Annotated in this window: 50 protein-coding genes, 4 tRNA genes and 1 other RNA gene (1 of these 55 cut by a window edge); 24 read left to right on the top strand and 31 right to left on the bottom strand. The window is 64.1% G+C overall.

What is annotated here, in order from left to right; genetic code table 11:
* The 7 genes from NSO95_RS03255 to NSO95_RS03225 form a co-directional block, all read right to left on the bottom strand.
* Positions 1-1,554: the 5' portion of a proprotein convertase P-domain-containing protein gene (locus NSO95_RS03255; RefSeq protein WP_257594719.1), read on the bottom strand. It extends 555 nt beyond the left edge of the window; the window shows 1,554 of its 2,109 coding nt (coding positions 1-1,554); it begins with the start codon at positions 1,552-1,554; its stop codon lies beyond the left edge, outside the window.
* Between the two features lie 9 nt (positions 1,555-1,563).
* Positions 1,564-6,579: a hypothetical protein gene (locus NSO95_RS03250; protein ID WP_257594718.1), complete on the bottom strand. Its 5,016-nt coding sequence runs from the start codon at positions 6,577-6,579 to the stop codon at positions 1,564-1,566.
* Between the two features lie 69 nt (positions 6,580-6,648).
* Entirely contained in the window at positions 6,649-7,674 is a 1,026-nt protein-coding gene (locus NSO95_RS03245) for a hypothetical protein (RefSeq protein ID WP_257594717.1), read from the bottom strand.
* A 71-nt stretch (positions 7,675-7,745) separates the two neighbouring features.
* The gene (locus tag NSO95_RS03240) at positions 7,746-8,222 is read right to left on the bottom strand and encodes a hypothetical protein (protein WP_257594716.1); all 477 of its coding nucleotides are present in this window, start codon (positions 8,220-8,222) and stop codon (positions 7,746-7,748) included.
* Positions 8,223-8,253: 31 nt separating this feature from the next.
* On the bottom strand, positions 8,254-9,228 hold the full coding sequence (locus tag NSO95_RS03235) for a hypothetical protein (protein WP_257594715.1): 975 nt from the start codon (positions 9,226-9,228) through the stop codon (positions 8,254-8,256).
* A 118-nt stretch (positions 9,229-9,346) separates the two neighbouring features.
* Positions 9,347-9,502, bottom strand: coding sequence for a hypothetical protein (locus tag NSO95_RS03230; protein WP_257594714.1), 156 nt, complete (start codon positions 9,500-9,502; stop codon positions 9,347-9,349).
* An 18-nt stretch (positions 9,503-9,520) separates the two neighbouring features.
* Positions 9,521-9,606 (bottom strand) — tRNA-Tyr (locus NSO95_RS03225).
* Between the two features lie 156 nt (positions 9,607-9,762).
* On the opposite strand from NSO95_RS03225, the gene rlmB reads away from it, so the two are divergent.
* Positions 9,763-10,566, top strand: a complete 804-nt coding sequence (gene rlmB, locus NSO95_RS03220; RefSeq protein WP_257594713.1) for a 23S rRNA (guanosine(2251)-2'-O)-methyltransferase RlmB — start codon at positions 9,763-9,765, stop codon at positions 10,564-10,566.
* A 19-nt stretch (positions 10,567-10,585) separates the two neighbouring features.
* Entirely contained in the window at positions 10,586-11,479 is an 894-nt protein-coding gene (locus tag NSO95_RS03215) for a hypothetical protein (protein ID WP_257594712.1), read from the top strand.
* A gap of 92 nt (positions 11,480-11,571) precedes the next feature.
* On the opposite strand, the gene NSO95_RS03210 is transcribed toward NSO95_RS03215, so the two are convergent.
* The 6 genes from NSO95_RS03210 to NSO95_RS03185 form a co-directional block, all read right to left on the bottom strand.
* A complete protein-coding gene (locus tag NSO95_RS03210; protein ID WP_257594711.1) occupies positions 11,572-11,844 on the bottom strand; it encodes an HU family DNA-binding protein in 273 nt (90 codons plus the stop codon).
* Between the two features lie 190 nt (positions 11,845-12,034).
* Positions 12,035-14,428, bottom strand: a complete 2,394-nt coding sequence (gene lon / locus NSO95_RS03205; RefSeq protein ID WP_257594710.1) for an endopeptidase La — start codon at positions 14,426-14,428, stop codon at positions 12,035-12,037.
* A 383-nt stretch (positions 14,429-14,811) separates the two neighbouring features.
* Complete coding sequence (locus NSO95_RS03200) at positions 14,812-15,576, bottom strand: hypothetical protein (RefSeq protein ID WP_257594709.1); 765 nt, start codon at positions 15,574-15,576, stop codon at positions 14,812-14,814.
* A gap of 22 nt (positions 15,577-15,598) precedes the next feature.
* The gene (locus NSO95_RS03195; RefSeq protein ID WP_257594708.1) at positions 15,599-16,393 is read right to left on the bottom strand and encodes a class II aldolase/adducin family protein; all 795 of its coding nucleotides are present in this window, start codon (positions 16,391-16,393) and stop codon (positions 15,599-15,601) included.
* A 52-nt stretch (positions 16,394-16,445) separates the two neighbouring features.
* Positions 16,446-16,784: a YbaB/EbfC family nucleoid-associated protein gene (locus NSO95_RS03190; RefSeq protein WP_257594707.1), complete on the bottom strand. Its 339-nt coding sequence runs from the start codon at positions 16,782-16,784 to the stop codon at positions 16,446-16,448.
* Between the two features lie 19 nt (positions 16,785-16,803).
* The gene (locus tag NSO95_RS03185) at positions 16,804-18,546 is read right to left on the bottom strand and encodes a DNA polymerase III subunit gamma/tau (protein ID WP_257594706.1); all 1,743 of its coding nucleotides are present in this window, start codon (positions 18,544-18,546) and stop codon (positions 16,804-16,806) included.
* Positions 18,547-18,686: 140 nt separating this feature from the next.
* On the opposite strand from NSO95_RS03185, the gene NSO95_RS03180 reads away from it, so the two are divergent.
* Positions 18,687-19,187 carry a hypothetical protein gene (locus NSO95_RS03180; RefSeq protein WP_257594705.1) on the top strand — a complete coding sequence of 167 codons (501 nt, stop codon included), beginning with the start codon at positions 18,687-18,689 and terminating at the stop codon, positions 19,185-19,187.
* Between the two features lie 21 nt (positions 19,188-19,208).
* On the opposite strand, the gene ffs is transcribed toward NSO95_RS03180, so the two are convergent.
* An RNA gene (gene ffs / locus NSO95_RS03175) (signal recognition particle sRNA small type) lies at positions 19,209-19,303 on the bottom strand.
* Positions 19,304-19,420: 117 nt separating this feature from the next.
* On the opposite strand from ffs, the gene NSO95_RS03170 reads away from it, so the two are divergent.
* Positions 19,421-20,371: a hypothetical protein gene (locus tag NSO95_RS03170; protein ID WP_257594704.1), complete on the top strand. Its 951-nt coding sequence runs from the start codon at positions 19,421-19,423 to the stop codon at positions 20,369-20,371.
* 3 nt (positions 20,372-20,374) lie between these two features.
* Here NSO95_RS03170 and NSO95_RS03165 read toward each other — a convergent pair whose 3' ends face one another.
* From NSO95_RS03165 to NSO95_RS03150, 4 genes are all read right to left on the bottom strand, one after another.
* Positions 20,375-20,653 (bottom strand): ETC complex I subunit, encoded by a 279-nt coding sequence (locus tag NSO95_RS03165; RefSeq protein ID WP_257594703.1) that lies wholly within the window; start codon positions 20,651-20,653, stop codon positions 20,375-20,377.
* 261 nt (positions 20,654-20,914) lie between these two features.
* Positions 20,915-23,344: an ATP-dependent helicase HrpB gene (gene hrpB, locus NSO95_RS03160; RefSeq protein ID WP_257594702.1), complete on the bottom strand. Its 2,430-nt coding sequence runs from the start codon at positions 23,342-23,344 to the stop codon at positions 20,915-20,917.
* A 39-nt stretch (positions 23,345-23,383) separates the two neighbouring features.
* Positions 23,384-23,899: a hypothetical protein gene (locus NSO95_RS03155; protein ID WP_257594701.1), complete on the bottom strand. Its 516-nt coding sequence runs from the start codon at positions 23,897-23,899 to the stop codon at positions 23,384-23,386.
* Between the two features lie 9 nt (positions 23,900-23,908).
* Positions 23,909-24,919, bottom strand: coding sequence for a polyprenyl synthetase family protein (locus NSO95_RS03150; RefSeq protein ID WP_257594700.1), 1,011 nt, complete (start codon positions 24,917-24,919; stop codon positions 23,909-23,911).
* A gap of 86 nt (positions 24,920-25,005) precedes the next feature.
* Between NSO95_RS03150 and NSO95_RS03145 the strand changes: the two genes are divergently transcribed.
* Both NSO95_RS03145 and NSO95_RS03140 read left to right on the top strand, forming a co-directional pair.
* The gene (locus tag NSO95_RS03145) at positions 25,006-25,293 is read left to right on the top strand and encodes a chorismate mutase (RefSeq protein WP_257594699.1); all 288 of its coding nucleotides are present in this window, start codon (positions 25,006-25,008) and stop codon (positions 25,291-25,293) included.
* On the top strand, positions 25,290-26,204 hold the full coding sequence (locus NSO95_RS03140) for an alpha/beta hydrolase (RefSeq protein WP_257594698.1): 915 nt from the start codon (positions 25,290-25,292) through the stop codon (positions 26,202-26,204). Before NSO95_RS03145 ends, NSO95_RS03140 begins: the two co-directional genes overlap by 4 nt.
* On the opposite strand, the gene NSO95_RS03135 is transcribed toward NSO95_RS03140, so the two are convergent.
* Positions 26,201-27,307: a hypothetical protein gene (locus tag NSO95_RS03135; RefSeq protein WP_257594697.1), complete on the bottom strand. Its 1,107-nt coding sequence runs from the start codon at positions 27,305-27,307 to the stop codon at positions 26,201-26,203. The two genes, NSO95_RS03140 and NSO95_RS03135, sit on opposite strands and share 4 nt — an antisense overlap.
* Before the next feature lie 154 nt (positions 27,308-27,461).
* Between NSO95_RS03135 and NSO95_RS03130 the strand changes: the two genes are divergently transcribed.
* Positions 27,462-27,893, top strand: coding sequence for a PilZ domain-containing protein (locus NSO95_RS03130; RefSeq protein ID WP_257594696.1), 432 nt, complete (start codon positions 27,462-27,464; stop codon positions 27,891-27,893).
* Here NSO95_RS03130 and NSO95_RS03125 read toward each other — a convergent pair.
* The 4 genes from NSO95_RS03125 to NSO95_RS03110 form a co-directional block, all read right to left on the bottom strand.
* A complete protein-coding gene (locus tag NSO95_RS03125; RefSeq protein WP_257594743.1) occupies positions 27,890-29,215 on the bottom strand; it encodes an ATP-binding protein in 1,326 nt (441 codons plus the stop codon). The two genes, NSO95_RS03130 and NSO95_RS03125, sit on opposite strands and share 4 nt — an antisense overlap.
* A 147-nt stretch (positions 29,216-29,362) precedes the next feature.
* A complete protein-coding gene (locus tag NSO95_RS03120; protein ID WP_257594695.1) occupies positions 29,363-30,043 on the bottom strand; it encodes a response regulator transcription factor in 681 nt (226 codons plus the stop codon).
* 82 nt (positions 30,044-30,125) lie between these two features.
* Positions 30,126-30,431, bottom strand: a complete 306-nt coding sequence (locus NSO95_RS03115) for a PepSY domain-containing protein (protein WP_257594694.1) — start codon at positions 30,429-30,431, stop codon at positions 30,126-30,128.
* Positions 30,432-30,513: 82 nt separating this feature from the next.
* Positions 30,514-31,236, bottom strand: coding sequence for an SIMPL domain-containing protein (locus tag NSO95_RS03110; protein WP_257594693.1), 723 nt, complete (start codon positions 31,234-31,236; stop codon positions 30,514-30,516).
* 154 nt (positions 31,237-31,390) lie between these two features.
* On the opposite strand from NSO95_RS03110, the gene NSO95_RS03105 reads away from it, so the two are divergent.
* The 3 genes from NSO95_RS03105 to NSO95_RS03095 all read left to right on the top strand — a co-directional run bounded on the left by NSO95_RS03105 (position 31,391) and on the right by NSO95_RS03095 (position 35,639).
* Positions 31,391-32,974 (top strand): amidohydrolase family protein, encoded by a 1,584-nt coding sequence (locus tag NSO95_RS03105; RefSeq protein ID WP_257594692.1) that lies wholly within the window; start codon positions 31,391-31,393, stop codon positions 32,972-32,974.
* A 155-nt stretch (positions 32,975-33,129) separates the two neighbouring features.
* A complete protein-coding gene (locus NSO95_RS03100; protein ID WP_257594691.1) occupies positions 33,130-35,070 on the top strand; it encodes an ABC-F family ATP-binding cassette domain-containing protein in 1,941 nt (646 codons plus the stop codon).
* Positions 35,067-35,639: a uracil-DNA glycosylase family protein gene (locus NSO95_RS03095; RefSeq protein ID WP_257594690.1), complete on the top strand. Its 573-nt coding sequence runs from the start codon at positions 35,067-35,069 to the stop codon at positions 35,637-35,639. Before NSO95_RS03100 ends, NSO95_RS03095 begins: the two co-directional genes overlap by 4 nt.
* Positions 35,640-35,777: 138 nt before the next feature.
* On the opposite strand, the gene NSO95_RS03090 is transcribed toward NSO95_RS03095, so the two are convergent.
* Positions 35,778-36,254: a DUF6456 domain-containing protein gene (locus tag NSO95_RS03090; RefSeq protein ID WP_257594689.1), complete on the bottom strand. Its 477-nt coding sequence runs from the start codon at positions 36,252-36,254 to the stop codon at positions 35,778-35,780.
* A gap of 96 nt (positions 36,255-36,350) precedes the next feature.
* On the opposite strand from NSO95_RS03090, the gene NSO95_RS03085 reads away from it, so the two are divergent.
* Positions 36,351-36,923, top strand: a complete 573-nt coding sequence (locus NSO95_RS03085; protein ID WP_257594688.1) for a helix-turn-helix transcriptional regulator — start codon at positions 36,351-36,353, stop codon at positions 36,921-36,923.
* A 7-nt stretch (positions 36,924-36,930) separates the two neighbouring features.
* Positions 36,931-38,115 carry a glycosyltransferase gene (locus tag NSO95_RS03080; RefSeq protein ID WP_257594687.1) on the top strand — a complete coding sequence of 395 codons (1,185 nt, stop codon included), beginning with the start codon at positions 36,931-36,933 and terminating at the stop codon, positions 38,113-38,115.
* Positions 38,116-38,119: 4 nt separating this feature from the next.
* Here the strand turns inward: NSO95_RS03080 and secF are convergent, their stop codons facing one another.
* From secF to yajC, 3 genes are read right to left on the bottom strand one after another with little or no spacing between them, the layout of a single operon-like run.
* Positions 38,120-39,097: a protein translocase subunit SecF gene (secF, locus tag NSO95_RS03075; protein ID WP_257594686.1), complete on the bottom strand. Its 978-nt coding sequence runs from the start codon at positions 39,095-39,097 to the stop codon at positions 38,120-38,122.
* 14 nt (positions 39,098-39,111) lie between these two features.
* On the bottom strand, positions 39,112-40,719 hold the full coding sequence (secD, locus tag NSO95_RS03070) for a protein translocase subunit SecD (protein ID WP_257594685.1): 1,608 nt from the start codon (positions 40,717-40,719) through the stop codon (positions 39,112-39,114).
* A gap of 20 nt (positions 40,720-40,739) precedes the next feature.
* The gene (gene yajC, locus NSO95_RS03065) at positions 40,740-41,063 is read right to left on the bottom strand and encodes a preprotein translocase subunit YajC (protein ID WP_257594684.1); all 324 of its coding nucleotides are present in this window, start codon (positions 41,061-41,063) and stop codon (positions 40,740-40,742) included.
* Between the two features lie 247 nt (positions 41,064-41,310).
* Between yajC and NSO95_RS03060 the strand changes: the two genes are divergently transcribed.
* From NSO95_RS03060 to NSO95_RS03035, 6 genes are all read left to right on the top strand, one after another.
* Positions 41,311-41,387 (top strand) — tRNA-Pro (locus NSO95_RS03060).
* A 118-nt stretch (positions 41,388-41,505) separates the two neighbouring features.
* Positions 41,506-41,919 (top strand): holin family protein, encoded by a 414-nt coding sequence (locus NSO95_RS03055; protein ID WP_257594683.1) that lies wholly within the window; start codon positions 41,506-41,508, stop codon positions 41,917-41,919.
* 82 nt (positions 41,920-42,001) lie between these two features.
* Positions 42,002-42,448: a type II 3-dehydroquinate dehydratase gene (locus NSO95_RS03050; protein WP_301332505.1), complete on the top strand. Its 447-nt coding sequence runs from the start codon at positions 42,002-42,004 to the stop codon at positions 42,446-42,448.
* A 129-nt stretch (positions 42,449-42,577) separates the two neighbouring features.
* Positions 42,578-43,048 carry an acetyl-CoA carboxylase biotin carboxyl carrier protein gene (accB, locus tag NSO95_RS03045; protein ID WP_257594682.1) on the top strand — a complete coding sequence of 157 codons (471 nt, stop codon included), beginning with the start codon at positions 42,578-42,580 and terminating at the stop codon, positions 43,046-43,048.
* A gap of 3 nt (positions 43,049-43,051) precedes the next feature.
* Entirely contained in the window at positions 43,052-44,410 is a 1,359-nt protein-coding gene (gene accC, locus NSO95_RS03040) for an acetyl-CoA carboxylase biotin carboxylase subunit (protein ID WP_257594681.1), read from the top strand.
* A 38-nt stretch (positions 44,411-44,448) separates the two neighbouring features.
* Positions 44,449-45,072, top strand: coding sequence for a hypothetical protein (locus NSO95_RS03035; protein ID WP_257594680.1), 624 nt, complete (start codon positions 44,449-44,451; stop codon positions 45,070-45,072).
* Here NSO95_RS03035 and NSO95_RS03030 read toward each other — a convergent pair.
* Both NSO95_RS03030 and NSO95_RS03025 read right to left on the bottom strand, forming a co-directional pair.
* Positions 45,069-45,443, bottom strand: a complete 375-nt coding sequence (locus tag NSO95_RS03030) for a hypothetical protein (RefSeq protein ID WP_257594679.1) — start codon at positions 45,441-45,443, stop codon at positions 45,069-45,071. The genes NSO95_RS03035 and NSO95_RS03030 overlap by 4 nt on opposite strands.
* Positions 45,440-45,904, bottom strand: a complete 465-nt coding sequence (locus NSO95_RS03025; RefSeq protein WP_257594678.1) for an Lrp/AsnC family transcriptional regulator — start codon at positions 45,902-45,904, stop codon at positions 45,440-45,442. Before NSO95_RS03025 ends, NSO95_RS03030 begins: the two co-directional genes overlap by 4 nt.
* Before the next feature lie 235 nt (positions 45,905-46,139).
* Between NSO95_RS03025 and NSO95_RS03020 the strand changes: the two genes are divergently transcribed.
* The 5 genes from NSO95_RS03020 to NSO95_RS03000 all read left to right on the top strand — a co-directional run bounded on the left by NSO95_RS03020 (position 46,140) and on the right by NSO95_RS03000 (position 50,555).
* The gene (locus NSO95_RS03020) at positions 46,140-47,837 is read left to right on the top strand and encodes a histidine kinase dimerization/phospho-acceptor domain-containing protein (protein WP_257594677.1); all 1,698 of its coding nucleotides are present in this window, start codon (positions 46,140-46,142) and stop codon (positions 47,835-47,837) included.
* A gap of 45 nt (positions 47,838-47,882) precedes the next feature.
* Positions 47,883-48,872, top strand: coding sequence for a polysaccharide deacetylase family protein (locus NSO95_RS03015; protein ID WP_257594676.1), 990 nt, complete (start codon positions 47,883-47,885; stop codon positions 48,870-48,872).
* 72 nt (positions 48,873-48,944) lie between these two features.
* A tRNA-Ile gene (locus tag NSO95_RS03010) sits at positions 48,945-49,018 on the top strand.
* A 25-nt stretch (positions 49,019-49,043) separates the two neighbouring features.
* A tRNA-Pro gene (locus NSO95_RS03005) sits at positions 49,044-49,120 on the top strand.
* 76 nt (positions 49,121-49,196) lie between these two features.
* A complete protein-coding gene (locus tag NSO95_RS03000) occupies positions 49,197-50,555 on the top strand; it encodes an MATE family efflux transporter (protein WP_257594675.1) in 1,359 nt (452 codons plus the stop codon).
* Here the strand turns inward: NSO95_RS03000 and NSO95_RS02995 are convergent.
* Both NSO95_RS02995 and NSO95_RS02990 read right to left on the bottom strand, forming a co-directional pair.
* A complete protein-coding gene (locus NSO95_RS02995; RefSeq protein WP_257594674.1) occupies positions 50,536-51,918 on the bottom strand; it encodes a M28 family peptidase in 1,383 nt (460 codons plus the stop codon). The two genes, NSO95_RS03000 and NSO95_RS02995, sit on opposite strands and share 20 nt — an antisense overlap.
* Before the next feature lie 62 nt (positions 51,919-51,980).
* A complete protein-coding gene (locus NSO95_RS02990) occupies positions 51,981-54,320 on the bottom strand; it encodes a TonB-dependent receptor (RefSeq protein WP_257594673.1) in 2,340 nt (779 codons plus the stop codon).
* Positions 54,321-54,592: 272 nt separating this feature from the next.
* On the opposite strand from NSO95_RS02990, the gene ettA reads away from it, so the two are divergent.
* Positions 54,593-56,266, top strand: a complete 1,674-nt coding sequence (ettA, locus tag NSO95_RS02985) for an energy-dependent translational throttle protein EttA (protein WP_257594672.1) — start codon at positions 54,593-54,595, stop codon at positions 56,264-56,266.
* The last annotated feature ends 564 nt before the right edge of the window (positions 56,267-56,830 follow it).

The following is a 56,830-nucleotide window of genomic DNA, read 5'->3' as shown; positions in this document are numbered from 1 at the left end:
GGAGAACGTCACCGTCAGATTGCCGTTGGCTGACGTGTTGTCCGAGGCAAGATCGCCATAGGCGGAATTCCCGATCACATAATTGGCCACGCCATTGGTCAGCGTCGGCAAGACGGTCGTACCCCGCAGCGATCCGCGCACGGTGATGCGGTCGGCAAACTGGGCTGCCCCAAAGTCGACATCGAACACCGAAAATTGCGCGCCGGCCATAACCCGAGGCAATGTAATCGTCGTCGTGACCACCGAGCTCTGGTTGGGCAGGTCGACCAGCTGGATCAACGAGTTCTGCGCCGGACTGAGCCCCCCCGTGACAATGTTCTGCAGGTTCGGCGATTGCCCCCCAAGTCCCGCGTTGTTGAGCCATGTTCCCGGGTTGGTGAGTACGAAATTCGCGTTTCCGAGCGAACCCAGCGCATAGCTGTTGCTGGTGCTTCCCGCTGTCCAGGTCCTGGTGTCCCAGTCGAACAGGATTGTGCCGTTGGGGCAGAACAACGTCGGTGGTGTACCCGCCGTGCGCGTCCCCGCGACGACGAAGCTTGAGGTCGCATAGTCGTCCTCGCTGGTGATGCCGTTGTTCACGGTCGAATCGCTGTCGCCTATACTGCTCGCGGTTATCTCGGCATTGTTGGTGATCGTTGCCCCTGCCGTCGCGGTGATCGTCCCGACGATATCGATCGTCCTGGTTTGCCCCGGAGTCAGCGAGCCAACCGTCCAGTCCCCGGTCGCCGAATTGAACGTGCCCGAACCCGATGCGGATACAAAGGTGAAGCCCGCAGGCAGGTAGTCCCGCACCACTACGCCGGTCGCGGTGTTGGGCGAGCCGGACGCATTCGTGGCCGAAAGGCGCCAGGTCACCGTCCCCCCATTGCTCGGAGCGGCACCGATCAGCGTCTTGGTCAGCGACAGGTCGGCAAATGCCGGCGGCGGCGAGGTAAGATAGAGATCCGCCCGGCGGAACGAACCGTTGTCGGCCGAGGGAAACAGGTCGCAGATCTCGAGCCGCCAGGTTCCGGCGGAGTTCTCACCGTTGAAGGCAGACAGCGGATTGTTGGGGCTGAAAGTGTTCTGGTAGGGCGGCGCCGTCGTCGAATGGTTTCCGGTCGGGCTATCGGTATTCACGACCTGCACCGCAGCATCGTCGAGCAGGACGTTGAAATTGTCGCCGCTGATCGTATTCGTATCGCCATTGACCAACTGCACGCGCGTGCCAGCGGGAGACTCCAGCGTTATCTGCAAATCACCGCGCCAGGTGTGGGTCACAAGAACCCCGAGATTCACGTCGGTTACCGTGTAGCTCGTCCCCACGGTGAAATTGCGTACCAGGGGAGCCGTGCAAGTGGTCGTGTTGTTGATCGTCCCGGTGGTCGCATTCGAATAGGTCGTCGTGGTCTGCGCCAACGCCGGCGATCCGAGCAATGCGGCAAGGCATGCGAGCAAGGCGCAAATGAGCCTTGCTGCATGGCCGACGAGATCCGCACGATCGAAATTGCTGCCCATATCGGGCCGATAGCGCATGATGGTTAATGGCGAGTTAGGGATAAACGGCTGGGTCATCGACTGTGCCTAGCGCCCGAGGCCGAGGAAGCGGAAGCTGTCCGCATCGAACTTCAGCCGGACCGAAGCGTAGATCCCGTCGTCGGTGTTGCGCGAAGCCGAGAAATCCTCGTCGTGGAAGCCTTCGATGTTGTAGCCCACCGTCAGCAGCACGCCCTTGGCCGGGGTGAATCCAATCTGCGGACCGTAGGAGTAGCTGGTCACATCGTCTTCGAGGTTGGCGCGAACGGTGCCGATAACGCCGATCTCGAACTTTTCACCGATGCCGATCCTTGCCTCGCCGCCCGCGAGCAGCGAAGTGCCCGACAGGTCGAAGCCTTCGAAGCGGTCGAAATTGTAGCGCGCGCCAACGAACAGGCCATATTCGTCACGGCGATACTGGTTGCCGTCATCGTCGATCCCGCGCGGCGACCAGTTGGTCGAAAGGCTGGCAATCAGGCGCTGCGACTTCGCGTCGCCGTCGATCAGCAGCGCGGTCCGACCGCTCGGCCCCGTTTCCCCGGCGACTGCATTGGTCACGATATCGCTGCGGAACTCGAGCTTGCCGAGCAGGGCGAATTCGGAATCGTCGGGGCGATGCGCAAAGGCGATGGCTGCATCGAGAATCTCCGTCGATGCCGAATTCTCGCCGTTCGCCTTGGTCCAGGTAAAGCCCGAGCCGACCACGCTGCCCTCGCCGAGCTGGCGGATTGCGCCGAAGGTGAAGCCCTTGCGATCGGCGAATTCGCCATCGCGATACTCGCCGCGTGCGGTCGCGCTCCACCGGTCCTTGCGCCAGGCTGCGCCGAGGGTGACAGCGGTGAAGTCCTCGAACAGCGTGCCGTCCTGGCCCAGGTGGCCGCCGCTCGAAACCGGCTGCGCAGGGTTGACGATATCGCCGACCGGGCCGCCGCCGCCGATTGTGCGGCTTCCGTCGACGGTCATGTCGAGCGTCAGCGAGGGCGAGACCTGCAGCGATTGCGAAAGTCCGAAGGCGGCAAAGCTGCGATCGCCATTCTCGTCGATCCGCTGCTTGCCGAGCGCGGACACGACTTTGGCACCCGACCACGGCGTGACTTCGACCCCGCCGCGCAGGGTGCGCGCGTCGATGTTCTCGCCATTGGCAATCTCGTATAGCCCGACCAGCCGCACATTGGGGCTGATCGCATAGCGCATGCCGAACTGGTGCCGCTCGGGCAGATCGACCGATTCCGCATCGTCGAGCGCCAGGCTGGTGCTGGCGCTCAGCTCCAACTTGTTGTCGAACAGGCGCTGGGTCGCGCCGCCTTCGATCACGGTCGAGGTGTTGCGCGAACCATCGGGCAAGCGATCGTTGAAGTGTGCCAGCCCGACCCGCAGGTCGGTGTTCTTCGAGGTGTAGCCCAACTGCACTTGCGCAGCGCGGCGGCGGGCGTCGTCGGTCAGGCTGTCATCTTGCCAGGTGCTGGCGAGGATCGAGAGGTGCTCGTCGAGCTTGACCCGTGCATCGACCCCGAACTTGCGCCGCCCCAGTTCCGCGCCGTTCTGCTGGCCCACGCCGTAATCGGCATCGAGCGAGCGGGCATAGGCCAGTACGTCGAGCTTGCCGGTCTGGTGCTGCGCCTCGACCAGCCAGCCGTTTGCGGTCTCGCCCTCGCTGCGGCTCAGCGCGAGCTCGGCGCGGATTTCGGTCGAATTTCCGAGCTTCGCCCGCAGATCGACCGCGCCCATATCGGTGCGCGCGCCCTCGCCCTTGTCCGAAATCGCCGTCGCGCCGATGCGGATCCTGCCGCTGCGGTCGGTCCAGTCGGCGCGCAGACCAGCGTTCCACTCGCCGCCGGCCAGCGTGTCGATCTCGTAATCGATCACGATGAATTGCGGATTGAGGTCGAAGTCGCGGCTGAGGATCGGCTGCTTGAAGGTGATCGTGCCCGACAGCAGGTCGATGTCGTAGTCGATGAAACGCGTAAGCTGCGTCGACGAAACGACCAGCTCCGAACGGAAACGGTCACGCACTTCGAGCGTGACCTTCTCGCTGTTCGCCACGATCGCGCGGCTGCCGAGGCGGTAGGGACCGGTAATGCCCTGCCCCTGGATCTCGTCGCGGCGGAAGCGCGTGGCGATCTCGGCCGCGAAACCCTCCGCGTGCACGGCACCGAAGCGCCCTTCGGCCTTCACCCCGGTCGCGGTGCGGTTGTAGCGGGCGAGCCGGGTCTGGTCGAAGCCGGTCTCGAAGTCGCCGTAGAGCGCGTAGAAGGTCGCGGTTTCGATGCGGACATAGAGCTTCTCGCGCGACGCCGCATCGAAGCGGCGGCTCGAACCATCGGCAAACACGGTGTAGTAGGCATCGGGATCGAGCGCGCCGAGCACACGCTGGTCGTCGCGCTGCTTGGCGCTGTCGTAGGCGAGCGTGACGAGGTATTTCCCGAGCACCCGGCCCTTGGCATAGAGCGCGACACGTGCATTGTCGCCCAGATCGCTGTCGAACCGGCCGCTGCGTTCCATGTTGTCCGCCACGGTGCGTGCCCCGACCGACCCTTCGGCCAGACCGATCACGGTCCATTCGATGTCACCCGGGACGATCCACGCCTCCAGTTCCTGCTGGCGGGCGATCTCGCCGTCATCGAAGCGGAAGTCGAGCCGCAGCGAGCCGCTGACCATCGTCGGTGCGAGTTCGATCAGGGCGATGCCCTCGTCGCCCTCGATCACCCACCGCGCGGAGGAGGTGCCGAGGCCGGTCAGCTGGTTAAGCTGCTGGCGCTTGAGCTGTTCGGCGCTCTGGTATGGCGCACCGAGCGTGAAATCACCCGAAACGCCTTCGCGCAGCGGGCGGTTGTTGCGATCGAGCACGCGGATTGCGACCACCGGCCTGGTCTTCCCGTCGGCAACGAGGTTCGACTTGCTTTCGACCAGCTCGACCTTCGCCGGGGTGGTGGTGAAGAACACTTCGCGGGTGATCGTCTCGTTGATCTCGCCGAAGGAGTTGATGATGTCGGCGCTCAGAACGGTGCGTTCGTTCACCAGCGGAACCCCGCGCCACATGCTGACAGCGTATTTGCCCTTTTCGGAACTGCGGGTGCCGTCGAATGCGAGCGGGTCGACCGGCTTGCCGTCGACGCGCAAGGCAATGGTCTGCCCCTTGCGGTGGCGGATTGCGACGCGGATCGCGGGAGCGCGCGGGTTCGGGCCGATCTCCGGGGTCAGCCAGCCGTCCGGGCCGTCGCCCAGCGCCAACCAGTCCGTATCCGGGGCGGGGGCCGAAGCCTCAGATGGTGCGTCGGTTCTTGCTTCGGCATCCTGCGGTGCTTCGGCGGCATCGCCCGGCTTCTGCGCCGACAGCTCTGCCAGATAGGCTTCAGACACGGTGGCATGGAAATCCGCCACGGCAAGCGATCCGCCCTGCCCGGTCACGAAGCGCGAAATCGCGCTGCCCGCGCTGCGGGTGGAGCGGTGGCAATCGACGAACTCGCCGCCTTCGGGCAGCGTCATGCGCGAGGCTTGGACCACATGCGTGCCCGGCACCACGCCTTCGAAATGATAGCGACCGTCGGCATCGGTGACCGCGAAGCTGCCGTCTTCCATCATCACCCGCACGCCGGGGATGCCGATGCGTGGTTCAGTCAGGCTGCAGGCCCCCGCCGTTACGCGGCCGATGATCGTCATCCGACCGGCAATGGTTTCCCGCTCGATTGCGACAGAGGCCGAAGCGGTCGCCATCCGGCCCAGCGAGTCGGTTGCATCGGCGCGGTTCACCGCCTGGCCCGGAGGGGCATCGGCGCGCACGACCATCGCATAGGTCACGCGCTTGCTCTGGCCACCGGCGATGTCGCCCAGGCTGAAGGTCAGCAGCGAACCGTCGGGCGAAGTCGAGACGGCAGCGGGATCCGCCACACCGTCGATGCGCACCGAATCCGTCCGCAAACGCAACCAGCGCGACGGGCTGTCGGCGACGGTGACACCGCGCTTGACCCGTCCGGCATCCTGGTTGCGTACGGTAATGCTATAGAACACCACATCGCCCGGCTGCGCCGAGGCGCGCGACGCGGTCTTGCTCAGGCTGACGGCGAGGCTGGGCCGATCGAGCGGTATGTCGATCTGGACCGGAGTGGGGTCGCTGAGCTGGAATGTACCGCCGTAAGATCCGTCAACGATGATAAACGGCCGCCCGTCGGGCCGCGTCAGCGTTGCAAGCTGCGGCGGCTGAACGATCGACGGCGCGGTGTAGGGCGTCGGTGGCTGGATGGTCAGGCGATAGGTCCCGAGCGCGGTCAACGGGAACCAGTACTCCCCTGCGCCCATAAGGTAGGCATTACCCGCCCCGTCGGTGATCGACTGGCCGGAAATAACGGTTGAGGGCCAGGAGGTTACACCATCCTCGGCGAAAACGGTTGCGGGCTGCCCGGTCGCTGCATTGACCAGCGAGACGACTGCGCCGGAAACCGGCTCGCCGGTTTCGCTGTCGAACACCACACCGAAGGGATCGGCCAGAACCTCGACATCGGCGTGGACAATCGTTGCGGTACCGCCGGGCTGGAGCGCCGAAATGCCGATCGTCTGACCGTCGGCGATGCTCAGACGGCAATCGCTTGTGGTGGGCATGGGCGGCATCCGGACAGTGGGAATGGCCCCCACAAAAACTCCCGAGTCCGGCCCGGTCTCGAAAATGACCAGTTCTTCCCGGTCGCCGGCCGAAGTTTCGACGATAACGGAAAGTTGGTCGACTGCGCCCGGATCGAGATTGGCTGCCGCGGCGCGGATCTGGAAGATCAGCGTCTGCCCGGCCGTCAGCACCGATGTCTCGGTCACGGAAGTGACGACCTGTCCCGCCGATGCGCCGGTGGCAGTGATCGACTGGTTGCCGCACCGTGTAGGTGAGTAGGAAATATCCGACCCACTGCCAGGCGAAGGCCTGAAGGTACGTATTTCAGGGGGAGATTCAGCGACCTGGAGCGTGACCGTGTTCGACGCGGTCGCAAACTCGGTACCCTGGAATGTCCACCTGGCTTCGGCAATATTGGTAATGGTTTGTGCGCTGGCCGCCCCGGGCACGACGAATGGCAGCAGCACTAGCAAGAGTGCTGCTGCCCATTCGCGCAAAGAGGGGTGCCTACGCACCGGTATTCAATCCGCCGACTATCAGTCGATGGTTACGCGGAAGTAGACCGAGCGAGTCTCGGTCGCCGCGATGTCGCTCAGGCTCGCATCGATTTCATGCGTGCCTCCGTCGTACGTGCCACCTGCAACCCCGCTGGCGCACGACGCGTCGCCGTCCACGAAGATACCGAAGGCTGCAAGATAGCTGACATCGGCCGGAAGCACGTCGTTGACGGCAACGTCGGTGGCCGTTGCCGCGCCCGAAGCGTTCGACACGGTAATGCAGTACTGGATCGTTGCACCCGGAATGGCTTTCGGGTTGGTCGTCCCGTTCACCGGATCTTCGATGATCGAGCTGGTCTTCGACACGGTGACAACTGCACCGGCAACGACGTAGCTGTCGGTATCGGCGTGGTCGCCCTGGTTCGCACCGTCATCGCCCGAAGCCGCGGCATCGGCGAGCACGGTATCGACCCCGGCGGTGTTAGCACCGGCAGTTGCGGTGAGTTCGGTACCCAGCGCACTGGCCGAACCGCCGGCATGCGCATCGGCGACGAGTGTCACGTCCGCAGTCTGGCCGTTGGTTGCCGTGATCGGAATATTGCCCACCACATGGACAACCACGGATGCATCTGCAGCGATTTCATCGAGGTAGGTGACAATGGTGTCGCCGGCATCGAACACGCCGTCGCCGTCGTCGAGGTAGAACACGGGGCTGACAATATCGAAATCGTCGGTCGCCGACTGCACCAGCGACAGGTTGAAATCGACCGTGTCGTTGGACAGGTTGGTCACCTGGAAGGTGGTCGCCTGCGCGGTCGAGCCCGGTGCGACGCTGGTCGCCGCACCGCCGACTTCGGCAACCGTCACATCGACCCTGCGGTCGACCGTGAAGGTGTCATCGTCGGTAACGGCAGTCTGCGTCACGCCACCCACATCGAAGGAGACGGAAACATTGTTGGTAATGGAACTGCCGGCAGCGGTGCCCGCTGCCAGCACTGGGCTGGAGGTAAACGCAATGAGCGCAAATGCGCTTACTGCCCCCAGCAATTGCTTGCGGTGTGTCATCGGTTTGGTCCTCTTTGTCTACCATCCGCGTAAGTTGCCGCCCGGATGGCTTGGCGGTTACCTTCCGCTGGTCAGCGGATGATTGCGGGAAACTCGAGCCGTCCGGTCTCGCCGGGCGCGACCATCGCCAGCGTCCAACGGACATGGGTGACATCGGCATGGTCGGCGGGCCGTGCGCTACCGTCTTCGGCTGCGACTGTCAGAGCGGAGAGCACGCCCCAGCTCTTGCCGCCGTCGACCGAGACGACCAGCGAGGGATCGGCATCGGGCGCGAGACGGACTGCGCTGGATACGGGGCTCGTTACGACGAAATTCGGGACAGCTTCCGGGCCACTGTTCCGATAGATCCTGCCGAAAACCAACCGATCGCCTGGTACGATCAAATCCGGCTCGACCCTCTCGACGCGCGAGTTGCCATCTGCATCGACAACAGACTTCTCGAGCTTCAGATCGACCTCGATCGAGATCGGCATCTCTTGGGCAACCGTCGGACCAGCGAAGAGTGCCAGCGACAGGGCAGGTGCTAAAATCTTCAGAAGGAATGCCATTTTTCAGACCCTTGGTGTTGTTATTTCACGTTCAGTCGATGCTGACTTCGAAGGTGACGGCGTGGCTCGAACCGCCAGCGACCGTGCCGAGATCGACGCTGATGCCGCTGGCCGAAGCCTCGCCGGCATCGTCGCCGCTCGCGTCGGTCAGCGCAGAGCTGTCGAGCGCGAGTGTTCCGGTGCGATAGGTGGTGCCGGCCGGTATGACGTCGGAGACGACCAGCCCGCTGACCGATCCGCTGCCGGAGACGACCGCTGTGATGGTATAGGTGATGGTGGAGCCGGGAACCGTGCTGGTCCCGCCGAAGGGATCCGCAACCGTGGCGGACTTGGTCAGGTCGACGGTGGTGATGCCGACGATCAGCGAGCCGGTCGCATTGTCCGACGCACCGCCTGCGCCGACCACGGCGTCGCTGCCGTCAACGCCCTGGCCAGCAAAGGTCGTACCGGGCGCCCCGGTTCCGGTTACGGCATCGGCGCGCAGATCGACCGTGGATTGGTCACCATCGACGACCGTCGGAGGGACGGTGGCGAGGACGAAGACCGTGAGGTTCTCGTCCGGATCGAGCAACGCGGTCGTTTCCGGCCCGGTCAGGATCTGGTCGATGCCGGGATCGTAAACACCGTTGCCGTTGCTATCGACGGCGATACCGTCGATCGCCGTGTCAAAGTCGTTCCCTCCAACCGCAGGATTGGCGGTGAGTGTGTAGGCTTCCGGGCCATTACCCGTGTTCGTGATTTCGAAAGTCAGGACCACCGATCCGGGCGTTGCCCCGATCGGACCGGAGTCGAGCGACGATACGGTGACGTCGAGCAGTTCGTCGACTTTCAGCGTCACCGTATTCGAATTGATCGTCGTCGGTCCTTCGCCCGCGTCGTAAGTCGCGGTGGCGGTGTTTTCGATCAGGGTGCCGGCATCGACCCCTGCTGCACTAGCCGAGACTGGCAGCGCAAGCAGCAGGGAGGCGGCGACCGCACGTTCGAGCGATATGAGTTCACGTTTCATGGTGAGCGATCTACGCAGTGGGACCAAAGATTTCGTTAACGCTGTCTCTTTGGAGTTGCCCCGCCTTGAGGACCCATCTGGTCCCAAATCGCATTAACCAAGGAGAGCGGAGACCTGATCAATCACGGTGGTCGGTCAGCCTTGCCAACCATTCGATGCAAACGATTGAAATTTCAGGTGACGCAAGATGCCCTGCGCGGCCCCGTAGCGCGACTTCGATGCGCGATCCTTTTCCAAAGCGGCGCTTTGGAGGGACCTCATCGGCGATCGTCATGTCTGAGATGCGGGCAAGTGGTGGACAGGGCTGGATTCGAACCAGCGTACGCTTGCGCGGGCAGATTTACAGTCTGCTGCCTTTAACCACTCGGCCACCTGTCCACTTGGCTTGCCGGATGGCGATGCGAAATCGCCTGAAAGCGCGGCCCCACAGGGGGGGCCCTCCGACCGAGAGGCGCCCCTTTGGCGAAGCGGCGCTTGCCTGTCAATGGGGGGGCTGGCATGGCGCGGCAACAATGACATATCGGAACGGTTTTGATGGCGAAGAGTGAACGCAAGCGTGCCCTGCGCGGCAGGGCAGGACGGATGAAAGGCGGCCGCGGCAGCGGACAAGCCAGCACCGGCAGCGTACGTCTGTGGGGTCGTCATGCGGTCGAAGCGGCTTTGCTCAACCCCAACCGCGTCCATCGCAAGTTGTGGGCTACCCGCGAAGGTGTCGCGTCGCTCAACGGTGAGTTGCCGCCCGATTTCCCCGTCGAATATGCCGATGTGGCAGATCTTGCGCGCCTCGTGGCTCGCGACGCGCCGCATCAGGGGCTGGTGCTCGAATGTGCGGGCCTGGAGGATGTTTTCCTCGACGAAGCAATCGAGCAGTCGGACGGCGGCCCCCTGGTGTTTCTCGACCAGGTGACCGACCCGCACAATGTCGGCGCGATCCTGCGCTCGGCTGCGGCTTTCGGTGCGGCGGCGATCGTTACGCAGGACCGGCACGCACCGCCCGAGTCGGGAACCGTCGGCAAAAGCGCTTCCGGTGCGCTCGAAGTCGTACCGTGGGTGCGGGTGGTCAATCTCGCCCGCGCGCTCGAAGAGGCGGCAGACGCTGGCTATTGGCGGATCGGGTTGGCAGGCGAGGCGGAAGATGATTTCGCATCCGTGCTGCCGACCGGGCCGGTTGCCATCGTTCTGGGTGCCGAAGGCGAGGGTCTGCGCCACAACATCGCCGGCCATTGCGATGCGCTGGCGAAACTGCCGATTTCGAGCGCGATCGAGAGCCTCAACGTCTCGAACGCAGCCGCGATTGCCCTCTATGCGGTCGCCACCAGAAGGAGTATGCCCGACTGATCGTTCGGGAGGGTACACCATGGCTTTCTTTCGTAATGCCAGACATTTCGGCATCGTAGCTCTCACAGTTGCGAGCCTTGCACTGTCCAGTTGCATCCTGCTGCCAGGCAAGTTCGCCTCGACGCTCGACTTGCGGTCGGACGGGACCTTCACTTTCACCTATGATGGCCAGATGCTGTTCCTGCCGATGAGCGAGGAGTTTGCGAGCGAGGAACCGGGCGATACGCCGGTGGACGAGGCCGCAATTGAGGCCGGGTGGGAGCCAAGTTGCTTCGATGAAGAAACCTACGAACAGCGAGACTGCACCGAGGAGGAAAAGGCCGAGAGGATTCGCCAAGACGAAGAATTGCGCGCAGAAATAGCAAGGTCCGAGAAGGAACGGAACGAACAGATGATCCGCCTGCTCGCCGGGATCGACCCCAAGGATCCCGAAGCGGGCAACAAATTCGCCGCGCAGCTCGAGCGTCAGGCCGGGTGGGAGAGCGTCGTCTATCGCGGCAACGGTGTGTTCGACGTCAAGTACCGGATCACCAGCCGGATCGATCACGACTTCGCTTTCCCCTCGATCGAGGGGATGAATTTCATCCCGCCCTTCGTGCAGATCAACCGGCGCGATAGTGGTGCAGTCCGCATCAATGCGCCGGGTTATTCGGCGCAGGCTATCACGAACGGGCTTAGCCCGGCCTTCCTGCTGTTCGGACAGAGCATGGGTGCATCAGACCCCATGGCCGGCAAAGGCGATGACGACATGATGCAGTTCATCGACGGAAGCTTTGTGGTGACCACCGATGGGGAAATCCTCGCCAACAACACCGACGAAGGACCCGTGGCAAGAGGTTCCGACAAATCGCTGGAATGGAAGATCAATTCACATGCTTCGCAGGCGCCGACGGCCTTGATCCGCATCCGCTAGTGCTTTCCTGACGCAGAAGGGGGCGACCGGTCTGAACCGGCGCCCCCATTGTATCGCCCTCAGTCGGTGACCGAAGGGGTAAGCCTGTTCGATCAGTTGACCGAGTCTTTCAGGCCCTTGCCAGCCTTGAACTTCGGCTGGTTCGACGCCTTGATCGTCATCGGTTCGCCGGTCCGCGGGTTGCGGCCGGTCGAAGCCTTGCGCTTGGCGACAGAGAAGGTTCCGAACCCGACCAGCCGCACTTCGTCGCCCTTCGAAAGCGAACGGGTGATGGCGTCGAACACGCCCTCCACCGCGCCAGCGGCATCGCTCTTCGACAGGCCGCTCGATTCGGCAACGGCGGCGATCAGGTCGTTCTTGTTCATCGTTGTTTATCCCCCAATTGGTTCGCGGCCAGCACTGCGCTGCTGCCGGGGAAGCGTAGACTCGCTTCTTGCGAAAGCGCGATACAAGGGATTTTTGCCCTGCCTGTCAAAGCCATTTCGCCACGGCATTGTCCCAAAGCGAACGATTCACCGCGTTTTGCGACGAACCGTGAGGCGTCTCGGCGGAACCTTAGTGTGCCGTAGGGGAAGTGCCCTCGCCCTGACCAACGACACCGACCGGCTGGCTCGCCAGGTCGTCGGCCTCAGTCCATTCGATCGGAACCGGCACGCTGACCAGCGCACGCGCGAGCACTTCATCGACGTGAGCGACAGGCACGATTTCCAAACCTTCGGTAACATTTACAGGGATTTCGGCGAGGTCTTTCACATTATCCTCAGGTATCAGCACGGTCTTGATCCCGCCCCTCAACGCCGCCAACAGCTTTTCCTTCAGCCCGCCGATCGCCAGCACGCGGCCGCGCAGGGTAACCTCACCGGTCATCGCGACATCGGGGCGTACGGCAATCCCGCTCAACGCCGAGACAATCGAGGTCACCATGCCCACGCCCGCGCTCGGTCCATCCTTCGGCACTGCGCCTTCGGGCAAGTGGATATGGATGTTGCGGCGCTGAAAGATCGACGGCTTGATCCCATAGTGCGGCGCTCTCGCCTTGACGAAGCTCAAGGCGGCGGCGACCGATTCCTGCATCACCTCGCCCAGCTTGCCGGTGGTCTTGATCTCTCCCTTACCGGGCGTGGTGACACTCTCGATCGTCAGCAGCTCGCCGCCGACCTCGGTCCAGGCAAGCCCGGTGACCGCACCGACCTGCGGCTCGTCATCCGACATTCCATGCTTGAATTTGCGCACCCCGGCGAAATCAGCCAGATTGTCTGGCGTGATGGTGACGCTATCAGCTTTCTTTTCAAGAATTTGACGAAGGCTTTTGCGAGCAAGTCTAGCTATCTCACGCTCCAGCGTACGCACCCCGGCCTCGCGGGTGTAATAGCGGATCAGATCGCGGAGGCCCTCTTCCGTCAGGGTGAATTCGCCTTCGGTCAGCCCATGCGCTTCGACCTGCTTGGAGATCAGGTGACGCCTGGCGATCTCGACCTTTTCGTCTTCGGTATATCCTTCGAGCCGAATGATCTCCATCCGGTCGAGCAACGGCTGCGGCAGATTGAGGCTGTTGGCGGTGGTGACGAACATGATATCCGACAGGTCGATATCGAGCTCCAGGTAATGGTCCTGGAACTTCGAATTCTGTTCCGGGTCCAGCACCTCGAGCAGCGCCGACGCCGGATCGCCACGGAAATCCTGACCCAGCTTGTCGATCTCGTCGAGCAGGAACAGCGGATTGCTCTTGCCCGCCTTCTTGAGATTGGTGACGATCTTGCCCGGCAGCGAGCCGATATAGGTCCGCCGGTGGCCGCGAATTTCCGCTTCGTCGCGCACCCCGCCCAGACTCTGGCGAATAAATTCGCGCCCGGTCGCCTTGGCGATGCTCTTGCCCAGCGAGGTCTTGCCGACACCCGGCGGGCCGACGAGGCACAGGATCGGTCCCTTGAGCTTGTTGGTCCGCGCCTGCACCGCAAGATATTCGACGATCCGGTCCTTGACCTTTTCCAGCGCGTAGTGATCCGCGTCGAGCACTTCCTGCGCCTTGGCGATATCGCGCTTGAGCTTCGATTTCTTGCCCCAAGGCAGGCCGAGCAGCACATCGAGGTAGTTCCGCACCACGGTCGCCTCGGCGCTCATCGGCTGCATGGCCTTGAGCTTCTTGAGTTCGGCGGTGGCCTTGGCCTTGGCTTCCTTGGAGAGCTTGAGCGTATCGATCTTTTGCTGCAGCGCGGCCATTTCATCGGCTTCTTCGCCGTCCGCACCCAGCTCGCTCTGAATCGCCTTCAATTGCTCGTTGAGGTAGTATTCGCGCTGGGTCTTTTCCATCTGCCGCTTCACCCGGCCACGGATCTTCTTCTCGACCTGGAGCACCGACAGCTCGCCCTCCATGAAGGACATCACCATCTCCAGCCGCTTGAGCGGATCGGGCTCGGTCAGCAGCGCCTGCTTGTCCGACACCTTGGCCTGGACGGCGGCGGCAACCGCATCGGCAAGCGCACCGGCGTCATCGATCTCGGACAGGTCTTCGGCCGCGTCGTCGCCCAGCTTCTTGTTGAGCTTGGCGTAATCCTTAAAGTGCTCCACCACCGATCGCATCATCGCGGTGACTTCGCTGCCCGAGGCGGTTTCCTCGTCGAGCACACGGACATCGGCAACCACCATGTCGTCGGCGGACTTGAGCTGTTCGAGCTGCGCGCGGGCCTGGCCTTCGACCAGCACGCGGACGGTGCCGTCGGGCAGCTTGAGCATCTGCACCACCTGCGCGACCACGCCGATATCGTACAGGTCGTCACGCTCGGGATCGTCGCAGCCCGGATCGAGCTGCGCGACGAGGAAGATATCCTTGTTCCCTTCCATCGCGGCCTCGAGCGCAGCGACAGACTTGTCGCGCCCGACGAACAGCGGGACGACCATATCGGGAAACACGACGATGTCGCGAAGCGGAAGAAGGGGAAATGTGCTCATGCGGCGAATATGGGTAGCCCCGCCCCGCCCTGCAATGCCGCGCAGGGGCGAAGCTGTGGACGCGCCGCAACGGAGGGGGTGTTGACAGTGTTGACAATGAGTCGCGGTGCGGAAGTTGACAAAGTTGACGCCGTCCCCGGCTTGTGGGTCATCCGGCTCATTGCGCAAACCGGGGTGTTGACACGTGTGACACTGCTATCCTGTGACTTGGAGACGGCATTCATGAGGGTTCCGGCCTGTCCAATTGAAACACAAGGGTCATTGCGCAATTACCCCGTCTCGCTGCGCCAATATACGCGCGCACGATGTTGAGTCTGAGACGATGCGAACCGATCGAGCCATACTCACTTCATAACGGAACACCGGCTTGTAGGACAGGGATCTCAGCTCCAGACGGCCAGGTCCAGCTTATCGATTTCATCCGAGATGTTTGGATGCTTGCGCGCAATGTAGCGGTGAGCTGCCTTGTAATCCTTGCGCAGGTAAGCTTTCAAATATGGGCCGAACTCCGCTTCCATGTGGAAATGGCAGATGAATATCGCCAGAGCCGTCACGAGTGCGTTTTCAGACAGATAGCCCGCCGCCTCGGATTGCCAGCCGTGCATTCCGGAATCCTGAAACTGCGAAAAATTGCGCGCACCGTTCGCAAGAAAAATGCCGAACCCGAGATAGACCGCCGCACAATCGGTCGCATGCTCGTGTAGATCGGGCCCTCCCGGTGGGTCGCCCAAATCGTTGATCAACAGGTGGGCCAGTTCGTGCGCAAAGGTCGCAACCAACTGATGAGGCTTGTTCAACAGTTGGGGATTATAGTGAATTACAGGCGCATTGCCCTCGATCGAAAACGTACCGAGCGCCTGATCGTTCGAGTATTCCCCAACAGCCAAACCGGGGTACTCGACATCTGTTCGCGCATCACCCTTCACCAGTTCGCAATGCCACTGTTCCAGGCCGGCAAGCCGTTTGGTCGCATCAAACAGTTCTCGCGCCGTCGAAGCGCCTAGCAATGCCGCGTCGCTCGGCAGAACCAATGTCGGTTGGTACCCGATTTTTCGGTCACGTCTGCCGATTGTCGAATGCAGCCATGCAAAGCAGGCCAGCAGCCAGTCGAACTCTTCCCGATCGACGGGTAACTTTGGCCCAAACAATCCCAAAGTTGAGAGTCCGGACCTAATCCCTGAAGCTCGGATCGATCCGGTCGAGTTTTCGCAGCAATGAGGGCCAGGCGAGGCCGTCGGCGACCATGCCCATGCCGGCCGACGGGGTCTGGCTTTCTACCTTCTGAGGCGTGCCCTGCGGCGGGTTGTTGAGGTTTTCGCGCCCCGCGCTCAGCATCAGCACCTGCGCCTCGCAAGCGCGCTCGATGAAATAGAGCCGCAGGAAGCACTGGCCGACGGTCTTGCCGATCGCCAGCGTGCCGTGGTTGCGCAGGATCATCGCGTGCTTGTCGCCCATATCCTGCACCAGCCGCTCGCGCTCCTCGAGGTCGGTCGCGATGCCTTCATACTCGTGATAGGCGATGTCGTGCCGCGCGATCATCCCGGTCTGGGTGTGTTCGAGCAGGCCGAATTCCATCGCACTAACCGCCTGCCCGTGCGGGGTGTGGAGGTGCATCACCGCATGGGCATCTTCGCAGTTCATGTGCAGCGCGGAATGGATGGTGAAACCTGCCGGATTGACCGGATGGCTGGTCGGGATCACCGGCTGCCCGTCGACATCGATCTTGACGAGGCTGGAGGCGGTGATTTCCTCGAACATCATGTCGTAGGGGTTGATCAGGAAGTGATGCTCCGGCCCGGGAACGCGCGCCGAGAGGTGGGTGAAGATCAGGTCGTCCCAGCCATAGAGCGCCACCAGCCGATAGGCTGCGGCAAGATCGACGCGCACCGCCCATTCCTCCGCCGAAACCTGCCCGCGGACGTCGGCGTCGCTGCCGCTTGCGTTGTCGTTCATCAGGGTTGCCATGGCGCTCTCTCCTTCAGTCTCTTTGCGCAACCGATAGCACGCTTGTGCGCGCTTACATACCCGGCAGATTGAACCCCGGCGGCAGGCCCATGCCGCTCTGCAGATTTTTCATTTCATCGTTGGAGACCCGGTCGGCCTTGTCGCGCGCGTCGTTGAAGGCGGCGGTGACGAGGTCTTCGACCATCTGCTTTTCTTCCGGCTTCATCAGGCTCTCGTCGATCGAGACACCGAGAATGCGGCCCTTGGCGCTGGCGCGGACCTTGACCAGACCGCCGCCCGACTGGCCTTCCACCTCGATCGCGTCGAGCTTGGCCTGCATCTCGTTCATCTGGGTCTGGATGGTTTCGGCCGCCTTCTGCGCGGCCTGGATCATTTCTTCCATCGATTGCATGTGATGTTCCTTGGGGTCTTCAGGCTCTTTTGCCCCAGGCGCGGTCGCCTGCGGCGGGGGGATGTTCGTCTTCGACCAGCTCGGCCTCGGGGAAGACCGCGAAAGCGGCCTCGACCAGCGGATGCGCGCGCATCTTCGCTTGAGCTTCGGCCTTGGCGATCTCGCTGAGTTCGCGCAGCGACGGGGTGCCGCCGGCGGGGAGCATAATGACCTCCCACCGCTCACCGGTCAGCTTGAGCAGCGCATCGCGCAGGTCGGGCGAAGGATCGCCGGGATAACCGTCCACAAGGGCAAAGGAAAGCTTCCCCGGCTCAAGCGTCTCGACCCGGACCCAGTCGTGCATGATCTGCGCCACGCGCAGCTGGCCCGCTCGGTCGATCCGTTCGACCAGGCTCTTCCAGTCGAGCGACCCGGCGGGCGCCGGGGCCGCCCCGTTCGATGGGGCATGCGACGGGGCCTGCACGCCCGTCTCGGCGAGATGCTCGAGCTTTTTCGCCAGCTTGCCCGGATCGGGCAGGTCGGCGGCGTGGAGCACGCGCAGCAACGCCATTTGCGCGCTGACCAGCGGATCGGGCGCATTGCGCACCTCGTCGTGCCCCTTGAGCAGCAATTGCCACAGCCGGTGGAGCTGGCCCGCGCTCAGCCGCCCGGCCCAATCGGCCAACGCGGCGCGTTCGTCGGCGCTCGGCGCATCGGGTTCGCCGCCACCGATCTGCGCCACGGTGATGCGGTGGACGAGGTCCATCAGCCCGCGCATCAGCGCCAGCGGTTCGACTCCGAAGGCATATTGCTCATCGATCCCGGCCAGCAACCCCTTGGCATTGCCGTCGAGAATGGTGCCGAGCAGGCGGCGCTGCGCGCTCTTGTCGGCAAGCCCGAGCATGTCGCGCACGCGCTCTGCCGTGACCTTGCCCTCGCCGCCCAGATCGGCATGCGCGATCGCCTGGTCGAGGATCGACAGCCCGTCGCGCACCGAACCCTCGGCGGCGTTGGCGATCATATGCAGCGCCTCGTCCTCCGCCTCGATCCCTTCCTCGCCGCACACCCAGGCAAAATGGCTCTGGAGCAGATCGGTCGGGATGCGGCGCAGGTCGAAGCGCTGGGTGCGGCTGAGCACGGTGACCGGCAGCTTGTCCACCTCGGTGGTCGCGAAGAGGAACTTTACATGCGCAGGTGGTTCCTCAAGTGTCTTAAGCAAAGCATTGAAAGCATTGCGAGACAGCATGTGAACTTCGTCGATGATATAAATCTTGTAGCGCGCGCTGACCGCCGCATAGCGCACCGCCTCGATGATCTCGCGCACATCGTCGACCCCGGTGTGGCTGGCGGCATCCATCTCGATCACGTCGATATGGCGACCCTCGGCGATCGCGGTGCACGGCTCGCACACGCCGCAGGGGTCGATCGTCGGCCCGCCCTGCCCGTCCGGCCCGATGCAGTTCAAGGCCTTGGCGATCAGCCGCGCGGTCGAGGTCTTCCCCACCCCGCGCACCCCGGTCATCAGGAAGGCATGCGCCAGCCGGTCCCGCTCAATCGCATTGCCGAGCGTGCGCACCATCGGTTCCTGCCCGATCAGCTGGCTGAAGGTCTGCGGGCGGTACTTGCGCGCCAGGACGCGATAGGGTTGGTTCGGCGCCTGCTGCGGGGCGGACCCGGGAGCAGCCGGCTCCGACGCGCCGAACATCGAATCCTGCCCCGCCGCCTCGAGCTCGGCGGCGCTCGGCTTTTCCTGTTCGACGGGAGGGGTTTCGGAATCGGGCATCAAGGTCAATCTAGGCACCCCTGCGGCATTTGTCGAAGCCTCACTTGGCACGATGTCCACCAGCGTGGTAAACCAGTTGCACAGTCTTGGGGGGAGGACATCGCATGGTTCGGGTGATGCAATCGGGGTACGCCATTGCAATGGCAGCGACGCTTGCGGGATGTCAGTTCCTGCCCACCAACGAGCCGGAGGATCCGGCGAAGGACAAGCCGGCGGCGCTTGTTGGCGGAACGACAGCGGCAAGCGGTATCGACTGGGGCGACGATGTTGGTGAATGGGCGAACGACGGGGAGTGCGACGACAAGCGCTTTTCCGGGGACGGCATGACCAGCACCCCGCTGCTGGACGAAGACATAGGCCATGATGCGACCGATTGCCGTACCGCTTATGAGGCCGGGAAACTGACCTACAGCATCTCCACCGGCGATAAATCGCAAGCCGCCGCAACTCGTCCGCAAAGTGCTTCCGGCGGTATCGATTGGGGTGACGATCGGGGCGATTGGGCCAACGATGGCGAATGCGACGACAGCCGTTTTACCGGCGCAGGCATGACCAGCACGCCCTTGCTCGACGAAGACATACGGCACGATGCGACCGATTGCCGCGAACAGTTCGAACGCGGGCGGTTACAGCTCAAATAGCTGGTTGTGCGGCTACGGGCGGGAAAAGGAGCCGGGCGACCCGCCGCAATTCACCTGGGCTGCTTCCTTCCGGACCTGACCCGGTGAGCGAACGCAAACGTCCACCCGACTCCCGGCCGGGGATATGGCGACTGGCGGGGGCAAAATCAAGCGCCGCGATTCGGTCAATTGCACATTCATTTCGTCGCAGATATGAAACGGCTCGTCAGGAGGGCTTTTGTATGATCCGCAACATGACTCGCTTCGCAATCGGTGCTCTGTGCGCCTTTGCTGCAATGCAAACACCGGCCTACGCGCAGGATATAGACTTCGGCGACGATGAAAGTCCCTTCTCGCAAGACGGTGAATGCGACGACAAGCGGTTCGAGGGATCGGGAATGACCACTACGCCGCTGCTCGACAGCGACGTAGGTCATGACGCAAGCGATTGCCGGATCGCCTACGAACAGGGGCGACTGACCTATAGCGGCATTGCGGCGACCGAGCGGCGCGATGCGAGCCACATCCAGTGGGGCGACGACGACGGCCAGTGGTCGAACGACGGCGAATGCGACGACATGCGCTTCGAGGGCGAAGGCATGACCAGCACGCCGCTGCTTGAAGAGGATGTCCGGCACGATGCGACCGACTGCCGTACCGCGTACGAAGAGGGGCGGCTCGAACTGCGCGGTTCGGGACTTTCGGGTTCCGCCAGTGGAGGATCGAGCGGCAGGCTAACCCCGGTCGCGATCGAGGGCCGGTTCGACTGGGGCGACAACACCAGCCAATGGGCTAACGACGGCGAGTGCGACGATATGCGCTTCCTCGGCCGCGGCCTCACCTCCACAGCACTGCCCGAAGATATCGGGCGCGACGAGCAGGACTGCCGCGCCGCCTACGATGCCGGAAGCGTGGGCCTGAACCCGTTGTTCCGTACCCCCGGATCGACCGCCGACATCAATTACGGCGACGATAGCTCGAGCTATGCCAACGATGGCGAGTGCGACGACCTGCGGTTCACCGGAAGCTATGCTTCGACCATGATCTACCTGTCGGACGATGTCGGCCACGATGCCACCGATTGCCGCGCGGCGGTGCGCAGCGGTACCGCGCGCTGGCAGGCGGATTCCTTGCCTTACGAGCTGGGAGCGACGCTCACCAGCGAGGCACTTTCGGACGATTCTGTCGATTTCGACAAAAGCTGAAGTCTAGCGAAAATTGTCGGCGTAGGCCTGCAGCTTGAGCGTTTTCGGCGGAGTCGCATGGACCCGGGCGACGATACCGTATTTGTCGGCATAGGCCTTGGCCGCGTCCTTGGTCGGGAAGGTCAGCACGACCTGCGCTTGCGTATCGCCGCTGCCGGTCCAGCCCATCAACGGATCAGGTCTGCGCGCCTCTGACTGCTCGAATTCGAGCACCCACTCGTCGGTCCGCGCCTTGCCGGACTGCATCGCATTCTTCGGGCGTTGGTAGATTCGTGCACTCATGCGGTTTGCCTTTGATCCTGTTGATGCGAAAATCAAGCGAGTTCGGTTTGGTTCGCGGAGAGAATGCCTCTCGGGAAATTTGTTTCACGCAGAGCCCGCAGAGGAAAGGAGAGACGCAGAGATTTTGTGCCTGCGGCGAAGCCGCACTCAATCTCTTCGGGCAGCACCCATAGCGATGCTCTGAAATTCTTGAGGCCTTCGGCCCAGCCCGACCCCTCTGCGTCTCTCCTTTCCTCTGCGCGCTCTGCGTGAACAAAAAAGTCACCGCCTCTCGAATGCGTTCTTCGTCTTGAGGCTCGGCTTCTCCGCCCACGGTTCATCCGGCCAGCGGTGTTTTGCGTATCGGCCCTTCATTTCCTTGCGCACATCCGCCCATGAACCGCGCCAGAAGCCGGGCAAATCCCGGGTCGACTGGATCGGGCGGCCCGCCGGACTCGTAAGCTTGAGCAGCAGCGGGGTACTACCGATCATTGGATGGTGGTCGAGGCCGAAAACCGCCTGCACCCTTACCTCGACGCTCGGCGCATCGTCACCGGCATAATCGACCGCATGAACAGTTCCGGCGGGCGAGGCGAATTCGCGCGGGGCAAGCCGGTCGAGTTGCTGGCGCTGGTTCCAGTCGAGCCGCCCAAGCAACGCATCGACCAGCTTGCCACGCGGAATGGCGAGATCGCGTCGTCCTTCGAGCAGTGGCGTGATCCATTCGTTCGCCGACTGCTCCAATGCTGTGAAGGAAAGCGCATCAACCCCGGCAAAGCGGGCGCGCGCGATGAGCTCGGGAGGCAGCAATTCCCCCAAGCGTTCCACAGCCTTTTCCACAAGCTTGTCGACAAGCGCCTGCGGGTTTGGCGAGGGGTCGGGGCCGGTTGACAGGGTTATCGCGCCGAGCCTGCGTTCGAGGCGCGCCTCTACCCTGCCCTCGGCCTCGTTCCAGCGCACGACCGAACGCTTGTCGATCAACTGGGCGAGATGCTGTTCGACCTCCTGCGCCGAGAGCGCTGCGGCAGCGGTGATCCGCGCGCCCTTGGCCTGCCCCTGCGCGTCGCCGATCGCGAGCCACTCCGCACGCGCCAGCGGGCTCGCCGGATCGAGCATGAACCCGCGCCCGCCAGCGGCGAGCCAGTGCTCGCCCGACGCATCGCGCCGTGTGGCGACGAAATCGGGCCGCGCGCGGGCGAGGAAGACTGCGGGCGATGGTCCCGATCGGTCGGCCGGATCGCTCTTTGCAAGGGTGCGGGCGTTGCCGGCCCACCGTGCTGCCAACTTGCGCGAGGCCTCCGCTCGCGCGCCGCGCTCGCCGTCCCAGCGCTGGAGGCGGGCCAGCAGATCCTCGCCGCGCCCGCCCAAGCCGCGTTCCTGCAACAGCAGCGCCATGCGCGCGCCCGCTTCGGCCTCGCCCTTTCTGGCAGCGAACAGGACCATGGCGGCATGCTCCGGGTCCATCGGCATCGCGGCGAGCTGCTCACCGAAGGGCGTGATCCGCCCTTCTCCGTCGAGCGCGCCCAGCCGCGCAAGCCGCTCGCGTGCCGAAGCCAGCGATGCCGCAGGCGGCGGGTCGAGCCAGGCAAGGCTCGTCGGATCGGTGGTTCCCCAGCGGGCCAGCGACAGCACCAGTGGCGCGAGATCGGCACTTGCGATCTCCGGCACATCGAACGCCGGGCGACCCGCGTGCCCCGCTTCCTCCCACAGGCGATAGGCCACCCCCGGCCCTTGCCGTGCGGCACGCCCGGCACGCTGGCCGGCGGAAGCCTGGCTCGCCCGGCGGGTGACGAGGTGCGTCGTCCCGGCGGCGCGGTCGAATTCCGCCTGACGTGCCAGCCCGCTGTCGACCACCACGCTGACCCCGTCGAGGGTGAGCGAGGTTTCGGCGATGGCGGTCGCCAGCACGATGCGCCGCCTGCCCTGCGGGTCGCGCCGGATCGCCGCGCGCTGGTCCTGCGGCTGGATTTGCCCGTGCAACGGCAGGATCGGCACGTCGGGCAGGCGTTCTTCCAATCGCTCGCGCGTCCGCTCGATTTCGCCGACGCCGGGCAGGAATGCGAGGATATCGCCCGCCTGCTCGCGCCATGCGGTCATGACGGCGGCGGCCATCGCATCCTCGATCCGCTTATCGGGCGATGCGCCGAGCCAGCGGATATCGAGCGGATAGGCCTTGCCTTCGCTTTCGATCACCGGAGCGCCGTCGCCGAGCAATCGCGCGAACCGCGCCCCGTCGATGGTCGCCGACATCACGCAGATGCGCAGGTCCTCGCGCAGAACGCTGCGGCTCTCCAGTGCGAGCGCCAGCCCGAGGTCGCTGTCGAGATGACGCTCGTGTGCCTCGTCGAACAGCACGGCGGAGACGCCTGCCAGTTCCGGGTCCCCGACGATGCGGTTGACGAAGATCGCTTCGGTCATAACCAGGACGCGGGTTTTGGCCGAAGTCCTGCTGTCCAGCCGGGTGAGGTATCCGACCGTCTCCCCCGCCTGCTCGCCGAGCACCTCCGCCATCCGCTCCGCCGCGGCGCGCGCAGCCACCCGGCGCGGGCTGAGCAGGATCACCTGCCCGCTGCACCACGCCTCGCCGAGCAGTGCCGGAGCGACCGCAGTGGTTTTGCCCGCCCCCGGCGGCGCGACCAGCACGGCTGCGTCTCGCGCGCGCAGGGCGGCGAGCAGATCGGGCAGGACAGTATGGATCGGAAGGACTGACACTATCTCTCGCCTCTAGCGCAGGCCCTGCCCGATGCGAAGTCAGTCACCTATGTCGAACTGGTCTGCGAACGTCCTTTCGAGCGCCAGCAATTCTTCGCCATAGTCGCACCACGTGACCAGCGCGAATTCATCCGCCATCCGCTTCAGCAGTGCGCGGCCCACAGGCGAAAGGTCCTGCTCCCACCGGTGGCTCTCCAGCTCCTCGACCATCTCGGCAAAACCATATTGCAACTGTTCGAGGATGAAGAACCCCGAATGACGACCAAGGGCGAGGAATTGGCGCAGGTTTGCGCCCACTACCCGGTTGGGCTGGTCTGCCATCGGCACGGTCATCACAACGGGACTGTCGTTGGAAATGCCGGTGCCGGCATCGAGAAGGGAGAAATGCACTCCGTCCCCGCCCGTCGAAGCGAAAGTCACGGCATTGCGCGGTGACTGTTCATAGACCCAGCGGCGCAATTCGGTGTGCAGCATCAGGCCGATTTCATCGCCCGCCCCATCGTCAGCCTCCTGCAGTACGCTGGCCAGCAAGACGAGATCGCTGGGCCGGTCCATCGAACGGCCCTAGTATCCCCGCGCCACTGCGAAGAGCGCGGCTTCGGCCATCGCAGCGCGGGCCTTGTTGGCAGGGAAGATCGAGATCGCGTCGATCGCGCGTTCGGCGAAGTGGCGGGCGCGGTCGCGGGTGGCTTCGAGCGCGCCGTGCTTGGCGATGAGCGCGATCGCCTGCTCCAGATCGGCATCGCTGGTGCGGTGACCGAGGATCGCCGCCTGCCAGAACTTGCGCTCTTCCTCGCTCCCGCGGGCATAGGCGAGGATCACCGGAAGCGTCATCTTGCCTTCACGGAAGTCGTCGCCACGGTCCTTGCCCATCTGGGCTGCGTCCGAATCGTAGTCGATCGCGTCGTCGACCAGCTGGAACGCCACGCCGAGGTTGCGACCGTAATCGTCGAGCGCCTGCTCCTCGCGTTCGCTGCACTCGGCCACTACGGCGGCGATGCGGCTGGCGGCGGCGAAGAGGGCGGCGGTCTTGGCGCCGATGATCGAGAGATAGCGTTCCTCGCTGGTTTCGATCCGCCGCTGCGCGGTGAGCTGGTCGACCTCGCCCTCGGCGATCACCGCGCTGGCGTTGGAGAGGATCTTGAGCACCTTCAGGCTGCCGTCCTCGGTCATCAGTTCGAAGCTGCGGCTGAACAGGAAATCGCCCACCAGCACCGTGGCCGGATTGCCGAAGATGATGTTCGCCGCCGCCTTGCCGCGGCGCATCTCGCTGCCGTCGACCACATCGTCATGCAGCAGGGTGGCGGTGTGAATGAACTCGACCGCTGCGGCCAGCTTGTGGTGCCGCGTGCCGTTGTAACCGACAAGCTCCGCCCCGGCGAGCGTCAGCATCGGCCGCAGCCGCTTTCCGCCGCCCGAGATCAGGTGCCCGGCGAGCGCGGGGATAAGCGGGATTTCGCTCTGCATCCGGTCGAGGATCACCGCATTGACCGAATTCATCCCCGGCGCGGTCAGCGCCAGCATCGGGTCGAGGGTCGGCGTCTTGCGCGGGAGCGGCACGATTTCGGCGGTCATCGCCTGTGTTCTTGGCGCTCGCCCGCACCCTTGGCAAGCGCGAAGCCGCTTGGCTTGGTTGCAATCTGCGTGATAGGCGGTGCGCAATGAGCAACGCGCCCGATCCGCAACTCGCCGCCTTCCGCCGCAGCATCGACAATATCGATGCCGCGCTGATCCATATGCTGGCCGAGCGGTTCCGCATCACCCAGGCGGTCGGTGCCTATAAGGCCAAGACCGATCTGCCCCCCGCCGATCCGGACCGCGAGGCGAAACAGATCGCCCGCCTGCGCGCGCTGGCGGAACAGGCCCAGCTCGACCCCGAATTCTCGGAGAAGTTCCTGCGCTTCATCATCGAGGAAGTGATCCGCCACCACGAGCAGGCGCGCGGGTGATCGAGCGCGCGTTCGAACAGCCGAGCTTCCGCCTCAAGCTTGCAAAGGCGCTGTTCAGGCTGCTGCCCGCGCCCTTCCCCGAAGCCTCCGAAATTCGGGAGAAGTTGGCAAAGCGCAAACCGCCGCAGGCCGCGCCGATGCCGAGGGCGGTCGAGAAGCAGTTCGTGGTCGAGAAGCAGGATCATCAGGGCGTGACCGTCTATCACCTGACTCCGCGCAAGAACCGCTCCGAGTGGCAGATCGTCTATCTTCACGGGGGTGGCTATGTGAACCCGATGCATGCGGTGCATTGGGGCGTACTGCGCGCACTGGGAGCGGCAACGGGCGCGACGATCATTCTGCCACTCTACCCGCTCGCGCCCGAGCACGATTACAAGCCGGGCCGCGATCTGGTGCTCGATATCTACGAGCATGTCCGGGTCGGGAATCCCGGCGCGAAGATTGCTCTGGCAGGCGATAGTGCGGGCGGCAATTTTGCTCTCGGCACGGCAATCCGGCTGCGTGAGAACGAGCACGTGATGCCCGATGCGCTGATGCTGTTCGCGCCGTGGATGGACCTGACGCTAGCCGACGGGCGTGCGCGGGCGATCGAGCCCGACGACATCATGCTTACGGTCGATCGGCTGCGTATCTGCGGGGAAATGTGGGCGGGCGACGACGATCCGGCGCGCGATGACTTGAGCCCGCTCCATACCGATCTGTCAGGCCTGCCGCCGATGGCGATCTTCCAGGGAACGCACGACATATTGCAGGCCGACGCGCGCAGCTTTGCCGTGCGCGCCGAGGCCGAAGGGCATCCGGTGCATTATTACGAGTACGAAGGCGCGTTCCACGACTTCATGATCGCAACCTTCACCCGCGAGGCGCAGCACTGCTACGCCCGCGTCGGGGAATTCCTCGAGGCCCTTTAGTCGTCCACCTTGCGCGCGGCGTCGGGGTTGCGCGCGTTCACACGCGGTGCGGGACGCGCTTCAGGAGCAGGCGCTGGAGCAGGGCGCGCGACCGGGGCCGGCGCGCTTTGCGTGCGCTGGACCGGAGCCGGACGCGCTTGCTGCACCGGCGGTGCCGACTGGGTGCGCTGCACAGGTGCTGGCCGCGATTGCTGTACCGGCGGAGCAGCGCGCGACGGCGGGACCGGCGCGGCCTCTATCCTTTGCGGCGGAGGAGCCTGTCTTATCCGCTGCACCGGGGCGACCTGCGGACGCTCCGGTCGCTCACGCACTGGACGGTCGACCTGTTCCGGAAAGCTACGCGCTGCGGGTCCGCCGGACTGTTCGCGGAGCGCGGGCGACGGGCGATACTGCTGCACCGGCGGTGCGGCGCGTTGCACCGGGGCGGGAGTCGGGGTCACGACGGGGACGTCGGCGCGCATATCCTGCGCGCCCATCCGCCCGCCACGATTGCCGGGCGCGGGCGTAGATCCGCCCGAGTTGCCGAAGCCGGTCCGGTCGCTTTGCCGATCGCCACGACGATCTTCGCGCCGTTCCCTTCGGTCGTCACCGCGCTGGCCCCGCCCGGCGTCACCGGAACGGACTGCCGGGTCCGGGTTCAGTCCGAACCCGCGATTGTCATTGTCGCGCGCGCCGTCGCGGTCGCCCCTACGACCGTCGCCACGGCGGCCGTCACCGTCGCGCCTGCGCCGGTCACGGTAGGTACCGTCCTCGTCGCGGCTGTAGCCCGACCAGTTGTCGCGGTCGTAACGGCGGCCCTTGTGGCGTCCTTCCCAATGGCGGCGATGACGCTCGCCCCAGCGGTGGCGGGTGCCCCAGCGGTCGTAGATGTAAAAGCCGGTGCCGGGATAATAGTAGTCCTCGTACCAGCCGAAATAGTAGCCGGTATAGCCGGGATCATAATAGGTGTCGTAATAGGGATCGTACGACCCGCCGTAGTACGGATCATACGATCCGCCGTAATATGGATCGTAGGTGCCATCATATTCGAGCAGCGTAGCGCAGCCTCCGAGCGAGACCGCCGCAGCGCCAAACAGCGCGAACCTGAAAACCTTGTGCCCCACGATCAATCTCCCGAATCGAGGAATTGTTAAGATACATCGCTAGTTAGATGAACGAAATTGAATGGCAGGTGAACCCCGAATCGGACTGCCTCACCGCATTTCCCCGGCCAGGCTCTTTACCGGAATTTCATGGTTTCCGGCTAGTTAACCATGCATGGCAACTGTCCCGCTCACCTTTTCGGGTCCGATCCCCGAATCCCCCGCTCCGCTCGGACGCCGCTCGGCTGAGCGGTTTCGTGTGCTGGTGCCGGGACGTGTGATCCTGCTGTCGGGCGAATTCGACTGTGCGTTGGAGGACATCTCGACCACCGGCGCGCGGATCATCTGCGACATCCCCCTTCGCACCGGCTTCGAGGGCATCCTGCAATGCTATCCGCTCGACGCGATGTTCTCCGTCGCCTGGATCGAAGGCAAAAGCGCTGGCCTGCAATTTCACGAAGCTGCCTCGCTTGGCGCGGTGCGCCAGCTGCGGTGGAACAACGATTGCTACCGCCAAAGCCATGACACCGCACTGCGCACCATGCTGCGCGGCTGGATGAATCCCGCGCAGGCCGAAAAAGTCGTCCGGCAGGTTCGTTCGGTCTAGTTGCCGGAGCTTGCGGCACGCGGCAACTTCAGCCGGACCAGCAACCCGCCAAGATCCTCGCTCTCGTCGAGCGTGACTGTCCCCCCGTAAATTTCCGCCACGTCGCGTACGATCGCCAGCCCAAGCCCGGTCCCGGGCTTGCCGGTATCGAGCCGTGCGCCGCGGGCGAAGATATCCTCGCGCTTGTCTTCGGGGATGCCCATGCCGTCATCCTCGATCCAGATTTCGCACCGAGCGGGATCGTCACGCTGTGCATCGACGGTTACGAACACACTGCCGCCGCCGTATTTGGCAGCGTTCTCGATCAGGTTGCCGAGGATTTCGTCAAGGTCTTGCCGCTCGATCGCGACCTGCGCATCGCGGTTGCCGTCGAGATCGAACCGGGTTCGCTCGTAGATCCGCGTCACCGCCCGCAGCACAGACTCGGCGCTCGACCAGACCCCCGCGCGCGACAGGCCCGTCGCGCGCCGACCGACCGCCCTCGCCCGCGCAAGATGGTGATCGACATGGCGCTGCATCACCTTTGTCTCGCGGAACACATGGCTCGCCAGCTTGGGGTCCCGCGCCGTCGCCGCGTTGGTCAGCACGGTGAGCGGGGTCTTGAGGGCATGCGCCAGATTGCCCGCATGGGTGCGCGCCTCCTCCGCCTGTTTCTCGGAGTGCGCGAGCAGCATGTTCAGTTCCTGCACCAGCGGCTGCACCTCGAGCGGCAGGGGGTCGGTTACCCGGTTGGAGCCGGTGGTGCGGATGCGCTGGATCGCTTCCCTGATCCGCCGCAGCGGGCGCAGCCCATACCAGCTTTGCAGCGCCGCCATCAGGATCAGGCCGAGCCCGAGCACCGCAAAGCTCCACAGCAGGATCGAGCGGATGCGGGCAAGCTGGAAATCGAGTTCCTCGCGCGCCGAGGCGACGGCGAAAGTCCAGCGGGTCTCGCTGTCGGGCAGGATCACGCTGCGCTCGACAATCCGGAGCGGTTCGCCCTCGAACTGGTCGCTGTTGTAAAAATGCGGTTCGGAATCGATGTGTGGCTGCACTTCCAGCGGCTCATCCCACAGCGATCGCGAGGGATAGCCTTCCTTCCCTGGGGCGCTGATCTGGAAATAAAGCCCGCTGTTAGGTTCGAGGAACCGCGGCTCGCCGATCGGGCGATTGAAATAGACTTCGCCGTCGGGGCCGATTTCGGCGGTCACCAGCATCGCATTGAGCAAATATTCGAGCTGATCGTCGAAATTCTGTTCGACCAGATTGGTCAGTACCCGATCAAGCGCGAAACCGCCCGCCAGCAGCAGCACGAGGATCCAGCCGGTGGCGATGGCCATCATCCGGCGCGCCAGGCTGCCGGTGTTGGGCGGCGCGGCCCCGCCGGCGATTTCGGCGTTCAGAGTTGCGGCTTCCGCGCTTTCGCGCAGCGCAGCGGGGGTATCATCCCCCACCCGCACTGCTCCGCCCGCATTCATCCCATGTCCGCCTTAGGTCGCGCGCGGCGCTTCGGCCGGATCGTCGAGACTGTAGCCGAGGCCGCGGATCGTGGTGATCACATCGGCCCCCAGCTTCTTGCGGATGCGGGTGACAAACACCTCGATGGTGTTCGAATCGCGATCGAAATCCTGATCGTAGATATGCTCGATCAGTTCGGTCCGGCTGACGACCTTGCCCTTGTGGTGCATCAGGTAGCTCAGCAGCTTGTATTCCTGCGCAGTCAGCTTGACCGGCTCTCCCGCGAGGGTGACGCGGCCCGAACGCGTATCGAGCCGGACATCGCCCGCCATCAGTTCGCTCGAGGTATTGCCCGAAGCGCGGCGGATCAGCGCGCGCAAGCGGGCGATCAGCTCTTCGGTCTGGAACGGTTTGGCAAGATAGTCGTCCGCCCCGGCATCGAGGCCGGCGACCTTGTCCGACCAGCTGTCACGCGCGGTCAGCACCAACACCGGGAAGGTGCGCCCTTCGCGCCGCCACATGCCGAGCACGGTCAGCCCGTCGATCTCGGGCAGGCCGAGGTCGAGGATCACCGCATCGTAATTCTCGGTCGAGCCCATGAAGTGCCCGTCCTCGCCGTCGGTGGACAGATCCACCGCATAGCCGGTCTGCTCTAGAGTGGTCTTGAGTTGCAGGCCGAGTGTCGGTTCGTCCTCGACGATCAGGATGCGCATGGCTGGCTGTGTCCCCTCTGGTTACGCGTTTGCTAAGTGGTCGTTTGAAGCAAACGCGTCAACTCGTGCAGCGTTTCATGCCCTATTGGCTGCGGCGCAATATACGCCCGGTGCGTGCGTCGACATCGACATACATCACCTTGCCATCGCGAATGAACTTCAGGCGATAGGCCATTGCCGCGCTGTCGTAGGCCGGGCCGAGATATTCCGCCCCGCGCATCATCGGCAGGACCCGGCGCTCGATCTCGCGCAGCGGAAGCACATTGCCCGCACGCATTTCCTTGCGTGCCTTGTCCTCGTCACCCTGCGGCTGTGCATGCGCTGGAGCCACGGCGAAACCGTGAGCGAGCGCTGCAGCCGCAAGGATCGAGGCGAGTTTCCTGTTCATCGTGCAGCTGTGCCTAAGGTCGCAGCATTGAACAAGTTCTGAATGGCAACGTTACCATCCGTTCACCCTTTGGGATGACGGGCTAGCGCGTCATCTCGTAAGTGACACTCACCGTCACGCTGCTGCCGATCTGGCCCGGCTGGATCGGGGTGCTGGCATCGGCCGCCTGGGCCTCGACCTTGGCCATTCGCATCATCGGCTGCGGCGGGGAATAGCCGACGGCCTCACTGACCTTCAGCAGGCGGACGTTCGGGTAACCCGCCATCCGGGCGTAGTCCCGCGCCATGGCCTCCGCCCGCTGCATCGCGGCAGCGCGCGCCTGCGCCTTTGCGGCGGTGTCGTCGTCGATCGAGAAGTCCGGACCCGAAAGATCGGTCGCGCCCGCAGCAACCAGCGCATCAAGCACAGGTCCGGTACGATCGATATCGCGCAGGATCACGCTGACCCGGTTCGATGCCTGATAGCCGCGGAACACCTGCTTGCGCTGCTCCTGATCGTAGTCGTACTGCGGATAAAGCGACACGCCGGTGGTCTGTATGTCCTTCTCGTCCACGCCCAGCGCTTTGATCCGGTTGATGACTGCGGTCATCTCGCGCGCATTTGCACGCATCGCTTCGACGGCGGTGGGCGAAAGCGTCTGCACGCCCGCGCCGATGGTGGCGATATCGGGATCGACCTTCACGGTTTCGGTTACCGAGAGTTCGACCACCGGCTGGTTGGTGGTGATCTGGACATCGGCCTGCGCCGGTTGGGAAAGAGCGACAGCGGCAGTGCCGAGCGCGAGGGAAAGCGCGAGACGTTTCATCGGGTAATCTCCATGATACAAGGTAACATTGCCGCCCTGTTCTGACACCGCCGCTTGCCCTGTGCTGAACAAAATGCCGCCAGACCTCAGGGCTGCTCTTGCTTACCAACGCGCGGCATGGCCTATGGGTTTCGAACAATTGAGGGACCCGCCGATGAATCTGCTGCGCTTTGCCCTGGCCGCGCTTGCCATGGTGGCTGCCGCACCGCTCGCTGCGCAGGAAATGGAGCAGCTCCCGCCGCGCCAATCGGGCGAAGGCGATGGGCCATACGGCACGCTGATCATTCGCGGCGCGACGATGATCGACGGCACCGGTGCCCCGCCGGAGGGTCCCGTCGACATCGTGGTGCAAGGCAATCGCATCGCGCGCATCGCGCCGGGCGGCCTGCCCGACAGCGCCCTCGCCGGGGCCGACCGGGTGGTCGATGCCCGGGGGATGTATGTCCTGCCCGGCTTCGTCGACGTTCATGGCCACAATGGCGATGCCGACAAGGCTCCGCAGCCGTCCTACGGCTTCAAGCTGTGGCTGGCGCATGGTGTGACCACCGTGCGCGGGGTCGGCTTCGGCTGGGGGCCGGACGATCCCTCGCTTGACCAGAAGCGCCGCAGCGAAGCCAACACCATCGTCGCGCCGCGCCTCTACGCTTATGCCGTGCCGGGCGATGTGTGGCCGGGCGGCACGGTCGATACGCCCGACAAGGGCCGCGAATGGGCGCGCTGGGCCAAGACGCGCGGATACGACGGGATCAAGTTCTTCAACAGCGAGGACCCGGCGACCTTCGCGGCGATCAACGACGAGGCGGACAAGCTCGGCCTCGGCACCGTCGCCCATCTCGGCCAGCGCGGGGTGGCGCGGGTCGATGCCGGGAAGGCAATCGAACTGGGGCTCGACGGCGTGACCCATTTCTACGGCCATTTCGAGAGCCTGCTCGATCGCAGTGCGACCCCGCAATATCCCCCCGATTTCAACTATCTCGACGAACAGAGCCGCTTCGCCTGGGTCGCGCGGCTGGCCGATCAGGTCGGCGAACCGGGCAGCGAGCAATGGGATGCGTATATCGACCTGATGATCGAGAAGGGTGTGACGCTCAGCCCAACGTTCAACATCTATGCCGCCAGCCGCGACGTGATGCGCGCGCGCAATCTCGAATGGCACGAGACATACACCCTGCCCCAACTGATGGAGTTCTATTCCCCCAGCCTGACCAACCACGGCAGCTATTACCACGACTGGTCGAGCGAGGACGAGGTCGCGTGGCGCAATTTCTACCGCAAGTGGTTCGACCTTACCCGCGAGTTCCACCGCCGCGGCGGGCGGGTTACCGCTGGTTCGGACCCGGGCTACATCTACCAGACCTGGGGCTTCGCCTATATCGGCGAGCTTGAGATGCTGCGCGAAGCGGGACTGACCCCGCTCGAGGTGATCCGCGCGGCAACGATGAACGGGGCGGAGGAAATCTGGCAGTCGAAGGGCGGCAACCCGCCTTTCGGTACGATCAAAGTCGGTAAGCTGGCTGACCTGGTGATCGTGCCGGAGAACCCGCTGGCGAACCTCAAGGTGCTGTACGGCACCGGCCACACCCGCCTCAACCGCGAAACCAACCAGCTTGAGACCGTCGGCGGGGTCCGGTGGACGGTCAAGGACGGCATCGTCTACGATGCGCGGCAATTGCTCGCCGATGTCGCCGCAATGGTTGAGGAAGAGAAGGCGAAGCGCGGCAGTTTGCCACAGCAATAGCCCTCTCCCTTGAGGGAGAGGGTTGGGTGTGGGTGTACGGCGCTTGTGGTAAAGCCGGACGAAGCCACACGCGCCGTACCCCCACCCCAACCCCTCCCCTTGGGGAGGGGCTTTGAGTTGCCAGTTGTCGAAAGCTCGCCTAGCTGGCACGCGCTATGGCGCAACCTCCCGTTCTCAATCTCGAAGGCGTGGCCCTGCAGCAGGGCGGCCGGTGGCTATTCGGCGGGCCCGACCACGACGCTCTCGACCTGCATATCCAACCACGCGACCGGCTGGCGCTGATCGGCCGCAACGGGGCGGGCAAGACCACGCTGTTCCGCCTGATTGACGACAAGATCGAAGCCGACAAGGGCGAGCGCAAGGTCAAGCCGGGCCTCAGGATCGTGGTGCTGGAGCAGGACCCCGATTTTACCGGCCATACCACGCTGATGGACTTTGCGCTGGCGGGCGATCATGCCCCGGCCGAGCACGAGGTCGAAGCCATCGCCAGCCAGCTCGGCATCGACATGAGCACGCCGTCCAAGGGCGCGAGCGGGGGCGAAAGACGCCGCGCCGCCATCGCCCGCGCGCTGGCGCAGGACCCCGACCTGCTGCTGATGGACGAGCCGACCAACCACCTCGACCTCGCGGCGATCGCCTGGCTCGAAAGCTGGCTCGACCGCTACAAGGGCGCCTTCGTGGTCATCAGCCACGACCGGACTTTCCTCAAACGCCTCACCCGCGCGACGATCTGGCTCGACCGCGGGACGCTGCGCCGCAAGGAGATCGGTTTCGGCGGCTACGACGCGTGGGAAGAGGCGGTCTACGCCGAAGAGGCGCGCGCGGCGGAAAAGCTCGATGCCAAGCTCAAGCTCGAGGCGCACTGGCTCGAACGCGGCGTCACCGCTCGGCGCAAGCGCAACCAGGGGCGGCTCGAAAAGCTGTGGCAGATGCGCAGCGCACGCGCGGCGATGATCACCCCCACCGGCAGCGCCAAGCTCGGCCTCGCGAGCGAGGAGGACTTCAAGAGCAAGTCGGTGATCGTCGCGGAGGGCGTGTGGAAATCCTATCCGGCAAATGACGTCCCGACTCCCGTTCGCCCTGAGCTTGTCGAAGGGCCAGCGCCAAGCCCTTCGACAAGCTCAGGGCGAACGGATGGCGGAGTAAAGGGCCGCACAATAATCCGCGATTTCACCCTGCGTATCCAGCGCGGCGACCGGATCGGGGTGGTCGGGTCGAACGGCGCGGGCAAGACGACGCTGCTCAAGCTGCTGACCGGCGAACTGCAGCCCGACAGCGGCAAGGTCGAGATTTCGAAAAAGCTCACCGGGGTGATGATCGACCAGCAGCGCAGCCTGATGGCAGGCGACAAGACCGTGCGGCAGGTGCTGGCCGAAGGCGGCGACTGGATCGACGTGCGCGGGGTGCGCAAGCACGTGCAAGGCTACCTGAAAGACTTCCTGTTCGACCCCCGGGTGGTCGACACCAGGGTCGGCATCATGTCAGGCGGGGAGCGCAGCCGCCTGCTGCTGGCGCGCGAATTCGCCCGCAAGTCCAACCTGCTGGTGCTCGACGAGCCGACCAATGATCTCGATCTCGAAACGCTCGACCTGCTACAGGAAGTGATCGCCGATTACGACGGCACCGTGCTGATCGTCAGCCACGACCGCGACTTCCTCGACAAGACCGTGACGGTGACGCTCGGGCTCGACGGAAGCGGCTTGGTCGATATCGTCGCGGGCGGCTACGAGGACTGGGAGGCCAAGCGGCGCGAGCGGAATCAGGTCAAGGCGAAGAAATCTCCCCTCCCGCTTGCGGGAGGGGTTATGGTTGGGTCTGAGGTAGAGGCGCCCGCCCCCTCGCCCCCTCCCGCAAGCGGGAAGGTGGGCAAGAAGCTCTCCTACAAGGACCAGCGTGACTACGAACTGCTGCCGAAGCGGATCGAGGAACTGGAAGCGGCAATCGCCAAGGGCGAGACGCTGCTGTCCGACCCCGTGCTCTACACCGCCGACCCGCAGAAATTCGCCAGTATCAGCCAGGGCATCGAGAACGCCCGTGCCGAGAAGGAAGCTGCGGAAGAGCGCTGGCTCGAACTGGCGGAGCTGGTGGAAGGGTGAGCCTGCGCGACGAGATTGCCGCCTGCACCATCTGCACCGCGCATTTGCCGCATGGGGTCCGGCCCGTCGTCAGCTTCTCCCCGACCACAAGGCTGGTGATCATCGGTCAGGCACCCGGTGCAAAGGTCCACGCCAGCGGCATCCCGTGGGACGATGCCAGCGGTGACCGTCTGCGCGAGTGGACCGGCCTGACCAAGAGCGAAATGTACGATCCGGCGCGGGTCGCGCTGGTGCCGATGGGGTTCTGCTACCCGGGCAAAGCCAGCGGCGGCGACAAGCCGCCACGCCCTGAATGCGCCCCCACATGGCACGCGCGAATCATGACCGAATTGCCGGAGGATCGCCTAACCTTGCTGATCGGAAGCTATGCGCAGGCACGCTATCTCTGCGACAGCGGCAAGGCATCGCTCACCGAGCGGGTGCGGCAGTTTCAAGACCACCTGCCGCGCTATTTTCCGCTGCCGCACCCATCGTGGCGCAGCACAAACTGGATGCGCAACAATCCATGGTTCGAGGCGGAGGTTCTGCCGGTCTTGCGAGACCGGGTGGCGGAAATGATGGGGTGTTGAGACTCACACGAAGACACGAAGACGGGATCGCCTGAGGCAGCAGGCCTGCCAAACACAGGTTGCGGATAAGTCGAAGGGCCAGCTTCGCAGGGCGGCTTCGCCGCTAGCGCAACCTCTTCGTGCCTTGGTGTGAGAAAATCAATTGATACGATAATAGTCGGCCACCCGGTCGAGCGCGAGCTTGAGCACCAGCTTGCCGCTGCGCGCAGGCCATTGCAGCGCACGTTCGGCGTCGGGCAGGCCCTCGCAGGCGCAGACGACGCGCCAGAGGATGTCCTGCAAACCCTTCCCGGCCTCGCCCAGCGCGCCGTGGAAGCGCGCCTTTGCGGCAATCTGGCGTTCGGTTGGGTTTAGGGATGCGTCACTCCCCTGCCCCTTGATCCGCACCGGGTCCCACCGCATGGTGACATTGGGGCCGAGCTGAGCGCGCTCGTAGTCAGCGCGCAGGCGTTCCCCTGCATCGAACAGCCGGTCATCGAGATGGCCGCGCGCGTGAAGCCAGCCGAGCGGGGATTCGGCGATGTTGATGGTCGCCGTGCGCCGTTTCCCCTTCGCATTTGCGGCGTGGCGCACACCCTCGCTGGTCAGTTCGCGTTCGACGAGTTCGCGGCGCATGTCTTGCTCCCCATGGTGATTGGCGAATCGCTCCTTGCCAAAAGTGGAACCCTGTAGGAAAGGAGAAACCGATATGGTTCGCCAGAGGAGGCTTGGTTGATCAACCGGATTCGTGACCTGCGCAAGGCAAAGGGCTGGACACTCGCCGATCTGGCCGAGGCCTGCGTCCCCGAAACGACCCCGCAGACGATTGGCCGCCTCGAGACGGGCATGCGCAATCTCTCGCTGGTCTGGATGGAACGGATCGCCGCCGCGCTGGAAGTCGATCCGGAGTCACTGGTACGATCCGAAACCGGCTCGCACCCCAAGATCGTGGCACGCCTGACCGAAGCAGGTGCCGAAGCTTTGACGCGGGAAGCCGACGCGGTGCTGCCGACCGAACTGGGCGGCGATGCTCCGCTGATGGCACTCACGGTCGAAGCGGGCATGGGCGAATACCGCGCGGGCGATCAGCTGTGGCTGCGGGAAGTCGGACTTTCGGACAGCAGCAAGGCGATCAACCGCGACGTGCTGGTTCCGCGCCCTGGCGGACGTTTCGCTTTCGGACGGCTGATCGACCGGCAGGGCACACTGATCGGGGTGCTGCCGCCCGGTATGGGCCAGAAGCAGATCGTGGTCGACGATCCGGCATGGATCGCGGTCGCCGAAATGCTGGTCCGCAAGCTGTGAGAGATCGATGAAACGCGTTCTCTCCATCTCGACGCTGTATCCCAACTCGCATGCGCCGCGGTTCGGGACTTTCGTCGCACGCTCGCTCGAGGCGCTGGCCAAGCGAGGCGACTGGAAGGTCTCGGTGGTGAACCCGATCGGCATCCCGCCCATCGCATTCGGGAAGTACAAGCCACTCGCGGCAGCCGCGATCGACGGGATCGAGCACGGGGTCGAAATCTTTCGCCCCAAGTTCACCCTCATCCCGCGCTTCGGCGCGCGCAGCAATCCGTCCAACATCGCACGGAAGATACTGCCGCTGGTCGAGCGGCTGCACGCGCAACAGCCCTTCGCACTGGTCGATGCGCAGTTCTTTTACCCCGATGGCCCTGCCGCTGCGTGGATCGCCGAACGGCTCGGCCTGCCGCTATCGATCAAGGCCCGCGGATCGGACATCACCTTCTGGGGCGCGAAGGATTTCGCCCGCGAGCAGATGCTTCACGCCGCTGCGCGCGCCACTGGGCTGATCGCAGTCTCTCAGGCGCTGGCGGACGATATGGTCGCACTGGGCATGAGCAGACGCAAGATTGCGCTCAACTACACCGGGCTCGATCGCGACCGCTTTCGTCCGCTCGGCAATGTCGCGTTGCGCTCGACCCTATCGAAGGAACTGGGGATTGCCCTGCCCGCGACCGCGCCGGTCTTCTCCACTGTCGGGGCACTGGTCCAGCACAAGGGGCAGGATCTGGTGATCGGCGCGCTGGCCAAAATTGCCGGCGCGCATCTGGTACTGGTCGGCAAGGGCGAGGATGAACGCCACCTGCGCAACCTGGCGCAGGATCTGCGCGTCGCCGACCGGGTCCATTTCACCGGCTCGGTCGATCACGACCTGTTACCGCTCATTCTCTCGACATCGGATGCGATGGTGCTGCCTTCGGCGCGCGAGGGTCTGGCGAACGCATGGGTCGAGGCGCTCGCCTGCGGGACGCCGATCGTCATCTCCGATGTCGGCGGTGCGCGCGAACTGCTCACCGCGCACACAGCCGGGGTCATTGTCGAGCGGACGGTCGAGGCAGTCGCGCAGGGGATGGAGCAGGTGCTCGCCGCGAAGGCGGATCCTCAAGCGGTCGCCGCATTTGCCGAACGCTTCAGTTGGGATCGCAACGCTGCCGATCTCGCCGCCCATTTCGAGCGGCTGACCGGCAGCGGCTGACGCGTCAGACTTCGCCCCGGGCCAGCCGGTCCTGCTTGTCGGTAGCGCTCTCGTCAGGGACGAAGCTGTTCGACGTGACCCCCAGCCAGATCAGGATCGGCGCGGCCATATAGACCGAGCTGTAGGTCCCGACGAACAGCCCGAAGGTTATTGCCGCCGACAGGCCGAACAGGCTTTCCGGCCCGAACAGGACCAACGGGATCAGCGCAACGAACAGCGTCAGCGAGGTCATCACCGTACGCGCGAGAGTCTCGTTGACCGACAGGTCGAGCAGTTCCGGCATCGCCATCTTGCGATACTTCTTCAGGTTTTCCCGAATCCGGTCGTAAACGACGATGGTGTCATTGAGCGAGTAACCGATGATCGCGAGGATTGCGGCGACGATCTGCAGACTGAATTCGAGCTGGAACAGCGCGAACAGTCCCAACGTCAGCGACACGTCGTGGAACAGGGCAAACAGAGCGCCGACACCGAACTGCCATTCGAAGCGAACCCAGATGTAGATCGAGATCGCGACCATCGCCGCGACCAGTGCCCAGATCGCGGTGTTCCAGAACTCGCCCGATACCTTGCCGGAAACGTTGTCGTTCCCGTCGAGCTGGAAATCCTCGTGGTTGCTCGAAATCTCGCTGACGATGTCGTTGGCGATGCGCTGGGCGGCCTCATTGTCGCCTTCAGCTTCGGCGGGCAGACGGACGCGGATCGATACCTGGTTCTCGGCACCGAATTGCTGCACCACCGGCTCGCCATAGCCGAGCTGGGCGACCCGCTCTCGCAGCTCGGCCACCGGAGCGGGCTCGCCCTCGGCAAAGCTCGCGCGGATTTCGAGCCCGCCGGCGAAGTCGACGCCGTAGTTGAGCCCCTTGGTGATCACCAGGCCCCAGCTCAACGCGATCAGAATGATGCTGACGACGTAGAACGGCATCCGCCACTTGAGGAACTTCAGGTTGGTGTTGTCGGGGACAAGCTTGAGAAGTCGCATGGTCTATCCCCTGCTCAAATCACGAGTTCGTTGGGCCGCGCCTTGCGCAGCCAGCCCGCGACCCACATGCGGGTCAGCGTGACGGCGGTAAAGACGCTGGTGAACAGGCCGATAATCAGGACTACCGCGAAGCCGCGAACCGGCCCCGACCCGAACAGAAACAACAGCACCCCGGCGATGAAATTGGTGACGTTTGCGTCATAGATCGCACGGCTCGCTTCCTTGTAGCCCGTCTCGACCGCTGCGACGACCCGCCTCCCGCGTCGGCGCTCCTCGGCGATGCGTTCGTTGATCAGCACGTTGGCGTCGACCGCTGCACCGATGGTGATGACGAAACCCGCCAGGCCCGGCAGGGTGAGCGTGGTGTTGCCGATCGCCATGATGCCGAACAGCATGCCGACGTTGAGGATCAATGCGTAGGTCGCGTAAAGTCCGAAGCGGCCGTAGGTCGCGATCATCAGCGCGATAACCGCGAACAGGCCGATCATGATCGCGATCAGCCCCTTCTTGATCGAATCCGCCCCGAGATCGGGCCCGACGGTGCGTTCCTCGACGATTTCGAGATCGACCGGCAGCGCGCCCGATTGCAGCTGGATGGCCAGCGCGATCGCCGATTCGGTGGTGAAATTGCCCGAAATCTGCGCTTGCCCGCCATAGATCGGCTCGTTGAAGTTGGGTGCGGAAATCACCTCGCCGTCGAGGATGATCGCAAAGCGGCGATTGACGTTCTCTGCGCTCAGCTTGGCAAAGCGCGAGCCGCCCTGCGCATCGAAAGTGATGTTGACTACCGGCGAGTTGTCCTGCGGATCGTTGCCGGCCTTGGCGTCAATCAGCGAATCGCCCTGAATCCCGCCAAGCCGCCGGACGACGACCGAGAATCCTTCCTGCGGCGTGCCCTTGGCATAGGGAACAACCTGGGTCCCGACCTTGGTGACCTCACCAGCCGTCTCGTTAGGCAGGTCTTGCTGGAATTCAGGATCGACCAGCTTGAACTCGAGCTTCGCGGTCTTGCCGACCAGTTCCTTGACCTCGTCCGGATCGTCGAGACCGGGCACCTGGACGACAATCCGGTTCTCGCCCTGGCGGATGATCGTCGGCTCGCGGGTCCCCAGCGAGTTCACCCGGCGATCGATAATGTCTCGCGCACTGTCCATCGCGGAATTGAGCGCCGTTTCAGAGCCGGCCGAAGTCGGCGTCAGCACGAAGCGTGTCTGGTCGACGACTTCGAGGTTCCACTCGCGCACCAGCCCGCTGCCGTTGACCAGCGGGAGGATTTCTTCGCGCGCACGATCGACATCCGCCGGGCTCTCAACCATGAAGCTCAGTCGTCCGTCGCGCGTCGACACGTCACCGACGCGAATCCGCGGCTCGGCGGAGCGCAGCGCGGATCGCACCGCATCTTCCATGTTCTGCAGCCGCTGGCTGGCAACCTGGCTGGTATCCGCCTCGAGCAGGATGTGGCTGCCGCCCGCAAGGTCGAGCCCGAGGTTGACCTGCGGATCGGGCAGCGAGTCGGGCCAGCGCACATTGGCGATGTTGAACAGGCTGGGCAATGCAGCGACGATTGCGGCCAGGGTAATGCCCCACAGCCAGACCTTCTTCCAGGTCGGAAATTCGAGCATGTCGGGTCAGCCTCTCCGGATCAGTCGTTCGCGGCTTTGCCACCGGGCGGGATGATATCGCCGATGGTCGCCTTGACCGTCTTCACGCGGACGCCCTGCGCGATTTCGATCTCGGCGTAACTCTCGTCGACCTTGATCACCTTGCCGACGATCCCGCCTGCGGTGACGACCTGATCGCCCTTTTTCACGCTCTCGATCTTCTCGCGGTGGGCCTTCTGCTGGCGCATCTGCGGACGGATCAGCAGGAACCAGAAGATCGCGAAGATGCCGACCCACGGCAGCAGCTGGAGCCAGAAAGGCGGCGCTTCTGCGGCAGTCGCAGCAGCGGACAGAAAGTCGATCATCGTCTATAACCCAATCCGTGAGAACCCGTTTGTGCCGTCTCGCCGGGGGTGCGGAACCGGCGCATCGACCGTTCCATTCCTCCCCCTGCGGGGCATAGGTGGGCGCGCCTAGCAGCAATGCAAGGCGTCCGCAATCGAACGCAGGCCGGTGTGCGAAAATCGCCACATCGCCGGCCCGCGCCCCGGCGCGTTGCACGGTGCTTGCCTTGCCGGAACCTGCGCCCTATAGCGCCGCCTCCACTGGTCTCGGGAAGTAGCGCAGCCTGGTAGCGCATCACACTGGGGGTGTGGGGGTCGCAGGTTCGAATCCTGTCTTCCCGACCAGTGGAATTTCCCTCCATCGACTTTCGATCCAGCTCTGTGCTGGGAGTGTTGGAGAATATGTTTTCCTACACGAACCGATATGGTTACATGCCCTGCTCCCAATGCAAGGAGCAAGACCATGGCTGTTCTCGAATCGCTTATCGGCCCGATCGCCTCGATCATCGACAAAATCATCCCGGACAAGGAGGCTCGCGCGCGGGCCAAGCTCGAACTGATCGAGTTGCAGGGCACGCAGGAACTGCAGGCGATCGAAGCGCGACTTTCCGCCATTGTCGCGGAGGCGAACTCCACCGACCCGTGGACCAGCCGCGCGCGGCCGAGCTTCCTCTATGTGATGTACACGCTGCTGCTGTTCGCGATTCCCATGGGGGTTCTCGCAGCATTCAACGCCCGTCTCGCACAGGACATCGCTGCGGGCATGAACTCCTATCTCGGCGGCCTGCCGGAACCGCTCTACGCGCTCTTCGGCACCGGCTACCTCGGCTACACCGCCGCGCGACAGTGGGGCAAGGTGCAAGGGGTGGACAAATAGTGCTTGGACAGTGTTCCACATGTTCCACTTCACCTGCCGATACAGGCTTTGCGGGCGCAGCGTCGCCCGCTAAGCCGCACCGATGACAGTCGATATCACCAATACCGTTTACGTCCTCAACGGACCGAACCTCAATCTGCTCGGCACCCGCGAGCCGGAGATTTACGGTTCCGACACGCTCGACGATATCGCCGGCATGCTGGAAGATCGCGCTCGCGAGCTGGGCCTCCAAATCGACATGCGCCAGACCAACCACGAAGGGATGCTGGTCGACTGGCTGCACGAGGCGCAGGCCGAGGGTGCCCGCGCCGTGCTGCTCAATGCCGCCGCCTATACCCATACCTCGATCGCGCTGCTCGATGCGATCAAGGCGATCCGCACCCCGGTGATCGAGGTCCACCTGTCCGATCCGCTGGTGCGCGAGCCGTTCCGCCACATTTCCTACGTCGGCATGGGCGCGGTTAAATGCGTCTCGGGGCTCGGTGCTCGCAGCTATATCGTCGCGCTCGATGCCGTAGCGGAATTGTAACTTTCGGCGGCAGAATCCGCCTTCGCGCCCTTGCCAGCCCGCGCCGGGCCGCGCATAGGCTCACGCCTGCAACAGACAAGAGGCACATCAATGGCCGACAACAGTCGCTCCTCGGGCTCCAGGCCCGGAATGAATGTGGATATCAAGCTGGTTCGCGAACTGGCGAAAATGCTCGGCGAGTCCGGGCTCACCGAAATCGAAGTCGAAGATGGCGAACGCAAGATCCGCGTTTCGTGCGGCGGCGGTTACGCGACGCAGCAGATTCTCGGCGTGGCGGGGCTGGGTTCCGCTCCGGCTCAGGCACCGGTCTCAGCTGCTGCTGCGCCTGCCCCGGCGGCGCCCGAAGCGCCTGCTTCGGCGGACCACGCCAATGCGGTCAAGTCGCCGATGGTCGGCACCTGCTATCTCGCCGGCGATCCGAGCGCACCCAACTTCATCGCTGTCGGCGACAGCGTGAAGCAGGGCGACACGCTGGTCATCATCGAGGCAATGAAGGTGATGAACCCGATCACCGCTGACAAGGCCGGGACGGTGACCGCAATTCTGGTCGAGAACGCCCAGCCGGTCGAGTTCGACCAGCCCTTGGTGGTGATCGCCTAAACGATGGGTATCTCGCGCATATTGATCGCCAACCGGGGCGAAATCGCGCTGCGCATCCACCGCGCGGCGCACGAAATGGGGATCGAGACGGTCGCGGTGCATTCGACCGCCGACGCCGATGCGATGCATGTCCGCCTGGCCGACCACGCGGTGTGCATCGGGCCGCCACCGGCGAGCGACAGCTACCTCAACCACGCTGCGATCATCTCGGCAGCGGAAATCGCCCATGCGGATGCAATCCATCCGGGCTACGGCTTCCTTTCGGAGAACGCCAAGTTCGCCGAGATCGTAGAAGCTCACGGGATCAAGTGGATCGGCCCCAAGCCCGAGCACATCGTGACCATGGGCGACAAGGTCATGGCGAAGAAAACCGCCGGCGAACTCGGCCTGCCGCTGGTCCCGGGCTCGGACGGTGCGATCGAGGATCCGGTCGAGGCTGCCAGGATCGCCGAGGAAATCGGCTACCCGGTGATAATCAAGGCCGCATCGGGCGGCGGCGGGCGCGGCATGAAGGTGTGCAACAGCCCCGACCAGCTCGAAACCCTGATGCAGCAGGCAGGCAGCGAGGCCAAGGCCGCTTTCGGGGACGCAACCGTCTATCTCGAGAAATACCTCGGCAACCCGCGCCATATCGAGTTCCAGGTGTTCGGCGATGGCAACGGCGATGCGATCCATCTGGGCGAGCGCGACTGCTCGCTCCAGCGGCGGCACCAGAAGGTGCTCGAAGAAGCGCCCAGCCCGGTTCTTTCTGCTGAGGAACGTCACCGTATGGGTGAAGTTTGCGCCGACGCGATGCGCAAGATGGCCTATCGCGGCGCCGGCACGATCGAATTCCTGTGGGAAGACGGCGATTTCTACTTCATCGAAATGAACACAAGGCTGCAGGTCGAACATCCGGTGACCGAGATGATCACCGGGCTCGACCTTGTGCGCGAACAGATCCGCATCGCCGATGGCAAGCCGCTTTCGGTGACGCAGGAAGATTTGCGCTTCACCGGCCATGCGATCGAATGCCGGATCAATGCGGAAGATCCGTGGACCTTTGCCCCCAGCCCCGGCAAGGTGACGCATTACCATCCGGCGGGCGGGATGCATGTGCGCGTGGATTCAGGACTTTACGCCGGATATTCGATCCCGCCCTACTACGACAGCATGATCGCCAAGCTGATCGTCTACGGCCGCAACCGCGAAGGATGCATCATGCGCCTGCGCCGCGCGCTGGAGGAAATGGTGGTCGAAGGCGTCAAAACCTCGATCCCGCTGCACCAGGAACTGCTGCGCCAGCCCGACGTGCTCAACGGCGACTATTCGATCAAATGGCTTGAGGAATGGTTGGCCGAGCGAGCTGGTGAGGAGAAATAGGGTTGCGAATTCGTGGACTTTTCGCAGCCTCACTTGTGATGGCAACGGCTGGTGCCATGGCGCAGGACGCGCCGAAAAGCGCAGCCGCGGTGGCGCTCGAGCAGGCACAAGGCGCGATGGCGTCTTCCGCCTCGGGCGATGCGGACAGCACTTTCATCTATGCCATGGCAACCTCGTGGGGCGCGCCGGACAGCGGTGGGCGCACGGGCGTGATCTTCAACGAATTCAACGCCAAGCATGTCTTCACGCGGCGGCTGACGACCGGCAATTTTCGCGAAGACCTGCTGTTCGGCCTCGATGGCAAGGCCAATCTCAAGGTGGCTGTGATCGACGGCGGGATCGGCGACAGCTGCGCGAAAATGGCAGAGAGGAAATACACCCTGCACCTCGTGACGCGCGAAGGGTCGATTTCCGCCGAGGGCAGCGCGCCCCGCCCTTACGATTCGGGCGTGCAGAAGGGCTGCTTCGTGCGGATGATCGTCAATTCCTTCACTCTGCGCGAATTCCTCAACGAATCGCGCGGCTTGCAGGTCGGCCTCAAGCTCGATGTGAACGGCGAAAGCGCGCCGGTGTTCTTCGCATCCACGGGTGCGACGAAAGGCTTCTGGCAGCCCGCCGAACTCCTGATCGCGCGCCAGAATCTCGCCGTCTCCGGAGGCTAACCGAGCGCTTCGACCGCCACCCCGATGCACTCCATCGCATCGGCACGGATAGCATCCGGTTTCTGCTCGGCCAGAAACTGCTCGCGCAGAGCGTTGAGCGCAGCAAAGGCGTCGGGCTCGCGAATGTTCTGGGGAATGGCGTAGGAATTGAGGTGCGTCATCATCGCCACCAGCCTGTCACCCGTGCCGTCCGGCATGGCTGCAACCTTCCCTTCCCCGAGCAATCGGTCGAAGGCGCTGATCTTCGCCGCGCAAGCGAGATGTTCCTCCTCCGACATGGCCGCCAGCGAGACTGCGGCCTCTTGCTGCTCAGAACAGCCGGTGATCATTGACGCCGCCAGCGCCATGGCCGGGGCAATCGAAACCTTCATTCGAGCGGAACCCCCGGCTCCAGCTTGCTCGTACGGATCGTCAGGCTGGTCTTGACGCTCTCCACATTCGGTGCCGGCGTCAGCTTGCTGGTGAGGAATTCCTGGAAGCTCTGCAGGTCCTTGCTCACCACCTTCAGGATGAAATCGATCTCGCCGTTGAGCATATGGACTTCGCGCACTTCGGGCAGCGCATGCATGTGCTCTTCGAATTCGCGCAAGCTGGATTCGGCCTGACTTTTCAAGCTGACCATGGCAAACACCGTGATGGCAAAACCGAGTTCGGACGCGTTGAGCTCGGCGTGATAGCCCTTGATGATCCCGGCTTCTTCCAGCGCGCGAACACGGCGCAGGCACGGCGGCGCGGTGAGGCCGACGCGCTGGGCCAGCTCGACATTGGTTACCCGGCCTTCGTTCTGCAATTCGGAAAGCAGCTTGCGGTCGATCTCGTCAAGGTTGGCCATGATGCGCCCCTTTCGCGTGCCTTCCCGCAGCAATGATCCGCAGGTGTGAAACCAATGCCGCTCAAACAGTCCCTCGCGGCTAATTTTATTGTTTGTGCCAGCAATTGTCCCGCTTTGCAACGGGCGGGCCGACCAGCGTTTCCAACCCGGCGGAAGCTGTTAGAGACGCTTCGCGTCGGTCCTCGCTGGCGCCAGTCCTGCCACTTTCGAGCCACAGCGGAGCCGCCCGATCCTCATGCAATTCGACGACCGCCTGGCCACGGTACTGCGCCACCGCGCAGCGGGCGAAACGGCGGCGCGTACGCAGTTCCGCCAGCTGCTCGACCTGCTCGGCAGCCGCCGGGTCTCGGACGATAAGAGTCTGCTCGCCGCCGCGTGGTTGCGGCTGGCCGCGCTCGGAGAAATGATCCCGGCGACCGAACGCGCCGGGATGCTGCGCGAGCCCGGCCTGCGCTTTCGCAACCCCGAGCTTGCCTATCACCTTGCGGAGGACGAGCCCGAAGTCGCCGCCGCAGCGCTCGCGCATGCGCGTCTGGCCGAAGACGACTGGAACGCGCTTGTCCCGCGCCTGCCCATCCGCGCGCGCGGCTTCCTGCGCCTGCGTCGCGACCTGCCGCCGAGCACGCAGGAGCTGCTCGAGCGGCTGGGGATCCACGATCGCGGATTGCCCATGCCCGATGGGAGCGGCGCCGAACCACAGGGCGCGCCCAACGCCGAACTGCCAATCCCGGCAAACGATTCGATTGCAACCGCAGAGCTCGAGCCCGAAGACGAAGCACAGGCGGTAGAACCGCTTGCTGCCGAGGATGAGGGATCCATCGGCGCGCTCGTTCGCCGGATCGAGAGCTTCCGCAAGGCGCGCGCAGAATCGCATGCCGATCGATCCGATGCCCCGCGCTTGCCGCTGGGCGAAAAGCCGGCGCACGCACCACCTCCGGTCACCGGATTCGGTTTCACCGCCGACACGGAGGGCAGGATCGTCTGGGCCGATCGCGCGGTCGCCCCGATGGTGATTGGCGCTCGGCTTTCCACCGACACCATGCGCCGCGCGGTGCTGCTGCGCCAGCCCATCCGGATGGCGGCGATCGACATCGCGGGCGCGCCCGGCATCGAGGGCTCCTGGATCGTCGACGCGATGCCGCGCTTTGCCCGGCCGAGCGGGCAATTCTCCGGCTACGCAGGCAAGTTCCGCCGACCGCCGCATCGGACCGGCAACCCGCCCGACACCGAAATTGCGCCCGAAGCCGACCGCCTGCGCCAATTGCTCCACGAATTGCGTACCCCGGCCAATGCGATTCAGGGCTTCGCGGAAGTGATCCAGCAGCAAGTCTTCGGGCCCGCTCCGCACGAGTACCGCGCGCTCGCCGCCAGCATTGCGGGGGACGGAGCGCGGATCCTTGCCGGGTTCGACGAGATCGACCGGCTGGCCCGGCTCGAGACCGGTGCGCTCGAACTCGATGAGGGTGCCAGCGACGTGAACACGGTGGTCGGCGCGATGGTCGGGCAGTTGCAGGCAGTGCTCGCCGCGCGCACCGCCGGATTCGATTTCCTGAGCGAAACGGTCGGTTCGGTTCCGATGGCCCCGACCGATTGCGAAGGCCTGACCTGGCGAGTTCTGGCGACGATCGCGGGCGCGGTCGGTGCGGGCGAGCAGTTGCGGGTCGAGCTTTCGCGGCACGGAAATTATGCCAAATTCGCCTGCGAACTGCCAGCCTCCCTCGCTGGTGAGGACGATCTGTTCGAGACTTCCGGGAAGGCACCGGGAGGCACCTTGCGCGCGGGCATGTTCGGTGCCGGATTTTCCTTGCGGCTCGCCCGGGCGGAAGCTCAGGCTGTGGGCGGCAATCTCTCGCGGGTCGAAGACTGGCTGATTGTGACCTTGCCGCTCTTGACCGGGTCCGCAGGCGAACCTAGCCAGAATTCGGCGGCCTGAGGGGGCGCTTCAACCACAGGGGGTGACAGGCGGGTGAGCCGGTCGATGCTAGATACGCCGGCTGCCGGTTCGAGGGCCATGTTTCGCGAAGGGTTCGGCCAGCGCGCCATCCTGACAGTCGATACCGAAGAGGAATTCGACTGGGAGAAGCCGTTCAGCGCCGACGGTCACGGGCTCGACCACATCCCGCGACTGGCCAAGTTCCAGCAGTTCTGCGAGGGCCTGGGCGTCGTCCCGCTCTATCTCGTCGACTGGCCGATCGCGGAAAGCCCGATGGCGGTCGAAATCTTGCGCGAGCCGATCGCAGCGGGCCGGGCCGAGATCGGCATCCAGCTGCACCCATGGGTCAACCCGCCGCATGACGAGGAAGTCAACGCGCACAACAGCTTTGCGGGCAACCTTCCGGCGACGCTGGAGGAAGACAAGCTGCTGCGCCTGCGCGATGCCATCGCGAAGAACTTCGGTGCCAGTCCGCAGGTCTACCGCGCGGGGCGCTATGGCCTGGGTCCGAACACAGGGGCGATCCTCAAGCGCGCAGGCGTTGCGATCGATACCTCGGTACGCGCCAACTTCGACTATTCGCCGGGCGGCGGCGCGGATTACAGCCGCCACCCGCTCCACCCCTATTGGGTGGACGAGGACCGGCAATTGCTGGAGCTGCCCCTGACCACCGTCTATTGGGGCATGCTGCGGCGGCAGGGCGGTCTGCTCAATCCCGTCCTCGGCAACCTTCCGAAGCTGCCCGGCCTGTTCGCCAAGTTGGGCCTGCTTGAGCGGATACCCTTGACGCCGGAGGGGGTATCGATCGACGAAGCCATTCGCGGGATCGACATGGCGATCGATGATCAATTGCCATTGCTGGTGCTCTCGTTCCACAGCCCTTCGCTGGTTCCGGGGAACACACCCTATGTGCGCAGCGAAGAGGATCTCGACGATCTCTACGACTGGTGGCGCAGGATCTACGGCTACCTCGAACTGCGCGGAGTCAAACCGACCTCGATCAGAGAAATCATGCAATCGGTCGTCACTGGCTGAGCACCGCCGCGCCATTCCGCTTGCCACCGCAGGACGGCCAAGCTAACGCGCGCCTCGCCTTACGGCATCCATGGGCCTGTAGCTCAGTTGGTTAGAGCTGGCCGCTCATAACGGCTAGGTCGCGGGTTCGAGTCCTGCCGGGCCCACCGGATGCAACACGGCGAAATCGGTCGGGGAGTGGCGCAGCCTGGTAGCGCACCTGTTTTGGGTACAGGGGGTCGGAGGTTCGAATCCTCTCTCCCCGACCAGCATTTTGAGACTCGAAAGTGTCCGGGGGACACTTTCGGCCAAAATGCTCGCAAGCGAAGCGCGGGAGGCGGCCTTGTGAACACCCCTTCCGCGACAGTCGCTCATACTCCCATCCAAACCCGCGCCATCTGGGCCATCGCCCTGCCCGCGATGGTGACCAATGTCGCCACCGCGCTGATCGGTTTGGGCGACATGTGGATCGTCGGGCAGATGCAGGATGCGGCGGCGCAGGGCGCGGTCGATGTCGGCGCGCGGCTGTTCGCGGTGCTGTTCACCGTGATGAATTTCCTCAAGACCGGTACCACCGGCCTCGTCGCGCAGGAGGGTACGCGCAGCGGCGCAGAGGCGCAGGCGGCGGTTCTGCTGCGCGGGCTGCTGGTGGGTCTGGCAATCGCGGCGCTGCTGTTGCTTGCTAAGCCCGTCGTTCTGCCTTTCGCGCTCGATGCGCTGGGGGCGGAGGGCCAAGTGCTCGGTGCCGCACGGATCTATGCGGAAATCCGCTACTGGTCGGCGCCGGCGGTGATGCTCAACCTCGCGCTGATCGGCTTCATGGTCGGGCGGCGGCAGATGACGGCGGTGCTGCTGTTCGAGGTGGCCTACAATCTGCTCAATATCGCGCTCGGCCTGTGGTTCGTGCTGTCGCTCGACATGGGCATCGCGGGGGTCGGCTGGTCGAGCCTGATCGCCGAATACGCCAAGCTGCTGGTCGTGACTGCCTTCCTGCTGCGCGGGGAGCTTTTGCAAGCGATCTGGGTGCAGTTGCGCGACCGGGCGAATCTCGGCTGGCAGGCGTTTGCGCCGTTCCTCTCGATCAACCGCGACCTGTTCCTGCGCACGCTGGTGCTGATGATCGCGCTGGCCGCCCTCACCCGCCTCTCTGCCGAGCGCGGCACCGTGGTGCTGGCGGCGAACGGGATCATCTACCAGATGTTCGTGCTGACCGCCTTGCTGCTCGACGGGTTCGAAAACGCCGCGCAAGTGCTCAACGGCGAGCGGTTCGGCGCGAGAGACCGGGCGGGCTTTGCCGTCACAATTCGCGCGACTATGCTGCGCGGCTTCGGCGCAGCGGCGGTGGTGGCGGGCCTCTTCGCGCTGTTCGCCGATCCGATCCTCGCCAGCTTTGCCGCGACCGATGCGGTCGCCCTCGAAGCGCAGGCGAGCGCCCTGTGGCTGGTCTTGATCCCCTTCGCCGGAGTCGCCGGCTTCATCTTCGACGGCGTCTTCGTCGGCGCGAGCTGGACCCGCGCCCTGCTGCTGTCGATGGCGGGCTCCGCCCTCGCCTTCGCACTGTGCCTGTGGCTGACCTGGCCGATGGGCAACGCCGGGCTATGGCTCAGCTTCACGCTGTTCCTCGCCGTGCGGGCTCTGCTCCAACTCGCCATGCTCCCGCGCCTGATGCAGCGGAGCTTCCCCGTCACTCCTTCGGCAGGATAGGCCCCGGCTCATTGGCGAGGATGCCCACCACCTGCGTCCACACCGCGACATTCTGGCGCAGTTGCACCGGGTCGATTTTGTCGAGTGTATCGTCCGGAGTGTGGTGCAGGTCGAAGTAGCGGGTGCCGTCCTGCTGCAGGTCGATGATCGCGGTCTTCTGGTCGCGCGCGATGTTGATGTCCGCGCCGCCGGTGGCGACCGCCGTCCCGTTCGACACCCCGAACCGTGCGACCGTACTCGCGATCTTCGCGTGCAGCGCCGGGTTGCTGTCGCGGAAGTTGCTTTCGAACTTCCAGATCCGGTCTGCCCCGAAGTCGCTTTCGAGGCCGACCGCGATCGGCTCGTCGATATGCGCCGCGCTGTAGGCGACCGAGCCAAACAGTCCGACCTCTTCGGCGCCCGCCATCAGCACGCGGATGGTGCGCAGCGGCTGGCCGCTGTGCGAGACATGCTTCGCGGCCGCCGCGACGATGCCGCACCCTGCCCCGTCGTCGAATGCGCCGGTGCCGTTCCACCAGCTGTCGATATGGCACGCCACCAGCACCGGCGGCAGCGAAGGATCGCGCCCGACGATCTCGCCCACCACGTTTCCGCTCGTGGTGGTGCCGAGCAGTTGCGGGGTCAGCGTCAGCTTCATCACCACGGGCTTGCCCTTGGCGCGAGCAAACATCCGCTCGAGGTTCGCCGCATCGGGCAGCGACAGCGCGCCTGCCGGGGTCGGCGCAACGCCGTCGGGGAAGCCCGCGCCGCCGGTGTGCGGATTGCGGTGGTAATCGGTGCCGACCGATTTGATCACCGTCGCCACCGCGCCCTTCTGCGCCGCGATGCCCGAGCCGACCCAGCGCGCCGGACCGGCAAAGCCGTATTGCGAGCCGTCCTGTGTCCGCGTCATGCTGTGCGAGATATAGGCGATCTTGCCGGTCAGGCTGCCGTCGGGTGCGGCGCGCAGTTCATCGACCGTGCGGAAATACACGACTTCAGCGGTGATGCCTTCCGGACCCGTCGAAGCGGTACCGCCAAGCGGCTGCACCACCAGCGGCTGCGCGAAGGGGCTGAGAATTTCCGCCTTGTGCAGTTCCCCCGGCACCCAGGTCTGCATTTCGAACGGCTCGTCGGCAACGTTCCGGAAGCCCTGCGCCTTGAGCCATTGCACCGCCCAGTCGCGCCCGCGCTTTTCCGCCTCGGTCCCGGCCTGCCGCGGCCCGACCTCGGTGGTGATACCTTCGACGAAATCCCACGCATAGCGGTCACTGGAATGCGCACGGTCAGCTGCCTCTTCCAGAGTAGGCGGCACCGGCGTGATATTGGCGGCGGCGGGAACGGCGAGCGAAAGCGCAGCGAGCGCGAGTACGGGTTTGTGCATGGCCGCGGGTGCTATCGCCGGGCAATGCCCGTGTCCAGCGGCCATGCACGGAAGCAAAGGCGTTAGAATTTCACCCCGGCGGCAACGCCCCACACGCGCGGTTCGTTGACCATCGCTGTCAGGTTGTTGAAGTCGATCCCGCTGACCGCCGACTGGTCGTTGGTCACGTTGCGGACGAAGGCTGCCAGCTCAAAGGCAGGAGTTTCGTAGCCGACGCGGATACCGCCCTCGAGCTGGTGCGCATCCTGGAACTCGACCGATTCATAGAGGAAGAAATTGATCTTCGAGCGATAGGCCCAGTCGGTGAAGACGTAGAACTCGCCGTCGCCCATCGGCACTTCGTAGCGCGCGGTCCAGTTGGCGATCCAGCGCGGCGCTTGCGGCAGGCTGTTACCGTCGATGTTGACGATGGCAGCTGCGAACGGCGCGGCCGGGGTCACGATCGGATCGAGCACGGTGCACAGCGAAACATTGGGGAAAGTGTCGACCCGCGTTCCGCCGCATGCGGCGGTGGTGAGGCCGGTGTCCTGGATCTCGGTGTGGTTGTAGCTCAGACCGGCGGTCAGGAAGAGGCTGTCGGTCGGTGCCAGCTCGGCGTCGAGCTCGAACCCGTAGCCGCGCACATTGTCGGCGTTGATCAGCCGGTTGGCGTTGACGTTGCCGCCCACAGCGGTGAGCTGCGCATCGTTGAGATCATACAGGAAACCCGAGAGGTTGATCCGCGCGCGCCCTTCCCACAGCGTCGACTTGATGCCGGCTTCATAAGAGGTGATCGTCTCCGAACCGGCGACGGTCACCCCATCCTGAAGCGGGGTCGCGGTGGCGGGCGGGAACAGGATGCGGCCCTGGATGCTCGGCGCGCGATAACCGCGTGCGACCTTGGCATAGAGGTTGACGTCCTCGCTCGCCGCGTAGCTCAGGCTGGCGTCCCACGTCAGCGTGTCGTCGGAAACACTGCGGGTGACGGTGCCGAGCGGGTTCTGCAGGAAAGTCGGGAACTGCGTGTCCTGGCTGCGGACGACGACGAAATCGCGTTCGTCATCGTTGTAGCGGATGCCGCCTGTCACGCTCAGCTGGTCGGTCAGATCATAGGTCAGCGAGCCGAAGATGCCGAGCGCTTTGCTCTCCTGATCCTGTGCGACGACGATGTTGACCCCGCCCGGTGCGTTGAGCGGATCACCCAGCGTTGAGTAGTTCTCGCTCACGATGCGCAGCGATTCGTCGAAATAGAACACCCCGGCCTGATAGCTCAGCGGACCGTCGCCATTGCTGGCGATGCGCAGTTCCTGGGTGAACTGGTCGAGATCGGGGATCGAATCGCGGGTCTCGGCGGTGAACGGGATCTCGCCCGGGCCGTAAAGATTGGGCGGCAGGAAGTTCGCTCCGAAACCGCCGTCGACATCGCCGACCGAGGTCGACCGGCCGTGCCAGTAGCTGGTGACCGAAATCAGCGAGACCGGGCCGATATCCCAGGTCACTCTGGCAGCGGCGTTCTGGGTCTTGACGCGCTGCTCGTTCTGGCCGTCGACCGAGATGGTGTCCTCGTCGAAATTGGCGTTGAGGCCCTTGAGGCCGCGGGTGAAATTGTTCGCCCGGAACAGGCGCGCGGTGCCGTCGAGGTCGCGGAACTGGCCGGTCAGCAGGATCGAAAAGCTGTCGCTCGGGTGGATATCGGTCTGCAGGCGCAGCGCGAAATCGCTGTATCCGCCCAACGCGTCCTCCGTCGTGCCCGACGGGAGGATATTGTCGACGTAATCATCCTGCCGCTGGAGCAGGCCCGAGACCCGCACGCTCACCTTGTCGCCCAGCGGGCCGCCGACGGCCGCCTCTGCGTTGATCGCATTGTGGCTGCCATAGCTGATCCGGGCATAGCCGTCGGCAAAGTCCTGCGGCTTGACCGAATCGAACTTGACGATCCCGGCCGGCGTGTTGCGCCCGAACAGCGTGCCCTGCGGCCCGCGCAGCACCGCGACCTGCTGCATGTCGAACACCGGGAAGCCCTTCAGGATCGGGTTTTCCAGCACCACGTCGTCATACACCAGGCTGACCGGCTGCGAGGCGTTGAGGTCGAAATCGGTGTTGCCGAGGCCGCGGATGTAGAACCGCGGGAAGGTGCGCCCGAACGAGCTTTCGACCACCAGGCTGGGCACCCGGCCCGACAGCGCGCGGATGTCCTGCCCGCTGCTGTTGATCGCGGTCAGCGTATCGTCGCGCAGCGCAGTGACCGAGACCGGCACGTCCTGGATGTCTTCCTCGCGCCGCTGCGCGGTCACCACGATGATGCCGACGCCCGACTGCTCTTCTGCGGTCGGGGCGGTTTCCTGCGCCAGAACCGGGGCGGCGCCCAGCAGCGAGGCCGTGAGAGCAGTGGTGGTGGCGAGAAAGGACGAGATGCGCGTCATGTGAAAAACCCCCTGTATGCCGATTCCCGGCGAAATCGCAGGCGGTATTGCCGCGCCGCAGCAATGGGTCAATTTGATGACAGCCGAATGCGGCGGAGGAAATGCCGATGCCACGCCCCCCGTTGCGCAAAAGCCACGAATCTTGTCATGCAACGGACGCAATTCGCGCCGCATCGTCACACACCGCTCCACGCTTGCCCCGCACGCCCGCACCCCCTATCTGCGCGCCAACACATTTCCTCAGCCAGATACGTTTCAAAGGACACGCTCCGATGGCCGCGCAATATGCCTATGTCATGAAGAACATGACCAAGAGCTTCCCCGGTGCCCAGAAGCCGGTTCTCTCCAACATCAACCTGCAGTTCTACCAGGGTGCGAAGATCGGCATCGTCGGCCCCAACGGCGCGGGCAAGTCGACCCTGATCAAGATCATGGCCGGGATCGACACCGACTTCACCGGCGAAGCCTGGCCGGGCGAGAACATCACCGTTGGCTATCTCGAGCAGGAGCCCGAGCTCGACCCGACCAAGACCGTGCTGGAAAACGTGCGCGAAGGGGCCAAGGAAACCGCCGACCTCGTCGCCCGGTTCAACGAAATCAGCGCGCTGATGTGTGAGCCTGATGCCGATTTCGACGCGCTCGGCACGGAAATGGGCGAATTGCAGGACAAGATCGACGCGGTCGACGGCTGGACGCTCGACAACCAGCTCGAAGTCGCGATGGAGGCCTTGCGCTGCCCACCGGGCGACATGGGTGTCGAGACCCTTTCGGGCGGCGAGAAGCGCCGCGTCGCGCTCACCCGGCTGCTGATCCAGAAGCCCGGCATCCTGCTGCTCGACGAACCGACCAACCACCTCGACGCGGAATCCGTGCTGTGGCTGGAAAACCACCTCAAGGACTATGCCGGCGCGGTGCTGATGATCACCCACGACCGCTACTTCCTCGACAACGTCGTGGAATGGATCCTCGAGCTCGATCGCGGGTCCTACTACCCCTATGAAGGCAATTACTCGACCTATCTCGAGAAGAAGGCCAAGCGGCTCGAGCAGGAAAGCCGCGAGGAGAGCGGCAAACAGAAGGCGCTCCAGCGCGAGCTCGAGTGGATCCGCCAGACCCCCGCCGCGCGCCAGACCAAGAGCAAAGCGCGCGTGCGCAAGTTCGAGGAACTGCAAAACGCGCAGGACAACCGCCCCGTGGGCAAGGCGCAGATCGTCATCCAGGTGCCCGAACGGCTGGGCGGCAAGGTGATCGAAGCGAAGAATCTGACCAAGGCCTATGGCGACAAGCTGCTGTTCGAGAACCTCAGCTTCACCCTGCCGCCGGGCGGCATCGTGGGCATCATCGGCCCCAATGGCGCGGGCAAGTCGACCCTGTTCAAGATCCTGACCGGCAAGGAACAGCCCGACAGCGGCACGGTCGAGATCGGCTCGACAGTGCATTTGGGTTATGTCGACCAGAGCCGCGATCACCTCGATCCCAAGAACAACGTGTGGCAGGAAATCAGCGACGGGCTGGATTACATGACCGTCAACAAGCAGGAAACCTCCACCCGCGCCTACGTCGGCGCGTTCAACTTCAAGGGCGCGGACCAGCAGAAGAACGTCGGCAAGCTGTCGGGCGGCGAACGCAACCGCGTGCACATGGCCAAGATGCTCAAGCAGGGCGGCAACGTGCTGCTGCTGGACGAGCCGACCAACGATCTCGACGTCGAAACCCTGTCGGCGCTCGAGGACGCGATCGAGAACTTCGCCGGCTGCGCGGTGGTGATCTCGCACGACCGCTTCTTCCTCGACCGGCTGGCGACGCATATCCTGGCGTTCGAAGGCAACAGCCACGTGGAGTGGTTCGAGGGGAACTTCGAAGCCTACGAAGAGGACAAGCGGCGCAGGCTTGGCGACGCGGCGGATAGGCCAACGAAGTTGCAGTACAAGAAGCTGACTAGGTAGGCGCAATCCGTGGTTTTTTGCGAAGATCTATACGGGTGGGGCGGTGCGCAGTTCTTGCGTCCATCGCTTGTTTAAGATAAGTCTGTGAAAGGTAATAACCAGCATAATGGCCATCACCCTTTTTTCTTACAAATAGACATCCGTAACTGGAATCTGTTGCGTCAACAGGCCAAAAGCATGCGACTATCGAATCATCCTGCAGGTGGCCATGAAACTCCCACTTTTTATAATTTTGTTCCTCAGGAAATGTTCGCTCTATTGAGCCGTGAATTACATTACGATCCTGGGTAATGATGAACTTATCCCGTTTTACGACGTTGTTATCTTTATCGAAAATATCATCTTCCCATTCGCCTGAGAAGGGATTTTTCCTATTGAGAAATCTAATTAGAAATTCGGTCGAAAGCTTTACTAGGATCGCTTTTACGATTTCCCACGCAAAGATTGCTGCGAAGAACGCTAGGGTCAGGACCTATTAAATCGCTTGCAAGAGGCATGGTTGGTTGATTCAATGGCAGCGTCAAGGAGGCGTTGGCTATGGATTATCCGTATTTGCTGAGCGAG

Origin of the sequence: Parerythrobacter lacustris (assembly GCF_024626475.1) — a bacterium.
GTDB lineage: Bacteria > Pseudomonadota > Alphaproteobacteria > Sphingomonadales > Sphingomonadaceae > Parerythrobacter_A > Parerythrobacter_A lacustris.
The sequence above is the reverse complement of the archived record's forward strand: the minus strand, read 5'-3'. Positions and strand labels throughout refer to the sequence as shown.

Excerpts from the sequence above, each read along its gene's own strand:
- NSO95_RS03245 (WP_257594717.1), bottom strand. The coding sequence starts at position 7,674 with ATGACACACCGCAAGCAATTGCTGGGGGCAGTAAGCGCATTTGCGCTC.
- NSO95_RS03240 (WP_257594716.1), bottom strand. The coding sequence starts at position 8,222 with ATGGCATTCCTTCTGAAGATTTTAGCACCTGCCCTGTCGCTGGCACTC.
- NSO95_RS03235 (WP_257594715.1), bottom strand. The coding sequence starts at position 9,228 with ATGAAACGTGAACTCATATCGCTCGAACGTGCGGTCGCCGCCTCCCTG.
- NSO95_RS03230 (WP_257594714.1), bottom strand. The coding sequence starts at position 9,502 with ATGACGATCGCCGATGAGGTCCCTCCAAAGCGCCGCTTTGGAAAAGGA.
- rlmB (WP_257594713.1), top strand. The coding sequence starts at position 9,763 with ATGGCGAAGAGTGAACGCAAGCGTGCCCTGCGCGGCAGGGCAGGACGG.
- NSO95_RS03215 (WP_257594712.1), top strand. The coding sequence starts at position 10,586 with ATGGCTTTCTTTCGTAATGCCAGACATTTCGGCATCGTAGCTCTCACA.
- NSO95_RS03210 (WP_257594711.1), bottom strand. The coding sequence starts at position 11,844 with ATGAACAAGAACGACCTGATCGCCGCCGTTGCCGAATCGAGCGGCCTG.
- lon (WP_257594710.1), bottom strand. The coding sequence starts at position 14,428 with ATGAGCACATTTCCCCTTCTTCCGCTTCGCGACATCGTCGTGTTTCCC.
- NSO95_RS03195 (WP_257594708.1), bottom strand. The coding sequence starts at position 16,393 with ATGGCAACCCTGATGAACGACAACGCAAGCGGCAGCGACGCCGACGTC.
- NSO95_RS03190 (WP_257594707.1), bottom strand. The coding sequence starts at position 16,784 with ATGCAATCGATGGAAGAAATGATCCAGGCCGCGCAGAAGGCGGCCGAA.
- NSO95_RS03185 (WP_257594706.1), bottom strand. The coding sequence starts at position 18,546 with ATGCCCGATTCCGAAACCCCTCCCGTCGAACAGGAAAAGCCGAGCGCC.
- NSO95_RS03180 (WP_257594705.1), top strand. The coding sequence starts at position 18,687 with ATGGCAGCGACGCTTGCGGGATGTCAGTTCCTGCCCACCAACGAGCCG.
- NSO95_RS03170 (WP_257594704.1), top strand. The coding sequence starts at position 19,421 with ATGACTCGCTTCGCAATCGGTGCTCTGTGCGCCTTTGCTGCAATGCAA.
- NSO95_RS03165 (WP_257594703.1), bottom strand. The coding sequence starts at position 20,653 with ATGAGTGCACGAATCTACCAACGCCCGAAGAATGCGATGCAGTCCGGC.
- NSO95_RS03155 (WP_257594701.1), bottom strand. The coding sequence starts at position 23,899 with ATGGACCGGCCCAGCGATCTCGTCTTGCTGGCCAGCGTACTGCAGGAG.
- NSO95_RS03150 (WP_257594700.1), bottom strand. The coding sequence starts at position 24,919 with ATGACCGCCGAAATCGTGCCGCTCCCGCGCAAGACGCCGACCCTCGAC.
- NSO95_RS03145 (WP_257594699.1), top strand. The coding sequence starts at position 25,006 with ATGAGCAACGCGCCCGATCCGCAACTCGCCGCCTTCCGCCGCAGCATC.
- NSO95_RS03130 (WP_257594696.1), top strand. The coding sequence starts at position 27,462 with ATGGCAACTGTCCCGCTCACCTTTTCGGGTCCGATCCCCGAATCCCCC.
- NSO95_RS03125 (WP_257594743.1), bottom strand. The coding sequence starts at position 29,215 with ATGATGGCCATCGCCACCGGCTGGATCCTCGTGCTGCTGCTGGCGGGC.
- NSO95_RS03120 (WP_257594695.1), bottom strand. The coding sequence starts at position 30,043 with ATGCGCATCCTGATCGTCGAGGACGAACCGACACTCGGCCTGCAACTC.
- NSO95_RS03115 (WP_257594694.1), bottom strand. The coding sequence starts at position 30,431 with ATGAACAGGAAACTCGCCTCGATCCTTGCGGCTGCAGCGCTCGCTCAC.
- NSO95_RS03110 (WP_257594693.1), bottom strand. The coding sequence starts at position 31,236 with ATGAAACGTCTCGCGCTTTCCCTCGCGCTCGGCACTGCCGCTGTCGCT.
- NSO95_RS03105 (WP_257594692.1), top strand. The coding sequence starts at position 31,391 with ATGAATCTGCTGCGCTTTGCCCTGGCCGCGCTTGCCATGGTGGCTGCC.
- NSO95_RS03100 (WP_257594691.1), top strand. The coding sequence starts at position 33,130 with ATGGCGCAACCTCCCGTTCTCAATCTCGAAGGCGTGGCCCTGCAGCAG.
- NSO95_RS03090 (WP_257594689.1), bottom strand. The coding sequence starts at position 36,254 with ATGCGCCGCGAACTCGTCGAACGCGAACTGACCAGCGAGGGTGTGCGC.
- NSO95_RS03080 (WP_257594687.1), top strand. The coding sequence starts at position 36,931 with ATGAAACGCGTTCTCTCCATCTCGACGCTGTATCCCAACTCGCATGCG.
- secF (WP_257594686.1), bottom strand. The coding sequence starts at position 39,097 with ATGCGACTTCTCAAGCTTGTCCCCGACAACACCAACCTGAAGTTCCTC.
- secD (WP_257594685.1), bottom strand. The coding sequence starts at position 40,719 with ATGCTCGAATTTCCGACCTGGAAGAAGGTCTGGCTGTGGGGCATTACC.
- yajC (WP_257594684.1), bottom strand. The coding sequence starts at position 41,063 with ATGATCGACTTTCTGTCCGCTGCTGCGACTGCCGCAGAAGCGCCGCCT.
- NSO95_RS03055 (WP_257594683.1), top strand. The coding sequence starts at position 41,506 with ATGGCTGTTCTCGAATCGCTTATCGGCCCGATCGCCTCGATCATCGAC.
- NSO95_RS03050 (WP_301332505.1), top strand. The coding sequence starts at position 42,002 with ATGACAGTCGATATCACCAATACCGTTTACGTCCTCAACGGACCGAAC.
- accB (WP_257594682.1), top strand. The coding sequence starts at position 42,578 with ATGAATGTGGATATCAAGCTGGTTCGCGAACTGGCGAAAATGCTCGGC.
- accC (WP_257594681.1), top strand. The coding sequence starts at position 43,052 with ATGGGTATCTCGCGCATATTGATCGCCAACCGGGGCGAAATCGCGCTG.
- NSO95_RS03035 (WP_257594680.1), top strand. The coding sequence starts at position 44,449 with ATGGCAACGGCTGGTGCCATGGCGCAGGACGCGCCGAAAAGCGCAGCC.
- NSO95_RS03030 (WP_257594679.1), bottom strand. The coding sequence starts at position 45,443 with ATGAAGGTTTCGATTGCCCCGGCCATGGCGCTGGCGGCGTCAATGATC.
- NSO95_RS03025 (WP_257594678.1), bottom strand. The coding sequence starts at position 45,904 with ATGGCCAACCTTGACGAGATCGACCGCAAGCTGCTTTCCGAATTGCAG.
- NSO95_RS03020 (WP_257594677.1), top strand. The coding sequence starts at position 46,140 with ATGCAATTCGACGACCGCCTGGCCACGGTACTGCGCCACCGCGCAGCG.
- NSO95_RS03015 (WP_257594676.1), top strand. The coding sequence starts at position 47,883 with ATGCTAGATACGCCGGCTGCCGGTTCGAGGGCCATGTTTCGCGAAGGG.
- NSO95_RS02995 (WP_257594674.1), bottom strand. The coding sequence starts at position 51,918 with ATGCACAAACCCGTACTCGCGCTCGCTGCGCTTTCGCTCGCCGTTCCC.
- NSO95_RS02990 (WP_257594673.1), bottom strand. The coding sequence starts at position 54,320 with ATGACGCGCATCTCGTCCTTTCTCGCCACCACCACTGCTCTCACGGCC.
- ettA (WP_257594672.1), top strand. The coding sequence starts at position 54,593 with ATGGCCGCGCAATATGCCTATGTCATGAAGAACATGACCAAGAGCTTC.